Here is a 57,671-nt window from a genome sequence, read left to right on the forward strand (position 1 = left end):
AACCCCACAGCCGCCCCAGGCACCTTCGCCGAGGCCAACCTCGGCGCGGACCGCACGGCCGCCAACTTCTTCTACCGGATCCCCGCCCTGACGTACCTGGGCAACAACGTGGTCCTTGCCGCGTGGGATGGTCGCCCCGGATCGGCCACGGATGCTCCGAATCCGAACTCGATAGTGCAGCGCCGCAGCACCGATGGCGGGCAAACGTGGGGGCCCGTCACGACCATTGCCGCCGGACATGTTGCCGACTCCAGCGGTCCCAAATACGGATACAGCGACCCCTCGTATGTCTACGACGCCGAGGCCGGCAAAGTCTTCGCATTCTTCGTGTACTCCAAAGACCAAGGTTTCGGTGGAAGCCAGTTCGGAAACGATGACAACGACCGGAACGTCATTTCATCCGCCGTCATCGAATCCTCCGACGGCGGCCTCAACTGGAGCCAGCCGCGGCTCATCACCAGTGTCACCAAGCCCGGAGCCAGCAAGACCAGCCCCGCGGCAGGCGATGTGCGGTCCAACTTCGCATCCTCCGGCGAAGGCATCCAGCTCAAATATGGCCAGTACAAAGGCCGCTTGATCCAGCAATATGCCGGAGACGTCCGCCAGGCTGACGGAACCAACAAAATCCAGGCCTACTCGGTCTACTCCGATGACCACGGGGCTACGTGGAAGAAAGGCGCCAACACCGGCGACCGGATGGACGAAAACAAAACCGTTGAACTCTCCGACGGCCGCGTACTCCTGAACTCCCGCGATAACGCCAACCAGGGGTACCGCAAGGTGGCCATCTCCACGGACGGCGGGGCAACGTACGGTCCCGTCACGCAGGACACTGAACTCCCGGACCCGGCCAACAACGGCTCCATATCGCGGATGTTCCCGGACGCCGCCCAGGGCTCTGCCGACGCCAAAAAGCTGATCTTCACCAACGCCAACTCCAAGACCGGCCGCGAAAATGTCTCCGCGCGCGTCTCCTGCGACGACGGCGCCACCTGGCCGGGCGTCCGCACCATCCGTTCCGGATTCTCGGCTTACTCCACTGTCACCCGGATGGCCGCGGGCACGTTCGGAGTCCTCTACGAAGGCAACTACACGGACAACATGCCGTTCGCTAAGTTCGACGACGCGTGGTTGAACTATGCCTGCGCTCCGTTGTCAGTTCCTGCCGTCACCACCGCTTCGGGGACCACCCAGCAAGTTCCAGTGACCGTCACCAATCAGGAAGCCTCCACGCTGTCCGGTGCCAATGCCACCATTTACACTCCCAGTGGCTGGTCAGCTGCCACGTTGCCGGTTCCGGATGTCGCCCCAGGTTCCTCGGTGACCGTCAACGTGCCGCTCACCGCACCGGCGAATGCCAGCGGACCGCAGAACCTCAACGCGGCATTCACGACGACGGATGGCCGGGTTTCGCAGTTCACCTTCACCGCAACCGTCCCCGTGGCCCCGCAGGTGGGCTTGACAATCACCGGAACGGCACCCAGCCGCGATGTCGTCGCCAGCCCGTACCAAGTGGGGGAAGCGCTCAACTACTCCTTCAACATCAAGAGCACTGCCAACGTCACGGCCAACTCGGTACCCCTTTCCGGGACATTCGACTCCGGCTTCCTGCCGCCGTCGGCCCCCAACTGCCGGTACAACAACCTGGCCGCAGGCGCCAGCTACAACTGCACCACCGCCAAGCATGTCATCACGGCAGCCGACGTCCAGCGCGGCTACTTCGTGCCGGAAGCGAGCTTCAGCATCACGGCCAGCACGACGCCGTCGCTCACCAAAATAGTGCCGTTCACAGGCGCTGCAGTAGCCTTGCGCGACGGCTTGCTGACGGCAGACATCAGCGGGGCGCGTGCCGACGTCGGGCGTGATCTTGCCACCCAGCCGTACGCGGCCGGCGATCTTGTCCCCTATACCTTCACGGTAAAGAACACGAGTCCGCTGGTGGAGAAAGTGGTTCCCACCGCAGGCAACTTCAGCCCGTTCCTCCCGGAAGGGCCGGGCAACTGCCGCTACAGCGTCCTGCCGGCCGATCAGGGCTACCAATGCACCACTCCGCGCCACACTGTGACCGCTGAAGAAGCCGAACAGGGATTCTTCACCCCGAAGACCACATGGGAAGTCAGTTCGGCGGGCCAAAGCACCAAGACCATGGTGGTGGACGGCGGCGAAGTGGATCTCAAGGTTCGTGAACCGAAGCTTGAGGCGACCGTCTCGGCAACATGGGAAGACGCCGACGGTGACCGGTTCGCCAGTGCCGGTGATCCTGTCATGTACACGTTCACCGTGGGCAACGCCGGCAATGTAGCGGTGACCGGCTTGGAAGCGCCCGACGCCGGTATCTCTGCAGCCGCCCTTGCTGCCGGTGAGTCCGTGACCGCCACCCGTGAGCATGTGCTGACGGCGGCGGACCTCGCTGCCGGCAGCCTGGGCGCGATCTCTTTTGAGGCGACGGCCCGCAACGGAGCCCTGGAAGCGGCAACGTCGGCATCGGGTGATCCCCTCGAGCTGAAGGTTCAGCCGGCAAAGCCTGAGAGCACTCCCGAACTCAAGGTCCAAGAGCTGGGTGCGCCGCCGACCGATTTGGGCACGGCGGACAAGTACCGCACTGGCCAGAAGGTTGTGCTGAAGGGCCTCGAATATGGGGACTGGTATTACGTCTACCTCAACAAGAAGAGCTACCGGGTTGGTTGGATCTTCCCCACGACGGACAACACTGTTGAGTTCATCCTGCCCTCGGATGTGCAGAACGGGCGGGACGACGTGGTGGTCCTGGACAAGCACGGCGTCCAGGTTTCTTTTGACCGGCTGCAGGTCACACCCAAGGGCTGACGTTCCCCGACAGGCTCAGGCAACGGACTGCAGGAGATTCCTGCAGTCCGTTGTGTTTGTTGTGTGACGGATTAACTCTTGCGTGACAAGACAAATTTCCCGAAATGTGCTGTATGTCATATTCGCCTATCACTAGGTACTCTGTGACTCGACTGGTTGCGCGTGTTTGACAAGAACTGTCAAAGGTTCAACCAACTCATAGGTGACAGGCCCCGGCGATGGAGCCCGGGCCTCCTCAGTGAAAGGTGCAATCACACGTGAAACCACAAGGAAAGAGCTTCGCCAGAAGCGGGAGCCTCCGGAAGGCCGCGGCGCTCGCCGTCGGACTGCCGTTGCTGCTCTCGTCGGTGGCGATGCCGGCCCAGGCCGCTCCCGCCCCGGAGACGCCCGTGAATGTTGCAGGCGTGGCCAAGAAGAACCTTGACCCCAGCGCCTATAAGGACGGCCGTTACATGGTGGTCCTCGCCGAAAAGCCTGCGGCCACTTACGACGGCGGCACGGCGGGTCTTGCGCCCACCAAACCGGAGGAAGGCAAAAAGCTCGACGCCGACAGCGCAGAGGTAAAGGAATACCAATCCCACCTCCAGCAGAAGCAGCAGGAAGTCGCCAAGCAGGAAAACGTGAACATCAAGCGGGAGTTCACTACTGCCGTCAACGGTTTCAGCGCGAACCTCACCGCCGACCAGGCCATCAACCTTGCCAAGGACCCCAAAGTCCTCATGGTTGCACCAGACACGCAGTACGCACCTGACTACTCAACCAGCGACTTCCTCAAGCTCAGTGGCCCCAACGGAACCTGGGCCACCCAGTACGGCGGGCAGGAAAACGCCGGTAAGGGAACTGTCGTTGGCGTAATCGACACCGGCTACACCCCGTCCAACCCCTTCTTCGCAGGCGAGCCGGTAGGCCCGCTGGTAGGCAACCCCCAGGTGGGCGTTCCCTACCGCACCGCAGACGGCAAGATCGCCATGCTCAAGGCCGACGGTGACACATTCGTCGGTGAATGCCAGCCCGGAACGGGCACGGGCGCTGACTACGATGGCAGCGCCTGCAACTCCAAGGTCCTCAGCACCCACTACTTCGCAGACGCCTTCCTTGACACCGTGGCACCGGAAAACCGGGCCCCGGAAGAAGTCATCTCCGCAGTGGACGTTGCCAGCCACGGCACCCACACGGCAAGCACAGCTGCAGGTAACGGCAACGTTGACGCAGTGGTGGATGGACGCAGCTTCGGAACCACCAGCGGCATCGCGCCCGCTGCCAAGCTCTCCATCTACAAGGTCTGCTGGGAAGACACCGACCCCGCCACCGGCGGCTGCTACGGCTCCGCATCCGTTGATGCGATCGAGCAAGCCATCCTGGACGGCGTGGACGTACTCAACTACTCCATCTCAGGGTCCACCACCAGCACCACGGACCCTGTCTCGCTGGCGTTCCTGTCCGCCGCTTCGGCAGGCATTTTCGTCGCCGCTTCGGCCGGTAACTCCGGTCCCACCGCCAGCACCGTGAACCACGGCGCACCTTGGCTGACCACGGTAGCTGCCACCTCCTTCTCCCAGGAGCTGCAGGGCACGATCCAATTCTCCGACGGCAGCAAATTCCGCGGAGCGAGCATCATGAACCGTGAGGTGACGGGTGCCGGCGTCGTGCTTTCCACCAACGCCGCAAGCGGTCAGGGCAATGCAGCGCTGTGTGCTCCCGGGTCGCTGGACCCGGCCAAGGTTGCCGGCAAAGTTGTTGTCTGTGACCGCGGCGTGGTTGACCGGACCGCCAAGAGTGCAGAAGTACTGCGCGGCGGTGGCGTCGGCATGATCCTGGTGAACCTGACCGATTCCTCGCTGGACACCGACAAGCACGCGGTCCCCACTGTCCACGTGAACCCGCCCGCAACGCAGGCCATCAAGGACAAGGTCACCGCCGACCCGGCCATCACCGTGTCCCTGGTCAACCGCGATACCACGGGTTTGCCTGCCGAAGCCCAGCCGCAGATCGCCGGCTTCTCTTCCCGCGGTCCGCTGCTCGCCACCGACTCGGACCTGCTGAAGCCTGACGTCTCCGCTCCCGGCGTCGCCGTGCTTGCAGGCGTTTCGCCGATCGGAACCGGCGGGGACAACTTCGGCTTCATGTCCGGAACGTCCATGGCCTCCCCGCACGTTGCCGGCTTCGGCGCACTGATCCTGGGCAAGAACCCGAAGTGGTCCCCGGCCGCGGTCAAGTCCGCCATGATGACCACCGCTGGACCGGTCAAGCTGGCCAACGGCGCCGTCAACAAGGACGTCTTCGCCACCGGTGCCGGCCAGGTTGATCCCGCGAAGGTCCTCAGCCCCGGCCTCGTCTACGACGCAACCACCGAGGATTACCTGAAGTTCATCCAAGGCACCGGCATGGACCTGGGCATGGAAGGGCTCGGCACCACCGCAGCGCGCGACATGAACGTTCCGTCGTTCGCGCTGGGCAACCTCGCAGGCAAGATCGAGGTCACCCGCACCGTAACCGCCCTGACGCCGGGACTCTACCGGGCATCGGTCAACGTTCCGGGCGTCAACGTCAAGGTCACTCCGTCAGTGCTGAACTTCGGCGCACCGGGCGAGAAGAAGACCTTCAAGGTCCAGTTCGAGAACAACAACGCGGACCTCGGCAAGTTCGCCATGGGTTCGCTGAGCTGGACGGGTGCCAACAAGACCGTCACCTCGCCGATCGCCGTCCGCCCCCAGTCCGTCATTGCGGACAAGGCGCTGGCGTTCACGGGAACGGGTCCCAACGGCTCGGGAGCCATCAACATCACCTCCGGCACCAACCTTCCGGTGGGAGTGACCATTGATGGACTGTCCAAGGCCGATTCCTCGGCAGTGGAACTGGTTCCCGGCCCGTTCGCCGGTGAGACCAACGCATCCAACTTCGTGAAGAAGGTGACCGTTGGTGAGGGCAGCGCCCTGGCCAAGTTCTCGGTCATCTCATCCAACGACGCCGCGGACTTCGACATGCTGGTGCTGACACCGTCGGGCCAGCAGCTGCCGGCAGCGACAGCCTCCGCCAGTGAGTCACTGTCCGTTCCCAACCCCGCACCGGGCGACTACTACGTCTTCGCCAACCTTTACGCGAGCCCCAACAACCAGGCCACCAAGGCCACCGTTGATGCCGCCGTGCTGGGAGCGAACCAGGGCAACGCCACCGTGACACCTAACCCGATCCGTCTCGCCAACGGCAAGACGGGCCAGATTTCGCTGAACTGGAAGAACCTGGAGCCGGGCTCCTACATTGGCCGCCTGACCTTCGCCGGAACCAGCGAACCAAGCTTCGTCACCGTCCTGGTCAACCCGGGCGGAACCGTGGTGGTTCCTGACGATGAGGACCCGAAGAAGGACAAGAAAGACAAGAAGAACCACGGCAAGATCCGTGGAGACGAGCCGACACAGAGCAACAACGCAAGCTAGTCCGGCTTGATCCAATAAGCACAGTGGCCGGTGGGATTTCCCACCGGCCACTGTGCTGAGGTCCTAAGCTCCAGCTGTCGCAACTCGTTGGTAGTTCACGAGGTCCATGCTGGTTCCACCACGTTGACATCGCTGGACGCCAATAATTGCAGGGCCTCGGCCGCAGGCGTGCCGGGGTCAGCGGTATACATCAGGATCCGGTGTCCCGATTCGTCGGGAGGGGTCAGGACTTCGAAGTTGAGCTCAATGTCGCCGACCTCGGGGTGATGCATGTACTTCAGTCCGGACATGCAGTTCTCAACGGGGTGGCGTGCCCACAGTTTGGCGAACTCGTCGCTGTTCATGGTCAACTCGCCAACCAACGATGCGAGTTCCGCGTCATCAGCCGCGCGGCCAGCGACCAGTCGCAGCGAGGACACTGCACGTGTAGCCTCTTCGACCCATCGGCTGTAAAGCTCCCGGGTGTGGCGGTCCAGGAACAAGAGCCGCGTCATGTTGGGCCTCGTTGACGGCGTCTCCGGCGCGGCGAAATCCAAGTGGCCAGCCACAAGCCTGTGACCGATCCGGTTCCACGCGAGCACTTCGCTGCGGCGCCCCAGGACGACGGCGGGTGTGTTGGACATCGACTGGATGAGGCGCAACATGCCGGGCCTTACCTTCTCTGGCTTGGTCAGGGTGCGCCTTTTGGTGGTCCCTGGCCGGGCGAGATTGAAAAGGTGCGCACGCTCGTCGGTGTTCAGGTTAAGAGCCCGGGCGATTGCATCGATGACCGCTTCGGAGGCGTTGTTGCTGAGGCCTTGCTCCAAGCGTGTGTAATACGTATTGCTGACGCCGGCCAGCATGGCCAGCTCTTCCCTGCGGAGGCCGGGTACACGGCGGATGCCGTAATTCAGAAGGCCAACGTCCTCTGGCTGTAAGGCAGCTCTTCGGACGCGAAGGAACTCCCCAAGTTCACTTGGATTACTCATGGGCCCATTCTGCCGGTCTTGCGCAGCAATGTCCTGTCACTGCCAGGGGTAGGCAGAAGGGGGTGTGGTTGATCCCCGGGCATTCCGTGAATGTGGAGTTGTGAAGATGCCGTCCGCGGACGGCGACCCCTCCAAAAAAGGAACACTCCCATGACCACGCAACCGGATGTCACCACAGGACCCGGCGTTCCACCCTTGATGGAAACCGAGGCGCCTGCCTCTTCGGGACGGATGAATGGCCGCCAAAGGCTGGCACTCATCGTCCTGCTCGCCGCAAGCTTTACCCTCGCCGTCGACTTCTCGATCCTCAACGTCGCGCTCCCGGCCATCGGTGCCGACGTCGGATTCAGCCTGGAGAACCTCCAGTGGATCGCGACGGCGTTCGCACTGTGCGCCGCCGGGTTGACCCTCTTGTTCGGGCGCGTCGCGGACATCGCGGGCCGCCGCCGGATGTTCATCATCGGCATGGCCCTGCTGGGTGCAGCCTCGCTCGCCGGCGGCCTGGCTGCAGACCCCGCACTGTTGCTCATCGCCCGCGTCGGCCAGGGCATCGCGACGGCCATCGTCGTTCCAGCCGCCCTGTCCTTGCTGCTGGCGTCCTTCCCTGAAGGCCCTTTGCGCGACAAAGCCCTGGGCCTGAACGGTTCCCTGATGGCTGCCGGGTTCACCACGGGTGCAATCCTCGGCGGCCTGCTGACCGACCTGCTCAGCTGGCGCTGGGCGTTCTTCATCAACGTTCCGGTGGCCATCGCGGTGCTCATCATTGCCCCCATTGTCCTCGCCGAGAGCAAGCCCACCACCAAGTTGCGGCTGGACGTACCGGGTGCCATCACGGTGACACTCGGCCTTCTGGCCCTGGTGTTCGGTCTGACGAACGCCGCAGAACACTCCTGGGCTGATCCGCTGACGTTGGGCAGCCTCGCAGCCGCTGTGGTCTTGTTCGTTGCTTTCGTGGCCGTCGAGCGGAAAGCCGCCTCACCCTTGGTACCACTGGAAATCCTCAAGCGCTCCACGGTCGCGTGGGGAAACATTGCGGGCATCCTTGCCTTCGTCACCGAAACGTCCTTGGTGTTCCTGTTGACGCTGTACCTGCAGCAGGTCCTCGGCTACACCCCGCTCGGTGCCGGCTTGGCCTTCGCTGTCCTGGGTCTCGGAACCGTATTGGGTGGTGTCCTTGGCCCCAAGGTCATCGGAAAAATCGGCAACAAGAAGGCAATCGTCTACGGATTCATCGTCCAGGCAATCGCCACTGGTTCCCTGGTCCTGCTCAGCGCCGACCCGGCGTCCATCGCACTGCTGCTGGTTGCCACGTTTATTGGGGGCGTGGCAAACCTCGTGGTTATCGTCGGATTCATGGTCACCGCAACGTCCGGCCTGCCTGACGCCGAGCAAGGCCTTGCCACCGGGTTGGCGACCATGAGCCAGCAGGTCGGCATCACCATGGGTATCCCGATCATGAGCGCGATCTTCACCGCACAGATCCTCGCCATCGGGAACAACGATGCCCCGGCCGTGCTCAGCGGCGTCACCACGGCCATCTGGGTGAATGCGGCACTGTGCCTGCTCACAGCGCTGGTGGTGGGGTTGTTCCTCCGCAAGCCGGCGCCCGCCGTTAGCTAAGGCAGCACACCCTAGCTGAGGCGGCAAACGCCGCTGCCAGGTCCCAGCCAGTCCGGCGATTTCCTCAAAGGACTGGCTGGGCCCGTTGGGCTGCCCAAGCTATACCGCGCCGCTTGAGCCTCCTGTGTTGCCCAGCAGCGCCGCCACCGCTTTCCAGCGCGCGATCTCGCAGCCGTCGGTCCTGCTGAAGTGGCTATGGACTTTCCGTCCGCGGAACCAGCCTTTAACAACGGCAACCTGCGGGCCACCGTATTGCTGGGTGCAGATCCTGTCCGGGCGTGGTTCGGGGAAGAAGATTTCCTCCCCGAACTGCTCGACGGCGGCAAGCGCCGCAGGCGCGTCCGGGAGGTTCGAATCCATTGACGTCGGATCGGGTGAGAGGACGCCGCCCGCGGACCGGAGGTGGAACGTCCTTTCCTCAGCGCCCGGTGCCTCTGTCAACGTCACTGTCAGCTCGACGTCGTACTCGCTCTTGGCTGTGTCAACGGTGTTATCGGAAACCATGGTGACCTTTCGCTTGTGGCGTCGGGTGCTCAGGCAGCGAGCCCGCTCAGCTCGTCCAAGAGCGGTCCTACTGCCTGGAGCACGCGGGTCCGCAGCTCCTGGGATTCGGCCGCGAAAGCCCGCTGGTATTCAACGTACTCGGCCTTGCCCTGCGGTGTCTCAATCCTGATGGGTGGGTAGCCCCATTCTTCGAGATCGTACGGTGAGGCCTGCATGTCCATGGCCCGGATCCGCCACGACAACTCGAAGCAGTCCATCACCAGCTCACTCGGCAGCGCGGGCGTCAGCTTGTAAGCCCACTTGTAAAGGTCCATGTTGGCGTGCAGGCAGCCCGGCTGTTCCATGCTCCGCTGGTTCTCGCGCGTGGGTGTGAGCTCATTCAAGGGCAGGGCGTCCGGAGTGTAGAAACGGAAGGCATCGAAGTGGGAGCAACGGATCCGGTTCTCTTCCACCACGGTGTCCGTGCCCTGGCCACCCAACCTCAGTTTCAGGTATTCATGCCGCAGCTCGAACTTCTCCTGCCTGTAGACCATGGCCCACTCGTGCAGCCCAAAACATCCGAATTGTGCCGGGCGCTTTGCGGTTCCGGCAAGGATGATTCCCGCGAACCGGACTGCCTCTGCGCGGTCGGCCAGGAAACTGCTGCGGTCAAAGGTGACCGCAGGGGTTCCTGCGGGCAGGCCCGCTGCGGCGAGTTCGTCGTCGTGGGCTGGCCGGTAGAACTTCCAGTTGGCGCGTTCAAGGGCACGATCGCCACTGAGCAGCACTGCCTGGCCGGGATGCCAGCGCTGCAACTGTCCGGGTTTTTGGGTGTAATACGTGAAAAGGAAATCTTCCACGGGGTGCTTCTTGCCCGCCGAACGCCGGGCCAGGTACGGGTCGGCGTAACGCGCCACCCGGGCATGATGGGCTGCCTCCAGCCCGAGCCATTGCTCCTGGGGGAGGTGCCGCAGGCTAGACGCCGCCATCTGAACCGAGAATACTCTTGGCGGCGTCCCACATGGCGATCTGGCAACCGTCCGTGCGGCTGAAGGCGGCCGTCACTTCCTTGCCATCCACGGAGCCGGTCACCTTGGCTGTTGCCGGACCGCCATACTGCATGGTGCAGGCCATGTCGGTCCGGGGTGGGGCGGGGCTCAGGATGGCGGGGTTGTTCTTGAGCGTGGCGCAGGCTTCAGCGGGGGAGGGGTGCTTGCTTTCGGCTGCGGGCTTTCCATCGGCGCAAACAAGTGTGAAGGTCTTGGGTGCGGCTTCCGGGGTTTCCATGAGGGTGATGGACAGTTCGGCGCTGCCGTTGCCGCTGCTTGTCGGAGCGCCGCTTGCAGGAGCGGACGACGACGGTGCCTGGGTTGCGCTTCCCGAGGAACCCGGCGTGGGGGTGCCCGAGCATGCCGCAAGGCCGGCAACGGTCAACACGGTCAGTGCCGGTACCGCCAGTAGGGGGCGAATAAATCGCATGCGCATGGGATCTCCTGGGTTTGCGTCCATTTTACGTGGCACTTGTGGTGTTTTACCCCGGTGTTCACTCCCAAGCAGAGCACCGCTGCCCGTCCTTGGCTAGGGGTTGCGTTGGGTAGTGGCTATCAACCCGATCATGGCCTGATGGAGCTCCGCCACCTCTTCACGGCTCAGTTGCAGGCGCTCGCGGATCTGCCCCGGGACCGCCGTCGCCTGTTCACGCAGGGCGGCGCCCTTCGGCGTCAGATTGATGGCCAAGGCACGTTCGTTCCCCGCCACGCGCTCGCGGGTGATGAGCTCGGCGTCTTCGAGCCTCTTCAGCAGTGGCGAGAGGGTGGCGGGCTCGTGGAGGAGGCTGTCGCTGATGTCCTTGAGTGTCCGGGGGCTTCGTTCCCAGAGGGCCAGCATCACCAAGTACTGAGGATGGGTGAGTCCCAGCTTCTCCAGGACAGGCTTATAGACGCCGACGACGCTCCGGGAAGCCACAGTCAGTGCGAAGCACAGCTGACGCTCCAGAAGGAGGTCATCGGTTTCCTCGGTGGTCTCGCTGACGCTGGTCATGTCTTTCCTTCCCGACACCCTGCTAATTAGTTAGTGCACTAATGATTAGCGTACTATGAAGGTGTTGAACCGTCTAAAGAGGAGTCGATCAAGCGTGGCAAAGGAATCCCTGACCCGGAAGTTCATGCGCGCCACCGGGAAGTTCCGGATCATTTTCGGACCGGCGCAGAGCAGTTCCCTTGACCACGAGATGACCGAGGCCAACCGGCAGCTGCTCGCCCAACGCCAGGCCGAGACCCAGCAGTGGGAAACCCTCCGCCGCCCCGATGGCAGCACCTATGTGGTGCCCCGCAACCCGGACGACAAGTCCCTGCGCTAAGCCCTCTCGCATGGGGTGATCCGGGCGTAAAATTGGCTCACTGAACGGCACCGCATCAGCCCTGCCGCGCTTCTCTCTCCTGTGGAAAGGGGGTGGAGATGATGGGACGCAGATTGGAAGGTTTCCAACACGTCACGGAGCGGCTGCAATACGTCTTTGGTCCGGCGACGCGCGGCGACACGGGCAGCCCTATTGTGCACAAGCATGATGACTTCGAGACGGCTTCGGAGGAAGACCTGAAGAACTTCGACGTCGAGACCGATTCCGAGGGGCATCACTACGCTGTCCGCAATAACGATCCAGGTCCAACCAGCACCGACTACTCAATGAAGTAGGCGCTGGCTCGCCCCATTCCAGGCATGCCCTTGTCCACTTATCAATAAGCATGCTTATGATGCTTATGAACGACATCAGCCGACGGGTAGGGGTCCACCATGAGTTTCCAGGATGATGCAGCAAGAACTCCTGCCGGCCCCAAGCCGGGGGAGCAGGTCACCACGCCGCCAGCGCAGCGGGTGGTTCAACCTCCTGCGTCAGGGCGGAGCCGTCCGACGCGTACGGCTGCCTTGTGGGTGGCGGTGGCAGTTGGACTGGTGGTCCTTGTGATGTTGATCGTCTTCTTTGTCCAAAACCAGGACATGATCACCGTCCGGTTCTTTGGACTTGAAGGGACCCTGGCGCTGGGCACTACATTGTTCATCGCAGCCGTCGGGGGAGGCGTCCTTGTGGCGCTCGCAGGCGGAGCCCGGATCCTCCAGCTCAGGGTATCCAACCACCGGCGCCAGAAGACCGTCGGCGGGGCAGGAATGCCACAGTAGCGTGGCCTTAAGTGCGGAAGGACCGGAGCAATTGCTCCGGTCCTTCCGCACTTTAATCCCGACGGCGGCACTCCCTGACGACGTTCAATCCGCCGGGGTGGTGGGTCGTCTTAGCCTTCGCAGTCAGTGCAGTAGGCGACGCCATCCTTTTCGCGGGCAATCTGCGAACGGTGGCGGACCAGGAAACAAGAGTTGCACGTGAACTCATCGCTGGCCTGCGGGATGACCTGGATTACCAGCTCTTCGGCGACGATTTCGCCCCCGGGGCCGTTGGCGTCGAGGCCATCGGTTTCGTCCAGTTCAAGCACGACACTTTTGGCCGTGGGAGCGCTGGCGGATTGGAGAGCCTGGAGGGACTGCTCCTGGTTCTCTTTTACATCGGTACGGAGTTCGTCGTAATCGGCTGCCACTTTTTAATGCCTCTTCGTGTTAGGGGGTTACCGGGTATGCAACGTACAGCATGCCACGAAAATTCCATACCATACCCCAGTTCTACAGCTTGTGGCGAAAACCACGTGGATGACGGCCCAAAAAAGCCGTCATCCAGCGCTTTTCAACACCGCATTACCGGAGTTCGATCTCCATCGGCTGGAAGTCGTCCATGGCGTGGCGACCAACCAGGATACGGAACATACCCCGCTCAAACTGCCATCCGCCGTCGTAATGTGCAAACGCCCTGGCGGGGATGCGTATTTCCACGCTCTCGGTTCCGTTCGCGGCGAGATGCGTTCCGGCGTAGCCGGCCAGCCAGCGTACGGGACGTTCGACGGCGGAATCGTCGCGGTCCAGGTAAACCTGCACCACTTCCCGCCCGGTGCGGGTGCCGGTGTTCTTGACCGGCACGTGGACCACCACGGCGTTCCCGGCCTGTACTACCTGCGGGGCGTGGGCGGTGCCGAGCTCGAAAGTGGTGTAGCCCAATCCATAACCGAACGGCAGGGCAGGGGCCGCTCCGCCCTCTGCTTCCTGCTTCAACCACGCCCTGTAACCGACATGGATCCCTTCGGCGTAGGTAACCTTGCCGTCCACGGGAGTGGTGCTGAGTACAGGGACGTCCTCCAGTGCCGCCGGCCACGTGGTGGGCAAGCGTCCGCCCGGCTCTTCGAGGCCCAGGAGAATGTCAGCGATGGCGTTGCCGAACTCCTGGCCGCCGAACCAGCCCAGCAGGACCGCGTCCACGGCGTCGAGCCAAGGCATCAGTACCGGCGAGCCGGAATTCACCACCACGACCGTCCGCGGATTGGCTGCCGCGACAGCCTCAACCAATTGGTTCTGGTAGCCGGGGAGGTCAAGGTCCTTCCGGTCGAACCCCTCCGATTCGATGGCCGCGTTGGTGCCCACCACCACCACGGCGACGTCGGAAGCCCGGGCAGCCGCCACAGCCGCGTCGATCTCGGCCTGGGGGTCCGCGACCACGGTTTCTTCGCCCAGCAGGACTGCCGTGAACGGAATGACCTGCTCCTCGGGCAATTGGTATTCCGCCTCAATCCGCACCCTCTGGCCGTGCGTGGTTTCGATGGCGTGGACGGTTTTGGGGGGATCGAACAGTGCCGCGCCAAGGACCTCGGTCTCGTCCTCGAGTTCACCGTTGAAGACCTCCGTTCCGTCCAGGACAAAGCGGATCCGGCCCACGGTCCCGACACCCAGGTGGTGGATCCCTGCTGTTTCGGCTGTCCAGTCAGCTTCCATGCGGATGGAGGCCGCGCCGTCGGGAATTCCGATGCCGAACCAGATCAGGTGCGAGGCAAGGCGGTCTTCCCCGGAAATTTCCGTGCCGTCCGCCGCGAGGAAACTCACCCGGATGCCGGGCACGTCTGACACGGGGTTGTGCAGGGACGTGCGGGGGAATGCCTGGATGCCCTCGGCTACCTTGGCGCCGCGCGCGTAGGTGACCTTCACGCCGTCGGGCAGTGCCTTGCGGAGCCCCTCCAGCGGCGAAACGGTGTACTTGGGCATGACGGTGGCGCTGCCGCCGCCTTGGGTGCGGGCTTCATCGGCGTTGTGGCCGATCACGGCCACGCTGCTGAGCGATGCGGCGTCCAGGGGCAGCAGGCCCTTGTTGCGGACCAGTACCGCGCCGCGGACAGCGACTTCACGGGCGACGGCGGCACCGTCAAGTTGCGCAGGCAGCTCGGTGACTGCGGGCGTGAACCCTTCCAGTGAGCCCACGCGGGCCGCCAGGCGAAGGATGCGGGTGACCTTCTCCACAATGGCGTCCCGGCTGACGTGTTCGTCATTGACGGCGGCCAGAAGCTTGGGTCCCCAGTGGCCTACCGGCCCCGGCATTTCCAGGTCCTGGTGGGCGTTGGCGGCGTCCACGGAGCGCACGCCCGTCCAGTCGGAGACCACGACGCCGTCGAAGCCCCACTCAGTGGACAGCGGTGTTTCCAGCAGTTTGTTTTCGCTGGCAGTGGTTCCGTTGATGGAGTTGTAGGAGCTCATGACCAGCCAGGCGCGGGCCTCGGTGATGGCGTCCTCGAAGGCTGCCAGGTAGAGCTCGCGGAGCGGGCGTTCGTCCACCACGGAGTCCGCAGTGAAGCGGTCGGTTTCGGCCTCGTTGGCCAGGTAGTGCTTGGGCGTCGCACCAACACCCATGGACTGCACGCCGGTCACGTATCCTGCGGCCATGGTGGCGGTGAGCCGGGGGTCCTCGCTCATGCACTCGAAGTGGCGGCCGCCCAGGGGGGAGCGGTGCAGGTTGATAGTGGGGCCCAGTACCGCGTGCACACCCTTGCGTCGGGCCTCCTGGCCCAGGACCTGCCCGTAGCGGCGGGCAGTTTCGACGCTCCAGGTGGCGGACAAAGCGGACGACGACGGGAGGGAGACGGAGTCGTGGCGCTCATCGAAGTCCTCGCCGCGGACGCCGGCAGGGCCGTCGGACATCACGACCCGTGACAGGCCGATCTCCGGGATGGTGTGTGTGGACCACACATCCGCGCCTGTGAGCAGTTGTACCTGCTGCTCCAGGGACAGGCTCCTGGCGATTTCCCGGATCTTGGCTTCTGCGTCCGGGCTTCCGGCTGCGGGGACGGTGACGGCTGCCGACAGGATGGGGTTCATTTTCTTGACTCCTTTGATGCGGGTGACGAGAAGTGCTCCGATGATGCCAACCACGGCACCACCGAGGAACAGGGCGGGATAGCCACCCAGCGCGATGACAGGAAATGCGATGGCGGGGACGAGGGACTGTGGGAGGGCTTGGGCGATGTTGAAGACACCGAAGGTCTTGGCGTTCTCGGATTGGTTTTTGGGCAGGAGGTCCGTGATGAGGGCTACATCAACGGCACTGAAGACGCCCAGGCCCAGGCCGAGAACGCCCTGCCCAACCAATACCTGGCCGGCTCCGGTGCTGGTGGCGATAACAATGAGGCCACCCATCATGATCAGCGCGGACATGATCACCATGGCCTTTCGCTTGCCGATGCGGTCACTGATCCAGCCGCCGGCGAGGCTGGTGATGACCGTGCCTGCTGAGCTCACCAGCGTTGCTTGGAACACCAGGCTGGTGACTTGGCTTTCCGCGATGTGCAGGTGGTCCGTGAAGAAGTACGGCAGATACAACAGTCCCGCGCAGTAACCGACGTAGACCATGAACTTGGTCAGCCAGGCCCAGCCCAGTCCGGGGTACGTTTTGGGGTTGAAGTAGAAGGAGCCGAGGATCTCCTTGAAGTTCAACGGAGCCGGCTTCTCAGTGAGGACCCGGTCCTTGAACGTGAAAGCGAAAGCTATTGCCACGGCCGTGCCCACGATTCCCGGGACGACGGCCATCTGCAGGGCGTTGTCGAACATCTGGGCAAAGAAGGCGGCGGCCACGAGGCCGATGGGAAGTGTCATGCCGATGAGCCCGGAGAGGCGCCCGCGCTCGGCGGGGCCGGCCTGGTCGGGAAGTGTGGCTACAAGGGCTGCCAGCGCGGCGTTAAAGCCCAGCTGTGCTACAACCCAGGCAGCCAGGACGGTGCCCACTTCTGCGGCCGAACCCAGCAGGAACAGTGCTGCCAGGCCAACAAGGGAACCGCCGACGATCCAGGGCTTTCGCATGCCGAAGCGGGAAGTTGTCCGATCGCTGAGGCGCCCGAAGAACGGGTTCGCCAGGAGGGCGACTGCCGCTCCGACTCCTGCCACCAGGCTGAGGGCGCCGGCCCTGGTGTCCGGCGTGGTGATTTCTGAAACCTTGATGGCGAGGACCACCAGGGCGGGGGCGAGAACAGCCATCCAGAGGCCGGCGCTCGCAATCGGCATGCCGATGACGTAGGCGCGCGAAGCTGCTCGGGGCGCTTCGTTTGCCCGGGGCGCTTCCGGGACAGGGTTGGTGCTGGCGGCCGGAGCCTGCTGGGTGATATCGAGGGCCACATTGCCTCCTGTGAATGTGCGACCCACCGTTGGGTCTCTGCAAAGACTGTAGCGATAAAAATCTAGTGTGACTAGGTTTTCATGGAAATGACGGTGAAATAGACTGACGCAATGCCTAATTCGAGGGCCCGCGGCCAGTACGCCAAGGGAGCGGAACGCCGCGAACAGATCATCCAGACAGCAACAGACGTCTTCGCCACGGAAGGCTTTGAAGGTACGGCCCTCAAGCGCGTGGCGGAGCTGGTGGGAGTGAAGGAAGCCACCCTGTTCCACTACTTCAAGGGGAAGCAGGAGCTCCTCACGGCCGTCCTGGCCGAACGAGACCGCCGGTCCCTGGCCGGCAGCGGACAGGAAGACGTTGGTTTGGGCCTCATGGCCACCATTGCAGAGCGCAACCGCCGGGAGCCGGGCCTGACGACGCTCTACGCAGTTGCCTCAGCCACGGCCAACCACCCGGAACACGACTCGCATGGCTACTTCAAAGCGCGTTACGAGACGGTGGTGCAGGACATCGCCGCCGACGTTCAGCGGCGCCAGGCTGCCGGCGAAGTCCGCACCGACGTCGACCCCGTCATGCTGGCCCGGCTGACAGTTGCCGCTTTCGATGGACTCCAGCTGCAGTGGCTCTACGACAAGGACGTCGACATGGCCGAAGGCCTGCGGCAGCTCATCGATGTGCTGCTGCTGCCCCCGCAAGCATCTGACTGAGGAACAGATAACGCCGTTCTGAAGGCCCAGAACGGCGTTATCTGTAGCTCTCTTGGGCTCGTCGCCCGAAGCGTTTCCTTAGCGGCCGGTGCCGCCGTAAACGGTAGCCTCGGCGTCGCCGTCGAGCTCGAAAGCGTTGTGGATGGCGCGGACGGCGTCATCCAGCGCATCAGCGCTGGTCACGACGGAGATGCGGATCTCCGAGGTGGAAATCATGTCGATGTTGATGCCGGCGTCGGAAAGGGCCTTGAAGAACGTGGCCGACACGCCGGGGTGCGAACGCATGCCCGCGCCAATCAGCGAAAGCTTGCCGACGTGCTCGTTGTATTCGATGCTTTCGAAGCCGATCTGGCCCTCGGCGGCACGCAGGGCGGCCAAGGCGTCCGCACCTTCGACGATGGGGAGCGTGAACGAGATGTCCGTACGGCCTGTGCCGTGCGTCGAGACGTTCTGGACGATCATGTCGATGTTCGAGTGCGCATCGGCGATCACCTGGAAGATCGCAGCAGCCTTGCCGGGGATGTCCGGAACGCCCACAACGGTGACCTTGGCTTCGGACCGGTCGTGCGCAACGCCGGAGATGATTGGCTGCTCCAAGGCAACTCCCTCTTGAATCGTGAACTTTTCTTCGGCGCCCGGGATGACCCACGTGCCTTCGTTCTGGCTGAATGACGAACGGACGTGCAGCGGCACACCGAAACGACGTGCATACTCCACGCAACGGAGGTGCAGGATCTTGGCGCCGGAAGCAGCCAACTCCAGCATTTCTTCACTGGAAATACGGTCGATCTTCTGGGCGCTGGTCACTACGCGGGGATCGGCAGTGTAGATGCCGTCCACATCCGTGTAGATTTCGCAAACATCGGCTTCGAGGGCCGCCGCCAGGGCAACGGCAGTGGTGTCCGAGCCGCCCCGGCCCAACGTGGTGATCTCATGGGTAGCGCGGCTCATGCCCTGGAAACCAGCGACGATGGCGATGTGGCCCTTGTCCAGCGCAGTGCGAATGCGGTGGGGGTCGACGTCGATAATCCGCGCCTTGCCGTGGATGCCGTCCGTAATCATGCCGGCCTGAGAGCCTGTGAAGGACTGTGCCGAAGCACCGAACTTGTTGATGGCCATGGCAAGCAGGGCCATGGAAATACGTTCGCCGGCGGACAGGAGCATGTCCATCTCACGGGCCGGAGCGGAGTCCGTGACCTGGCTCGCGAGGTCCAGGAGTTCATCGGTGGTGTCGCCCATCGCGGAGACAACAACCACAACCTCGTTGCCGGCCTTCTGCGCATCCACGACGCGCTGTGCGACCCGCTTGATGCCATCGGCATCGGCAACCGAGGAGCCGCCGAACTTCTGCACGATCAGCTGCTTGGTAATGGCAGCCTCGTTGGAGAGCTCGTCGATCTTCACTTCGGTAGTGGGCATAGTCATGCGCGCACCCTCACTGCATCAATAGGGTTCGAACGCGGCCTGCCAATGTGGCATTGGAACACGCCTGCGTAGCTTATTTCCCCAGTTTATCGCCGCGGGCAGTGCTGACAGGAATTGTGACCACATGGCGGCCAGGGCTTGTTGGACCAGCAGCATCCGGTGGGCGTCGGGTTGCGGTTCTACTTGGCGGTGGGAGAGGCCCCGAAGTTTTCGGGATAGAGCTCTTTGTAGATCGCAGTTTGGTCCCCGGCGATGCAGACAGTGTCCATTTCCAAGCCGGAGCCTTTGATGTTTGCGTAGTAGGACATGAGTTGTCCGCCATTCTGATCGGCGTAGAGGCGGATGAGTCCCGGGTCTTTGGGGTTGGTTTCGGTGCGGGTGGTGAAGCCTTTGGATTCCCAGAACTTTTTGACGGCGTTGACGGAAGCTTCAAGGTCGACGGGGTCGGGGGTTTGGGTCAGGATGCTGTAATTCACTCCGTCTTGCCCGTCGGGTGTGCTGCAGGAACTGTTGGCAGGTTTGTCCGTGTCGGCCCATTTTTGAGGCCCGATAACTTTCTGGGTTTCGGTTTTGAAAGCGTTGAGGTCTGCGAGGGCTTGTTTGAGTTCTTGGACCTGGGCTTTGACGGTTGCAGGGTCACTGGGGTAATCCCTGGTGGTGGGCGTGCAGCCGCTCAGCGCAATGGCCGCGCAGAACAGTCCGGCGAGTATGCTGCTTGCCCTTACCGGGGCCTCGGGTTCAAAGGGCATGAGCTTCAGCTTTTCCGTAACGACTTCTACCTCGGGGTTCTATTTGCCGGTAGTTGAGGGGCTGGGATGGGAAGGGAGACCGAAGTTTTCGGGATAGAGCTCTTTGTAGATCGCGGTTTGGTCTCCTGCGATGCAGGAGCTGTCCATTTCCAGGCCGGAGCCTTTGATGTTGGCGGTGAAGGATATGAGGTGTCCGCCGTTCTCGTCGGCGTAGAGGCGGATGACTCCTGGGTCCCGTGGGTTGGATTCGACGCGGGTGGTGAAGCCCTGGGATTCCCAAAATGTCTTGACGACGTTGACCGAGGCTTCCAAGTCGAGGGTTTCCATTGATTGGCTCATGATGCTGTAATTCACGCCTTCTTGCCCGTCTGGTGTGGTGCAGTGCATGTTTCGAGTGCCCTTATCGACCCATTTTTGGGTTCCGATGGTGTGTTGGGTTTCGGTTTTGAAGGCGTGGACATCGGCGAGGGCTTGTTTGAGTTCTTCGACCTGGGCTTTGACGGTGGCAGGGTCGCTGGGGTTGTTTGGGCCGGTCAATGGTTTCTCCGTGGTGGTGGGCGTGCAGGCGCTCAGCGCAATAGCAGCAAAGAACAGTCCGGCGAGTATGCGGCTTGCCCTTACCGGGGCCTTGGGTTCAAAGGGCATGAGCTTCACCTTTCCGCAACGTCTTCTACCTGGGAGGTCTATTTGCCAGTGTCGGAGGGGCTGGGATTGGACGGGAGGCCGAAGTTTTCGGGATAGAGCTCTTTGTAGATCGCGGTTTGGTCTCCTGCGATGCAGGCGCTGTCCATTTCCAGGCCGGAGCCTTTGATGTTTGCGTAGTAGGACATGAGTTGTCCGCCGTTCTGATCGGCGTAGAGGCGGATGAGGCCTGGGTCTTTGGGGTTGGTTTCAGTGCGGGTGGTGAAGCCTTTGGATTCCCAGAACGTTTTGACGGCGCTGACTGAGGCTTCAAGGTCGACTGGGTCGGGGGTTTGGCTCAGGACGATGTAGTTCACGCCGTCTTCCCCGCCGGACGTGCTGCAGGGGCCATTTCGGAGGCCCTCGTCGACCCATTTTTGGGTCCCAATGACTTGTTGGGTTTCGGTTTTGAAGGCGTGGAGATCCGCGAGGGCTTGTTTGAGTTCTTCGACCTGGGCTTTGACGGTAGCAGGGTCGCTGGGGTCGTTTGGGCCGGTCATCGGTTTCTCCGTGGTGGTGGGGGTGCAGGCGCTCAGCGCCAAGAGCATGCTTAGCAAGCCGGTAAGGACATAGCGGGTCCTGAGACGGGCCTTGGGTTCATAGGACATGAGGTTCACTCTTTCGGACTTGTTCATCGGCCAGCAAATCCGGCCGGCGGCGAGACAGGCCGCGCGCCTGGAAGGGTACGGTCTCCGTGGCCGGTCGTTGTGAGGGCAGCTTCGTACAGGGCGGTGGTTCCTTTGTCCAGGTAGCCGTATCCGTCGCCGTCTTTTCTGTGTACCAGGGTGTTGTGTTCGGTGGTGCCGTGGTAGCGGGTCCCGTCAATCGTGGCTGATTCCGAGGAGAACACTTTCGCATCGAAGGATTCCAGGCGCGGATCCTGGCGCAGGAAGCGGCCCATTTGGGCCAGCCCATCGCCACTGGCGTGGCTGGCATAGACCTGCCCGGGACGCACGTGGAGTTCACCGGCGTTTCGGATCTCCTTTTCGATGCCGGCGGAGCCGAGCATCGTGAAGGAAGCGACGTTCAATTCCGCGGCGGCAAGGGCGTCTGAGGTCACCGTGGTGCCGTAGGAATGAGCCAGCACGTTCAGAGTCTCCGGGGTCCTGTTGCCCAAGCTTTCTCTGACGGCGTTGAAGCCCTGAAGGTCTGTGACGAAGCGGTCGGCGCCGGCGCGGGCGGCATCGCCACTGTTCACGCTCGGAACCGTGGGCGGTTCGTAGTTGATCCATGCCACCACAGCGAAAGACTTATCCCTAGAGAGCAACTTTTGTTGCGCCTGAAGGTTCGCGGCGTTGAACGCCCAGTCGTTAAAACCGCTCTGCGGGGTGATGTTCATACCGGAGACGGCGTAGGTGACGTTGTCAGCCGTGTCCGGGTTGCCAGCAGAGACCTGTGCCTTGGGGGAGCCGTGGGTAAGATCGAATCCGAGCAAAACAGCAACATCCGCGGCCCCGGCGTTCGTCAGGGCCTCACCGATGCCATTGAGGGCCTTTTGCTGCGTTTGCAGCCGTGTCCAAGCAGGGTTGGTCACGGACAGGCCTTGGCTTGCGGGCAGGAATTGAGGCGTTTTGGTGAGTTCGTCTTTCATGCGCTCGTCCTCGGTGGCGAGGCGTATGCGATTGGCCTTGTCCCGGGCAGTGGCGGTGACACCGTTCAGGTTCCCGATGACTCCGGGAAGGGTCTGGATCAGAAAAAGCTGGGCCTCGCCGGGTTCGATTGTCCCGGTGGCGACCGTCTGGCCGAGTCCGGCCCACCACTTGGCGATCATCACAGGGTCCAGCCCTGGTTGCTCGAGCAGCCCCTGAAGCCGTTCCTTGTTGGCTGGGGTGGCCAGCCACGCCTTTAGTTGTGCGGCGTTAAGGGCCCCGATGTCGGTCAAACTCACTTGCCGTGGGGGAGCGTACTGAATGAGAACGCTGTTGAGGATGGTGTCAGCCATGGAGCCGCTGCCAGCTGCTTCAAATGCTGCGGCGATGCGTTCGACCCACCCAGCATCAGCAGTGTTCTCACTGAGCAGCTGCTCGAAACCGGGCACGAAGGTGACGCTGCCGCTGTTCACCCAGGAACAAGCAGCGGTGAAACTACCCCAGGCGTTCCGCACACGTCCGAGTTCACTATTGAGGATGTTTGTGGAAGTTCGGGATTGGGACGCGAAGTCGCGCAGCTTTCCCGGGTCCGCCGCGCTTGTCCCGGCTTCTGATCCACCGGCGAACCTTGCCCGCTCCCTTGGGGAGAATTCTGCTGAAACCGTCGGTGTGGGCAACTGCCATTCCGCGGGCATGGGGTCACTCAACGGACTCAGGAAAGACTGAAATTGTTGTTCACGGATGTCGGCGCGTTGCTGCCAGTCGGCGAGGTTCTTCAGCCGCGACTTCTCCCGCGCGGCCCGCAGCTTTGCTTCCTGGACATCCTCCACCAACGCGGCGAGAACACTGGCAAGGCGGACACGGTCATCAGCCCTGACGGCACAGGCCTGGAGGAACAAGCGGGCGTAGCCCCCTTTGAAATCCTCCATGACACGATCAATGGCTCCCGACAGGAACGCGCCCTCGGAGCGTAGAGCCTCATCCGCGGAATCGGCAGCACTGATCAGAGCATCGGCCGCGCCGTCATCGAAAGCAATCCCCATAACCGAATCCCCCGAACGAATGGTTTATCCATCGAATAGCATAACAGCTCGAGTGGCCTCCATTGACGCGTTCGTGGGGGGCAGTGTTCGGGATCTCACCAGCCTGCGGAGCCGGGTTCACCCTTGAAAGGCCCCACAATGCGCCGAGTGATCCAACCCCCGTAGAAACCGCCAGATTGCGCCGTTACTGGTTCGCCGTCAATTTCGCATGACTCCATACGGCCCGGGTACAGGGCAACCCGTGTTCTGAGAGCCTCGAAACCCTGCGTGGGTTCCGGGTAGGTCCACCCGCCGCGGGATGCGACCACACTGTTTGCCACGACGTCGAAGTAAGCCGCCATCCCCTTGAATTCGCAGAAAGTTCCGCCTTCCACCGGGATCAATACTCCGGCAGGGAACGCCTCGAAGGGCAGGTAGTAGACGGGAGGGTGGCTGGTTTCGAGGACCCTGACCGAATCCACGGTGTCCGCAATGATCCGGCCGCCGAGCCGGACCACAATCCTTTCCGAGCGGTGCTGCACCACCGGAGGCCTTGGATAGTCCCATACCGACTCCTGCCAGCTCAGCGGGGTGACGGGCTGCGGACGCTTGGGGAAACGGGGGAGTTGGGCCATGAACTATGGTCCCACCTTCTTCCGGCATCTCTGTTGATGCGTGACGCCCAGGCGTACCATCCACGTCATGAAGATTGCGTGGTGCCTTGGCCGGCGTTCCTGACCGTTCGGGCAAGCGGGGTGCCGGTGCAAACGAGCCGGAGTACGAGGTCATCGGCGGTGGATTGGTTGACGATCAGCCGCGGGTGACTTCATCCAGCGGTGGTTCGGAACCACCGCCTGCGGCCGTCGTCAAAACTGCCCTGAAACTGGCTTGGCGGGATGCCCGGAATTCGTTGTTCTCCTGGTGGTTTTGGCTGGGCTGCTGTTGCGCCATCGCCTTTGCAGGTGGCGTTGCCGCTGCAATGGTTGCCTGGGTGCAATCGCTCGAAGGGTTCGACTCGGACGTCTTGGGTGCCACCTACGTCTTTATGGCTGGATTCCTGGCCTTGGCCGCCGCGATACTGGGTGTCATCTGTGGCTTCCGGCATGCCTGGTCGAGCATTCTGGTCCGCTTCCTCGCAGCGACCATCCGTGGAGTCGTTTTCGCTGCGCTGTCATGTGTGGTCCTGCTGATCGTGGGTTTCAACACGGGTGGGCCGCCAGCGCTGGCTGGGGCGGCCGGCGTCGTGATTGTCCTGGAGGTGGGACTGTTCGGACTCATGGGCGGAGGTGCGCAGGCGTGCTTTGCCTCTACCGTTCCGGCGGGCGTCCTGGCTGGGGTGGTGACGATGTTCCTTTGCTTCGGGAATGGTGCTCTCACTCTGTTGCTGCTTGCCGGAACCAGTGAGATGGGCGGCGCCTCAGTGCCCGTGAACGTGGAGAGGGACGACGCGGGGAGGATCACTGCATACGAGTGTGTTGGCAGCCTGCACGAGGTGGAGGTGGTGCATACGGAACGCGTGGCATGGCTTGCGGCATCGAATCCTGCGCTGCTCCTGGGGAGTATTGGAGCCCAGTTTGTGCCCCCTGACCACACCGTCGGATGGATGTTGGCCGGCCTCCAGTACGCCGCCGACGGCCCGTCCCGCGAAGTCCCTTGCCTGGACGGAGAATCGAGTGCCCAGCTCGCGCCGCCGGTGCCCGTGGCTTTCGCCGGCTTTGCAGTACAGGCCGCATTTGCTGCGCTACTCACCATTTCAGGGCGTTGGTTGGAGGCGCGGAGGGCGGGCATTTCCTGACTGCCCAGGCTCCTCTTGAATTCTGTGTCCGGAAAGATCGATGACTACTTCAACATGGCGAGGAGCGCAGCCGGACAAGTGGTCACCGCCGCAGATGCCACCTACGTGGTGGTGGTCCCGGAACCGAAGCTACAACAGTGCGTTGCGCCTTCCCTCGAATGCCCGGCCCAGCGTGACTTCGTCGGCGTACTCAAGGTCGCCACCCACGGGAAGCCCGGAAGCCAGCCGCGTCACAGCGACCCCAATGGACTTCAACATACGTGCCAGGTAGGTAGCCGTGGCTTCGCCCTCAAGGTTGGGGTCGGTGGCGATGATGATCTCCTGGATGGCGCCATCATTCAATCGGGTCAGGAGCTCGCGGATCCGCAACTGCTCCGGACCGATGCCAGCGATCGGATTGATGGCGCCACCCAGCACGTGGTACCGGCCACGGAAGGACCGGGTCCGCTCAACGGCCAGGACGTCCTTGGACTCCTCAACCACGCAGATGACCGACGGGTCCCTGCGCGGATCCCGGCAAATGTTGCAGGTCTCCTGCTCGGTCACGTTGAAGCAGACCGAGCAGAACTTCACCCGTTCCTTAACCGTGGTGATGGCCGTTACCAGACGCTTCATGTCCTCTGGATCAGCCTCCAGGATGTGGAACGCCAGGCGCTGCGCTGATTTGGGGCCCACACCGGGAAGCCGGCCGAGCTCGTCAATCAGCTCCTGAACTGCACCTTCGTACACAATGTCCTCATTTGGTTGAAATCAATGCTGCAATCAGCGGTTGTGCAGGGGAGAACCGTCCAAGGCGCGCTCTTCGATCAGCTTTCCGCCCAGAATACGCTCCACTGCAGCCCGCCCAAAGACCCTCGATTCCTCGATGGTTTCGTCCTCAGGGCTCGGGATGTCCTCCGCAGTCGCCGTGGGGGCTGCCTGGGTCCTGGCCGGCGCCTGGACGCGACCAGCCTGTGCCTCAGGGCTGTTGGTCAGCCGCTGGTACAGGCTTTGACGACCGTTGGGACTGCCCGACGCCGGACCCTCCTCGAGCGTGGCAACGGAACCGTGCGCTTCAACCGGCTGCGCGGCCAAGGAAGGCCATGTCGCGGGGGCGCTGCCGGTGGCCTGCGTTGCCGTGGCTTGGGGTGCGGGCCAGCTCGACGTCGGCGCGACGTCCCAGCTCGACCCTGCGGGAGCGTCCGGTCCGGTTGGATGGCCGTACGTTCCGGCTGCAGCTTCGGGAACCTGGGCCGCGGCGGGCTCGTAGTCCGGGGTGTCCACTGCGGCGGCAGCGGTCTCTTCCGGGGCCTGCGGGTGCCTGCCCACGTTCGACTCCGTGCCTACTACCCAAGTTCCCGGTGCCTTCTCGACTGCCCTGGACCACGGGTCCTCGGAGGTGCTGGAGGGCGCCCCCGGAGTGCTGGGTGCCGTGGCTGGTGAAGGCTTGGCCGGGGACGGTTCTCCATCCGAAGTTGGTGCTGCACCCGGGGACGGTGCTGTGCCTGTACTTGTGCCAGGACGGCCGTATCCGGACGGCGGCTCCCAGTCCGCAGGGGGCTCCTCATCCAGTGGAGGCGCGTCCTCGTCGAGGGGTGGGCCCCAATCGTCATCCGGGTATGAGTAGTCGCCGGCCGAGGTGGAGCTGGCCTGAGCCGCTCCCTGCGTTGAGGGCTGCGGTGCGGGTTCGGCTGGCGACACGGAGGCAACCTGCGACACGGATGCAACCTGCGCCGTAGCTTCGGTTTTCACCGCGGTATCAGCAAGCGCCCGTGGGGTCGAAGCGGGCGCAGCCGGGCTCGTTGGCATGTGGGCAGGTTCCGGCGACGGGGCAATCGGGGATGCCTCCGACGCGGGAGTACCCGCCGGCGCAAGACCCCAGGCGGAGTCGACCGCTGAGACGGCGGCTGGAGAGGCTCCCGCTGGTGCTGCTGCGTCGGGCACTGGCGCAACACTTGCCGCTCCACCGCCTGCCGACGCCGGGGTGTCCCGGCTAGTAGGTGCTTTTGGGTTTGGCTCAGAGCTCGCTGAGCTGTTGCCGCCGGCCACCGCGACGATCTGGCAATCAATGCCCAGGGTCTTGTGGATTGCTTGGCGAAGGTTCTCGGAGTGGTCCGCGCGCCCGAAGGCACCGGCCAAGCCACCGGTCGTGAACGCCAAAGTGAGCAGTTGGCCGTCGAACTGGGCCACTTGGGCGTTGGGCTCGACGAGCGCCCACGTGCTGCGCTTGATCTTGGTCAGCGTTTGGAGAACGTCAGGCCAGGCGCGGCGAAGAGCTTCTACGTCCCCAGCCCCCGACGGAGCCGGTTCCGATTGTGGCGCTGGGGCTTGGGCGGGAGCCGGCGCAGCCTGTGCAGGAGGAGCGGCTTGAGCTGGAGCCGGCGCAGCCTGTGCAGGGGCGGCAGGCTGCGCCTGTGGCGATGGTTGAGGTGCGACAGCCTGCGGTGCGCGGCCGGCAGTCGACCGTTCCTCTACAGGCCAATCGTTGGTGGAAACCCGTGGCGCCGTGATGGGGTCGCGGTTGACTGCGGCGACGGCCGGCTCAGGAGTTGCAGGAGCCGATGGCTGGGAGGCCGACGGTGCTGCAGGTTCCTGCACAGGGGTCGGTTCCGGCCGGGTGGGCTCCGGAGCAGCAACCACCGGTGCGGGAACGTTCGGTGCTGCTTCCACCGAAGCCACGGCGGCAGGCGGGGCAGCAGCAACAGCCGGCTTTCCGGCGTCGCCCGCGTAGTTCAGGCGACGTTCCACGCGGTCGATGCGCGCAGCGATACCCCGTTCGGTCTGCTCCGAGCTGGGGAGGAGAATTCGAGCGCACAGGAGTTCAAGGTGAAGCCGCGGCGACGTAGCGCCGGTCATTTCCGTCAGTGCGGTGTTGGTGACATCCGCCGCGCGGGAAAGTTCCGCTGCGCCAAGGTTAGTGGCCTGGTTGCGCATACGGGCGATCTGGTCGGCGGGCATGCCGCGGAGGATGGCTTGGGCGCTCTCGGGCATCGCCTGAACAATGATCAGGTCGCGGAAGCGTTCCAAAAGGTCTTCGACAAAACGCCGGGGGTCGTGGCCCGTCTGGATGACGCGGTCCACTGCTTTGAAGACCACTGCGGCATCCGAAGCTGCAATGGCATCCACGATGTCGTCCAGCAGGGACGCATGGGTGTAGCCGAGGAGGGCAACAGCGAGCTCGTAGTCCAGGCCGTTCGGTCCGGCGCCGGCCATGAGCTGGTCCAGCACGGAAAGTGTGTCACGGACCGAACCGCCACCAGCGCGGATCACCAGGGATAGCACCCCTGGAGCCACGGGGACGTTCTCTTGCTGGCAGAGCAGCTCAAGGTATTGCATGAGCGGCTCCGGGGGCACCAGCCGGAAGGGGTAGTGGTGCGTGCGGGAGCGGATGGTGCCGATGACCTTGTCCGGCTCGGTGGTGGCGAAGATGAACTTGATGTGTTCCGGCGGCTCCTCGACGATCTTCAGGAGCGCGTTGAAGCCGGCGGACGTGACCATGTGGGCCTCGTCAATGATGAAGATCTTGTAGCGGTCACGAACCGGGGCAAAGGTTGCCCGCTCGCGGAGGTCGCGGGCGTCGTCCACGCCACCGTGGCTGGCGGCGTCAATCTCAATGACGTCCAGCGACCCGGATCCGCCACGGGCCAGTTCGATGCAGCTGGGGCATTTGCCGCAGGGCGTGTCAGTGGGGCCCTCGGCGCAGTTCAGGCAGCGGGCAAGGATGCGCGCTGACGTGGTCTTGCCACAGCCGCGGGGGCCGGAGAAGAGGTAGGCGTGGTTCACGCGGTTCTTGCGGAGCGCCGTCATCAGCGGCTCTGTGACGTGTTCCTGCCCGATAACGTCCGCGAAAGAGTCGGGCCGGTACCGTCGATAAAGGGCAGTTGTAACAGTCACAAGTGAAACCTACCTATAGGGACTGACATTTAAATAAGAGACCCCTCATGCACCCGCCAGAGCCCATCTACCCTTGCTACCTTCCGGTCCTGGGGGAGTTCAACAGGATGACGCCACATGAGGGGCCGTCGACAAGCTTACCCGAACTCGGGGCGGGGTTCGAATCGGCCATCGACGGCTGTGGATACGGCTCGACGGCGGGTGGCTGGGCTGCGCGGATCTACCGCCAGCCGTTCACCGGCCACGTCATGAAGGCGGGTTCCTCGTAAGGGTGAGAAGCCCGCAAAGCCAGTACAACGCCGTCGAGAATTTCCTCCTCCACCACGCACTCCACCCTGATTTCCGGCACTTGCTGCTCAATCGACACCTCGCCAATGAATGGGCGCGCCCCCGGCAACGGTGTGAAGCGGCCTGTGCCTGGGGAAGTGAAGGCACAGTGTGAGTAGTCGCCGATCCGTCCGGCGCCGGCATCACCGATGGCGAGGAGAACTCCCTCAATATGCGTCTCAGGTACGTAAACCACCAGTGCATGAAGCTGCGTCATGCAGACATCTTGTCAGCAACTTCGGCTACAAACAGGTCTCAACCATTGCAAATCCGAGGTTCGCGGCGGACCATGGGTATGTACACCGATTGGGGCAATCTCAAGGTTGTGAGCTGCGGGGCCTGGGGGCGAGGGGCCGGACCCGGTGGCTCAACGATGTACCGCAAGAATGGGCGCGTTGGGGGCGTCCATTTTTCCGTTAAGCGCCAATTTGCCACCCCCTTGGGGAGCCCGGGTTTGGGTCGATTACGCGATGCCGAAATTCTCAGGTACAGTAGTATCTGCTTTCGAATCGGAAGCAAGGAGAATTCGCCTAGCGGCCTATGGCGCACGCCTGGAACGCGTGTTGGGTTAACGCCCTCGGGGGTTCAAATCCCCCATTCTCCGCGGTTGGCCCCAGTCCTCGGACTGGGGCCTTTTGCGTATCCGGGAGTTACCCGGCGTCAGCCTGCTGCTCCGCGTCCAGTTGCTGCGCCGCTGCCACGCGCTCCAGAACTTCCCGGCAGGCCGCCGTCGCCGGGTGAATACGCCCGGCCGTCCTGGTGGAGGTGAATACAGTGCGCTTCGGCAGCCCCGGCAGGTCCAGCAATTGAACGGTCCGGGTGCGTCCGGTCCAGACGAGGTCGGGCATGAGCGCTACGGCGTTTCCGGATTCAATGAGCCGGATCTGTGCTTGGAGGTCGGCTGTTTCATACCGGACGTCGGGTTCGAAGCCCGCGGAACGGCAGGCCTGCTCCGCCCAATGCCGGGAAGCTGCGCCGCGGGGTTCCATGACCCAGGGCATGGAGGCAGTGTCGGCCAGGGTGGAGACGGCTTCGCCGCCAAGTCCCACCGGGGGAGTGGCAAGCCGAATGGCATCGCTGGTGAGGATGACGCGGTCCAGGCCGCTGTGGTGCGGAGCGGCATGGCCAGGGTACTGCTCGGCAACCACCAGGTCGAAGTCCCGCGCCCAGGTTTCGTACAGGGCCGTTTCGGGTTCGCGCTGGGTCATTTCGACGCGCACCTCCGGGTACTCCTGCCGCATGATGGTGAGGAAACCGGGGAGCAGGGCCAGTGCGGCTGACTGGAACACGGCCAGGCGCACGGTTCCCGTCACCATCGACAATGAGGCGGCCAAGTCGGTTTCGGCCTTTTCCAAGGTCTCCAGGAGGGCTGCGGTGTGGGCTACGAGGATCTCCGCCTGCGGGGTCAGCTGGACCCTGCGCCCGGCTTTGCGGAGCAGTTCAACCCCGGCCTCCTTCTCCAGGAGGGTCAGCTGCTGCGACACCGATGACGGGCTGTACTGCATCGCGTCGGCCACCTCGGCGAGCGTTCCGCGGATCTTTAACTCGTGCAGCAAACGGAGCCTGCGGACATCCAGCAAGTCGGCCTCCAAAAGATCGGAATGGATAACGAATATTCGTCGGAAAAGATCGCTTTTCCTAACGTGATTGTAGATCCATACTGATGGAAACAAACAAACTTCTCCGCCTCAGAAGGAGCCCCCATGACCAGCACCATCCCGGATGCCACCGCCCCGAGCACCCAGGATTCCGGACAGTTCGATGATCTTGCCCAGGAAGCCATTGCCTTGGTCCGCCACTGGTTGACCGAAGCCAGCAAGATCCCCGTGGACGTCTCCGCCCAGCGCCTTGCCGGCGTCTTGAAAGACCCCAACGGCTTGGACTTCACGGTGGGATTCGTCGACGGCGTCATCCGTCCTGAGGATCTGTCCGTCGCCGGCCGTAAACTCGCCGAGCTGGCCCCGAAGGTCCCTAAGTTCCTCCCCTGGTACATGCGCAGCGCTGTCCGCGTGGGTGGCGTCATGGCTCCGATCCTCCCTCAGGTAGTAATTCCCATTGCCCGCCGCGTGCTCCGCGAAATGGTGGGCCATCTCATCGTCGATGCCACCGACGCAAAGCTCGGCCCGGCTATTGCCAAGATCCGCCAGGACGGCGTGCACCTGAACGTGAACCTTCTGGGCGAAGCCGTCCTGGGCGAGCACGAAGCCCAGCGTCGCCTCGAAGGCACCCTCAAACTCCTTGCCCGCGAGGACGTGGACTACGTTTCCATCAAGGAATCCTCCACCGTGGCCCCGCACTCGCCGTGGGCCTTCGACGAAGCCGTCGATCACGTAGTGGAGAAGCTCACCCCGCTGTACCGCCTGGCCGCGTCCTTCCCGAAGCCCAAGTTCATCAACCTTGACATGGAGGAATACAAGGACCTCAGCATGACCATCGCGGTGTTCAAGCGCATCCTGGACATGCCGGAGTTCAAGAACCTGGAAGCCGGCATCGTCCTCCAGGCCTACCTCCCCGACGCCCTCGGCGCCATGCAGGAACTGCAGGAGTGGGCCACCGAACGCCGTGCCCAGGGCGGTGCTCCCATCAAGGTCCGCGTGGTCAAGGGTGCGAACCTCCCCATGGAGCAGGTTGAAGCTTCCCTGCACGATTGGCCGCTGGCCACCTGGGGGTCCAAGCAGGACTCGGACACCAGCTACAAGAACGTCATCAACTACGCGCTCACCCCCGAGCACATCGACGCCGTCCGCATTGGCATCGCTGGACACAACCTGTTCGACGTCGCCTTTGCCTGGCTGCTCGCCAAGCAGCGCGGCATCGCCCAGCAGGGACCAAAAGCGATCGAGTTCGAAATGCTCCTGGGCATGGCAACCGGCCAGGCCACTGCGGTCCGTAAGGATGTCGGCAGCCTCCTGCTGTACACACCGGTGGTCCACCCCGGCGAGTTCGACGTCGCCATCGCTTACCTGATCCGCCGCCTGGAAGAGGGCGCCAGCCAGGAAAACTTCATGTCCGCAGTCTTCGAACTCAGCGAGAACGAAGCCTTGTTCAAGCGCGAGCAGCAGCGCTTCCTGGCCTCCCTGGCCAACATGAAGGACGAGGTCCCGGGCCCGAACCGCAAGCAGGACCGCCGTCTCCCGGCCGAACCCGCACCCACCGAGGGATTCCGCAACACCCCTGACACGGACCCGGCACTCCCGGCCAACCGTGCCTGGGGCCGCGACATTCTCAAGCGCATCCCCGGTTCCACCGCCGGCAATAAGATCGTGGAGTCCACCAAGATTTCCGACGCAGCCGAACTGGACCGCATCATCGCCACCGCCGTGGATCACGGGAAGGCCTGGGGTGCCCGTCCCGCCGTCGAGCGCGCCGCCATCCTGCACCGCGCCGGTGAAGTCCTCGAAGCCCGCCGCGCTGAACTCCTGGAAGTCATGGCCTCCGAGACTGGCAAGACCATCGACCAGGGCGACCCCGAGGTCAGCGAAGCAATCGACTTCGCGCACTACTACGCCGAGCGCGCCAAGGACCTGGAAACGGTCGACGGCGCCACGTTCGTCCCAGCGAACCTCACCGTGGTGACCCCGCCGTGGAACTTCCCGGTGGCAATCCCCGCAGGCTCGACCCTCGCAGCGCTCGCCTCAGGGTCCGCCGTCGTGATTAAGCCTGCAAAGCAGGCCCGCCGCTCCGGTTCCGTCATGGTGGACGCCCTGTGGGAAGCCGGTGTTCCGCGTGAAGTGCTGGCGCTGGTTCAGCTCGAAGAGCGTGACCTTGGCACCCAGCTGGTCTCGCACCCCAGCGTTGACCGCGTGATCCTTACCGGTGGCTACGAAACGGCTGAATTGTTCCGTTCCTTCCGCCAGGACCTGCCGTTGCTCGCGGAGACGTCCGGCAAGAACGCCATCATCGTCACACCGAGTGCCGACCTTGACCTCGCTGCGAAGGACGTCGTTTACTCGGCATTCGGCCACGCAGGACAGAAGTGCTCCGCCGCGTCCTTGGTGATCCTGGTGGGCTCGGTCGCGAAGAGCGCCCGCTTCCACAACCAGCTGATCGACGCCGCACGGTCCCTGACCGTGGGCTACCCGGAGAACGCCACCACGCAGATGGGGCCGATCATCGAACCGGCAAACGGCAAGCTCCTCAATGCCCTCACCACCCTGGGCGACGGTGAAACCTGGGCCATCAAGCCCGAACGCCTCGACGAGACCGGCCGTTTGTGGTCCCCGGGCATCCGTTCCGGCGTCAAGCGCGGCTCCTACTTCCACCTGACCGAGTTCTTCGGCCCTGTGCTGGGTGTCATGACCGCTGAAACCCTTGAGGAAGCGATCGCCATCCAGAACGAGATCGAGTACGGCCTCACCGCCGGCCTGCACTCCCTGGACTCCGCCGAGATGGGCGTCTGGCTGGACACCATCCAGGCCGGCAACCTGTACGTCAACCGCGGCATCACCGGTGCGATCGTTCAGCGCCAGCCGTTCGGTGGCTGGAAGAAGTCGGCCGTCGGCGCCGGAACCAAGGCCGGGGGACCGAACTACCTGATCGGTCTGGGCAGTTGGCTCCCTGCCGAAGCAAAGGCCAAGCGCGGCACCGTCCTTCAGGGCGCAGCCTCGCAGATCCTTGCCGCTGCCAAGTCCGCTGACGTTACTGCCGAGGAACTCCAGACCCTCCAGCAGGCACTCTTCAGCGACGCCGCCGCCTGGGAATCCGAGTTCGGCACACGCAAGGACGTTTCCGCGCTGACCGCTGAGCGCAACGTCTTCCGCTACCGCTCCCTCCCTGTGACGATCCGCCTCTCCGAAGGTGAGCGACTCGCGGAGCTGCTGCGCGTCGTAGCAGCCGGTGCAGTGGCGGGCTCGAAGCTCACGGTGAGCTCCGCCGTCGTACTTCCCGACGCAGTGGTGACCGTGTTCGCGAACCTGGGCGTCAGCGTCCGGGTCGAGGACGAAGCCGCGTGGCTGGCCCGTGCGGCAAAGTTCGACGCCGGCCGCATCCGCTTGATCGGTGGCGACTTCGCCGCGCTGAGCGCGGCCATGGGTGGCCGTCCGGACGTCGCGGTCTACCACGGGGCTGTAACCCAGGCTGGCCGGATCGAGATGCTGCCGTTCCTTCGCGAGCAGGCTGTGTCCATCACGGCGCACCGCTTCGGTACCCCGAACCACCTGTCGGATGAGTTGATCTAGTTGGTCCGCCGAGGGGTGAGCTCTCTGCGGAAAGCAAGCCCCTAAGTCCCGAAAGCCAACCCCTGGGCGCACCTCATCACAAGTGAGGTTGCGTCGAGGGGTTGGCTTTCGGCGTTATGGGCGCCCCCAAAGGGGCGAGAGCTCACCCCTCGGCGAAGGGCTCCTCAAGCGTCCGCGTAACCAAGCCTCTGCAACCGTCTCAGGGCTGCTTGTTCGCTGGGCCCGTGGGATCCGAGGGCCAGGCGAACCATGCCCAGCACAGCCCTGGCCGAGGTGATGACGGGCAAGGGGATGGGGCCAAACCTGGGCGGCCGGAGCCCCAGCATGTCCTGATAGCGGGGTTCGAGGCTTGCGACGGCGGCGGCGAACAGGATGCGGTAGCCAGGACGGAGCATGGGGCTTAGTGGCGGATGGCGAATGAACCACACTGTCTCGGCCAGGCGTTCGTCGGCCCGCAGGATTCCTGAGGCGTACCATTGCTCCAGTTCTTCACGGACCTCGGCCTCGGTCAGTGGAGGATCCTCTATTCCCATGAGCCTGCCGGCTGTAGCCCACTCGCGGACGTAGGCGTCGGCTCCGCCGGGGATGGGTCGGCCCCAGATGCGGTTGGCGGTTATGAAGGAGTCAGCGTAGGTGATGTGTACCCAGCGGAGGAGTTCGGGATCGTTGGCCGCGTAGTCGCGCTGAATTCCTTTGCCGTCAACGTACGTCCCGCGGACGCGCTCATGGATTTTCCGGACCCGCGTGGTGGCGGCCTGGGCGTCCTCAGTTGATCCGTAGGTCACCGTGAAGATCCACCTGATGGTGTTCGCCAGGCGGCCGAGCGGATCCTTCTGGAACCCGGAGTGCTCGTACACGCCAGCCAGCGCGCCGGGATGCAGGGCCTGCATCAGCAGGACCCTGATCCCGGCGACGATCGTTGCCACGTGACCGTGAACCGACCAGACGGCCGACCCCGGCAGGTGATATCCGGCGTCGTGCCCTTCCGCCAGACGCGGTACCCACTCAGGCGGCGTCCCCGACGTCCCCGTGAACGTGCGCTGGAGTTCGTGCCTGTACTCGGTGAGGTAATTCCTCATGGTCCATTCGACCTCGGAATGACCCCCGTGTATAGGGGCACTTTTTGTGCAAAAGCGCAGCGGTCAGGAGGCGACCCGGCGCCGGGAAGGCGCTGCTGCCACCAGCAAAGCGGCAATGGCGACGGCGGCACTCAGGATCAGTCCCGGACGATACTGTTCCAGCATGGCCTGGGCGCTGACGGTACCCGCAGAGTGTCCGTGGCCGCTCACCAAGGCCGTGGTGACGGCCAGTACCAGTGCGGCGCCGACCTGGGTGCTGGTCTGGATCAGACCGGCCGCAAGCCCTTGCTCGGAGTCGCGGATGCCGGCAGTGGCCTGGACATTGATGGACGGGAAAGCCAACGCGAAGCCGATCCCCAGCTGGACCACCGACGGCAGGATGTCCAGCGCGTAGTTGGGCGTGGTTCCCACCCGCAGGAACAGGACGTAGCCCAAGCCGAGGGCCGTCAGGCCGGTGAGGATGAGCTGCGTGGCCCCGAACTTTTCGATGAGACGGTCCGCGAACGGTGCGCTGGTGGCCACCAGCAAACCCGCGGGCAGCAATGCGAGCGCCATTCCCAAGGGCGTCCAACCCAGCACGGACTGCAGGAACATGGTGACGATGAACTGGAAGCTCAGGTAGGAACCGAACAGTCCTACTGCGCTCAGGTTTGCCCGGGCCACCCAGCCTTCCTTGAGGATGCCGAAGCGGATCAACGGGTGCTTGACCTTGCGCTCGATGATGGCGAAGGCCACCAGCACGGCAACAGAAACTGCGAACCCGGCGATTGTTGCCACAGATCCCCAGCCCTGTTCAGGTGCTGAAACCAAGGTGTAGACGAGGCCGAGCATGCCCAGGGCGAGCGTCACGGCACCCCAGATATCGTGCCCGCTGTCTTCCACCGACGGCTTGTCCTTGGGAATGAACTTCATGCCCAGCAGGACCACGATCACGGCGATCGGCACCGAGACAAGGAATGTCCAGCGCCAGCTCAGGCTGGTCATCAGGCCGCCAACCACCAGGCCCAGCGAGAAGCCACTGGCACCGAAGGTGGTGAAGATGGACAGCGCCTTGTTGCGCTCGCGTCCCTCCGCAAAGTTGGTGGTGATGATGGAGAAGCCCGTGGGTGCGGTGAAGGCGGCAGCCAGGCCCTTGACGAACCGGGTAGCGATCAGGATGGCGGGATCGTCAACCAATCCGCCAAGGAGCGACGCTGCCGCGAATACGGTCAGGGCAATGAGGAAGATTCGACGGCGGCCCAGCAGGTCCGCGAGTCGGCCGCCGAGGAGAAGCAGGCTCCCGTAGCCAAGGACGTAGGCGGAAACGATCCATTGCAGGGAGTCGGTCCCCAGGTTGAGTTCATGTCCGATCGATGGCAATGCAACGCCGACCATGGAGACGTCCAGCCCGTCCAGGGCCAGGACAGTGCATACGACCATCAGGAGCAGCCACTGTGCCCGCGTCCAGCGGACGGCTGCAGCCAGGGGCTCGGCAGGCTTTTTGAGGGTGGTGGGTGATGTCATGAGCAACAATCTATATGACGCGTCATTCAATGACAAGGAATATTATGACGTGGATTCTAACTGCGTCATGAACTAGAATCAGGACATGGCAACGACGCGTGACCGCCAACTTGTTGAGCAGTGGCGAAGCATCCAGGACTCCTACTTCCGTACCGCAGCGGCGATCGACCGTGCCCTGGAAGCCAAATTCGATATCGGCCTGAATGAGTTCGAAATCCTCGATCTCGTAGCCGACAGCGAAGAGTCTTCGTGCCGGATGAAGTCGTTGGGGGAGCGGACGCCCATGACCCAAAGTGCCGTATCCAAGGTGGTGGACCGGCTTGAAAAAGCCGGCCTCGTGACGCGCCAGACCTGCGCCGACGACCGCCGCTCGTTGTTCCTGGAACTGACTGCGGCGGGCCGCGCCCTCCACTCAACTGCCGCCGTCGAGCACCGCGCGTTGCTTAAGGAAAACCTGGGCTGAAGCGGGCGGGAGGACTTCTTCGCATGTCCGATGACGGGGGGCGGCAATGCCGGGCGGCGTGGGACGGCGTCAGCCCCCGGTCCGGCCGCCAGAAGGCCATTGGCGGCAAGTTGCCTTCGTTGGAGGCTTTTGCGAGACTGTAACCCTCTATTCCCCAGTGTTAGGCCGATGTTTTGACGGGCATTACAGGTTTCACGACGCCAACCGTGCGCTGACCTTGCCCTGATGCCCCTGCCGGCCCGTGGTTGCAGCGCACTCGCTGAAACCACTGGAGCCTTCGGAGCATCATGTCTACAACAAAAAACCCGTCCATCACCCTGACCGACGTGCGCCTTCAGTGGCCCGACGGTACCGTCGCCCTTGCCGGGATCTCCGGAACATTCGGATCGGGCCGCACAGGCCTTGTGGGATCCAACGGTGCCGGAAAATCAACCTTGCTGCGCCTCATAGCCGGGAGCCTTGCCCCTACGAGCGGCAGTATTACGACCAACGGTGATGTCGGGTACCTTCCGCAGACACTCACCCTCGCGACCGACTCAACGGTGGCAGACCTGCTGGGTATCGGCCAGAAGTTGAAAGCACTGCGGGCCATCGAAGCCGGCGATGTTTCGGTGGAGAACTTCGATGCGGTGGGCGATGACTGGGATATCGAAGCCAGGGCGGACAAATCCTTGCGCCACATCGGCTTTACGGGGGCGGACCTGGAGCGGAACGTAGGCGAAATTTCGGGAGGCGAAGCCATGCTTGTTGCCATCACAGGGCTCCGGCTTCAGGGGACAGCAATCACTCTCTTGGACGAGCCAACGAACAACCTGGACAGGGAGGCGCGAACCAAACTGTCCGCCCTCCTCTCCACGTGGCCGGGGACGCTGGTGGTGGTCAGCCACGACCTGGCACTGCTGGAGTTGATGGACAACACGGCGGAACTGCATGGTGGAGAACTCGAAGTGTTCGGGGGTCCGTACAGTGCTTGGCGGTCGTATGTGGATGAGCGGCAGGCCGCAGCGGTTCAGGCTGCCCAAGCTGCCAAGCAGGCCGTGAAGACTGAGAAGCGCCAGCGCCAGGAAGCTGAGATGAAGCTGGCGCAGCGTGCCCGCACCGGTCAAACCAGCTATGACAACAAGAAGGGCTCCAAGATCCTTATGAATCAGCGGGCCTCCGATGCGCAGGTGTCAGCGGGCAAGCTGCGATCAGGATCGGATGACAAGGTGGACGCTGCCCAGGCTGCGCTGGATGTGGCTTCCTCCAAAATCAGGGAAGACGAACGGATCAGCGTGAACCTTCCGGATCCGGACGTTCCCCGCAGCCGGCGGATCGCCGAGCTGCGGGGAACCAATCGTGCCTTTGTAGTGGAAGGACCGGAACGAGTGGCCATCATCGGCGCCAACGGGGTGGGAAAAACCACCTTGCTCGAACGCCTGGTCAGCGGGGAACCGTTGACAGACGATGATGACGACGTCGAATCCGGCACCGCAGGTGGTCAGCTCCTGACCGGGCGGTCCGGCTATCTGCGGCAGCGGCTCGATGGCCTGGACGAGGCCGCGACAACCTTGGAAAATGTTCAGGCGGCAGCGCCACGTGTCCCTGTCGGGGAAATCCGCAACCAGTTGGCCCGGTTCTTGTTGCGGGGCGATAGCGTCTACCGTCCCGTTGGGACTCTCTCCGGTGGGGAACGGTTCAGGGTTTCCTTGGCCAAGCTTCTCTTTGCCGATCCGCCGCCACAGGTACTGATTCTCGACGAGCCAACAAACAACCTCGACATACAGAGTGTGGACCAACTCGTGGAAGCGTTGAATGCCTACCGCGGTGCCGTCATCCTGGTCAGCCACGACGACGGGTTCCTGGCCCGTCTCGATCTGGATCTGGTGCTGAGCCTGGACCATGACGGGTCACTCACCGAGCTGCCGTCTCTGCCCGTTGGGTCACGGTCGGGAAGCTGACGCGTTTCCCGCCGCCCTGCGTTGCGCGAGGTAGATCAGTGCTGCGCAGGGGACGGCAAGCGCGTAAAACCATGTGGCCGAGGTGAAGACAGCTCCGTAGGCTTCGGCTCTTGCCGTTCCTTCGGCTGTTCCGCCGCAGCCCGCGAACACCACGGTCAACAGCGCCAGCCCAATGGACCCGCCGAGTTGATGTGCCGTGTTGACCAATCCGGAGGCGGCGCCGTTGTCCGCTGGTGCCACCCTGGACATGCCAAACTCGGTCAACAGGATGATTGCTGTTCCTTGGCCGATTCCGAGCACGATCAGCGGAAGCAGGACGTCCGGAAAATACGCGGTGTCCGGGCCTATGGAGCTGAGCCACAGCATGCCCAGGCCCGCGATGACCAACGAGGCCACCAGCAGCGCGGGCTTACCCAGTAAGGCGCTGAGGGGTTTGATCACGTAGACCATGAGGAAGAACAGGAGCGTGAGCGGAATGTAGGCGATGCCGGCGGCGAAGGCGCTGAATCCCAGCACATTCTGGAGGTACTGGCTGAGGAAATAGAAGGTGGAGAACATGGCCCCCACGATCAGAATCCGGATGATGTAGGCGCCCGACCGGGTCATGTCTTTGAAGAGGCGCAGGGGAGTGATGGGCCGCTCGGCATGACGCTCGACGAGCACGAAAGCCAGAAGCAGGAGCACGGCTGCCGCGAGTGAAACGATGGTCGTCAGGTTCCCCCACCCAGCCTCGCCCGCGTTCACGAGTCCATAGACCAAGGCGGACATTCCCGCAGTAACTGTCAACGCGCCCGGGATGTCTACACTGCCTTTGACCCTTCCGGTTTCCGGCAGGCAACGTGGGCTCAGCAGCAAGACGGCAATTCCGATCGGAACATTGATCAGCAAGCCCCATCGCCACGACAGCAGGTCTGTGAAGACACCGCCCACGATGATGCCCACGCTGCCCCCTGCCCCGATCACGGCACTGTAGATGCTGATCGCTTGGGACCGTTCCCCGGGCTCGGGGAAAGTCTGCACCAGGAGCGCCAGGGTTGCCGGAATGGCGAAGGCCGATGCGGCACCTTGGAGTACGCGGGCCCCGATCATGACCTCGGCGTTGAAGGCGACCCCGGCCAGCAGGGATGCCAACGTGAAAACTCCTACGCCGACCATGAAGACCCGGCGCCTGCCCAGAAGGTCTCCGACGCGGGCGCCCAGCAACAACAGCCCTCCGAAAGCCAGCGCATAGCTGTTCTGGACCCACGAGAGGGTGGTGCTGTTGAAGCCAAGTTCGCGTTCAAGGTGCGGCAGTGCCGTGGTCACGATGGACGTGTCCAACACCATCATCAACTGGCAGCCCAAGATGACCGCCAAGGTTATGGTTCTGGACAATCGCGTGGCAGGGGTTGTTTCCATCTGCGTTGCTGACATGTCGGACCCTTTCTAAGTAACTAACTGGTTGGTTTTTAACCATGCGCTTGAAATGCATCGATGTCAACTAACCAGTTACTTGCTATGGTGGGGACATGGCGAGAGACGCAGAAGCAACCAGGCAGCGGATCCTGAAGGCGGCAGAGGAGGAGTTTGCCAGCCATGGCATAGCCGGGGCGCGGGTGGACCGTATTGCTGACGAGGCACTGGCCAACAAGGCGATGCTGTACCGGTATTTCGGCAGCAAGGAGCAGTTGTTCGACGAGGTCTTCTCCCGGCGGGTGGTCGCAGTAGTGGAGGAGACCGAATTCGACGCACTGGACTTGCCGGCGTACGCGGCCCGTGCTTTTGACCTCTACCAGAAGGACCCCAATGTCCTCAGGCTCACCAACTGGTACATCCTTGAACGCGGCCAGGCGGCGGACCTTGAAACCTTGGTGGCCTCACACCAGGAAAAGCTTTCCCGGATCGAAAGCGCCCAGAAAGCCGGCAACCTTCGCTCTGATCTCACACCCATCGAGCTGCTGGCAAGCGTGCGCGCCTTGGCCATGACCTGGCACACGCTCACTCCCGAGATGGCACGGTCCAAGCTTCCGAGCCTCAAACGGCGCCGCGAAACCATCATGGAGAACGTACGCAGACTCGTCAGCTAGTCCGATACTAGGTCCGAATCAGGGCTTTCCTTCGTAAAGGCCATCTACGGCCGAGGCCATCAGCCGGAGATCGACAGGGGACGCCACCAGTGCTTCGTGCACGTAGGCGTCGAACTCGAAAGCGGTGGCGTTTCCTCCCCGACCCCAGTATCCGGCCCACAATCGGTAGAGGGTCACGGCATTCTTCTCTAAAAGGATGCGTGCGGTCCGCTGTGGATCATCCATGGTGACATCCCAGTGCTATCGAGGCGCTCTCTTGCGCGGCATGAAATAATCCGCCTGCTTAGCGTCCACCGTACAGGGCTCGGAGCCCCCGATTGCACGGGCCACGACTGCCTGAGGCAAAGCTCAAGACATCTTGAGCCAAAACTGATGAAACCTTTCCTTGGCAAGGGCCCGGGAAGCCTTTATTTCTGCTGTGATTCCCGCAACAATGGTGCTTGCACGCCAGGCTGGGGTTTGGTGCCGCTGGCTTTGGGGAGTGTTTTGTGGGCAAGCATCATGATTCAAACCGGGCAGTAAAACTGATCCGTGCCATAGGTTTCCACCGCATCCTGATCGCTGGAAGCCTCGCCATTCTGGCGTTCATCGCATTTGGCTTCCAGCCACTCACCTCAGTGCCCGCCGGCAGCATCGGTGGTTCCCTGGCGCAGGGCGTTGTTGAACCGACGGCGTTGGGCACCTTGGTGGCGCCGGAGGCCGAGACCACGGTCATTGATCCCACCCCCGAGCCCCCGGCACAACAAGCCGGAACGCCTATGGTCCACTTCGACCGGGCCGTGGTCAGGACCGTCAGCAAGGATGGATCCACTGGCCTGACAGTTGCCTCTGCGGGTATGCCACGCCCGCCCGCGGGGAGCTTGTACGCGCCTCTTGAGGTCCTCAATCCGAGCTCGCCCTACGGCTACCGCTACAGTCCCTTGACTGGCCTCCCCGGTGAGTTCCACTGGGGCCAGGACTACGCTGCAGCATGCGGCACCCGGGTCTACGCCGCCGACGCCGGTATCGTCCGGGCGGTTGGGTGGCACATTTGGGGCGGCGGCAACCGTGTGGAAATCGAGCACGGCAACGGCTTGGTGACCACCTACAACCACCTGCAGGCGATCGGCGTCACCAAGGGCCAATCTGTGCGGGTGGGCGAAGTCATTGCCCAGGTGGGTACCACGGGCTGGTCCACAGGCTGCCACCTCCACTTCGAGACGATTGTCAACGGACTGCACACCAATCCGAACGGCTGGATCTACTTGCCCATCAAGCAGGTTGATCCGTTGCAGCCCATCACCATGGTGAGCTACGAGCCAGGCGTAGGAACGGGCACCACGGCCACCCCGCAGTGGGCCGTACCCGTGGCCGATGGCACCAACCGCGCAGTCATCGGCGGCGAACACGAAGAACCTGTGGCGTTGCCAGTCGTGGTTCCACCGGTTTCCTCAACCCCGGCAGCGCCCAGCGCCCCAGGCACCAGCGACCCGCCAGCCACGCAGACCCCGGCGCCGTCCGTAACCGCAAAGCCGACGCCCACACCGACGCCCACCGTCACGCCGACACCCACGGTCACGCCGACGCCGACCGTCACGCCGACGCCGACCGTCACACCGACGCCCACGGTCACGCCGACGCCGACCGTCACACCGACGCCCACGGTCACGCCCGCTCCCATACCGACGTCGACAACAACTGCGCCGTCCACGACTCCTGTGGCTCCGACGGTGACGGTCCCCGTCGCACCGGCACCGGCCGTCGTCGTACCTCCTGCGGTGCACGCACCAGCGGCCACGCCACCTGCTGCTGCTCCAGTGGCGCCAGCACCGGCACCAGCTGCTCCCGTCGCGCCGGTGCCGTCGCCGGCAGCCGTACTTCCGACGACGCTCCCGGCGGTGGTCCTTCCGCCCGGATACATCCTGATCGGTACGGACAAGGTCCAGCGTCCGGACGGTGTGATCGTGCCGTTGTCCGCGCTGGTCATCCCGACGCCCTAGGTTTCGCCGCACGGCAAGCTCCCGTAAGCTCGATGGCGGCGATCCAGCCGGCCGACGACGTCAGGAAGCGAATCCCATGACCAGCCTGTACAGCATTCCCCTCACCTTCAACGACGGCTCCGACGCTGACTTCGGCCGCTTCGAGGGGAAGGCGGTGTTGGTGGTCAACGTCGCTTCCGAATGCGGCTTCACACGGCAGTACGCGGGCCTGGAGGAGTTGTACGGCAAATACCGGGATCAAGGCCTGGAGATCCTGGGTGTGCCGTGCAACCAGTTCGGTGGACAGGAACCGGGCGCGGACCACGAGATCGCGGAGTTCTGCGAGCGTAACTTTGGCGTCTCCTTCCCCTTGACCAGCAAGGCAAACGTGCTGGGCAAGGAACAGCACCCCCTTTTCACCGAACTGACCCGCGGCGCCGACGGCGAGCCGGTCAAAGTGAAGTGGAACTTCGAGAAGTTCGTCATCAACCGCGACGGAAAACTCGTGGCACGATTCCCATCCGCAGTGGAGCCCGACTCCGAAGACCTGATGAAAGCAGTGGAAGAAGCGTTGGCGTAAGCCATCAATTCGGAAGGGAGGGAAAGTAATTTTCCAACATTCCGCCGGAAATTAGCCAGATGTTGGCTTGTTGTCTGGTTGGATTGGCCCTACTGGATTGACACGGGAGGCGCCGCCTCCCACTGAACGCTAAGGCAAGCTATGGAGCTCATCGAGGCTGAATATCCCAAACCAGGTCATGTGCTTTTGCACCTGAGTGATCTTCACCTGGTGGGTGGTCCAAACACGCTCCACGGTTCCGTGGACAGTGCAGCCAGGCTCCAGGAAATCTGCGATCAGATCATCGCGTCCAGGATCCGGCCTGAGGCCATCATTTTCACCGGAGACCTGGCGGACAAGGGCGAGCTCCACGCTTACGAGCGGCTCCGCGAAATGATTGAACCCGTCTGCGACGCGCTCGGGGCCAAGGCCATCTGGGCCATGGGCAACCACGATAACCGGGCGAACTTCCGTGCTGCCTTCGAGGACGCGTCCGAGACCAGCAAACCCCAGGACCCGGTTGACCGCAGCTACTTCGTGAACGGTCTCCGCATCATCACCTTGGACACCACAGTGCCCGGCCATCACTACGGCGAGCTGTCCGAGGCCCAGCTTGAGTGGCTGGCTGCCGAACTGGCCACTCCGGCCCCGGACGGCACCATCCTGGCCCTGCACCACCCCCCGGTTCCCTGCGTCCAGGACCTTGCGGTGTTGGTGGAGCTGCGCGGCCAAGCCGCACTGGCCGCCGTCGTCCGCAATTCGGACGTTCGCACCATCCTGGGTGGCCACCTGCATTACTCCACGACGGCGGGCTTCGCCGGCATCCCGGTGTCCGTCGCCTCGGCCACCTGTTACACCCAGGACCTGGCGGTGCGTGCTGGCGGACAGCGTGGCCGCGATGGTGCGCAGTCATACAACATGATCCATGTCTACGAGCACACGATCGTCCACTCAGTGGTTCCGATGTCCGGGGGAGTGACCGTTGGCGAACCCGTGGATGCTGCAGAGGTTCAGCGGAGGCTGGCCGAAGCCGGCATCCGCATCCCGCACGAGTCCCGGGTAGGGGCGCACACTTCCCCTGGGACGCTGACCTCGTCGCTGCCGCTTATTTCTCCCAGGGTGCCTTGACCGGGAAGTACTTTTCCAGGAAATCGGTCACGAGTTCCGCACGTTCCTCTGCCGCGACCTCCGGGAAGCTGCCGTCGTTCAGGCAGAAGAAGTCCATGTGGCGCTTCGCCAACAGCTTGGGCAGGTAGTGAAGTCCCGCCCACATGGTGGTGTCGACGTACCTGACCTTGGCATTGGTTTGCGTCACAGCGCGGCCCGTGAGCAGGGCGTAGTAGTGGTAGAACGAGTTGGTCACGGAGATGTTGTCCGCAGCACGGAAGCGGCTGCCGGCGGTCTTGGCGAATTCCGCAGGGAACTCTTTTTCCATCCGGGCCACGACGCTGCGGCGTAGCGGGGCGGCTGTGTGCTCCAGGTGCCGGGTGGTGATCCGGCCGAAGCGCTCCCAGAGCAGTTTGCGGTTAACGCGGGCTGCGTTCTCGAAACCGCTCCGCTCGGCATCGTTCTCGCCCAGGCCAATGCGGGTGTCGGCTTCGATGAACTTGGTGATGCCGCCGGGAGTGAAGAACATGTCCGGACCCACGGGACGGCCAAAGAACATGTCGTCGTTGGAGTAGAGGAAGTGCTCGGACAAACCCTCGATGTGGTGGAGCTGGCACTCCACGGCCTGCGAATTGTGGGTAGGAAGGACTGAGGGGTCGGCGAAGAACTCCTCGCTGCGCACCACTGTCACCGCCGGGTGATCTGCCAGCCAGGAAGGGGTGGGCGAATCGGTGGCGATGAAGATCCGTCTGATCCACGGCGCGAACATGTGCACAGAGCGCAGCGCGTACTTCAGTTCGTTGATCTGGCGGAAGCGGGCTTCGCTGTCATCGCCCTCCCCGAGTACGGCGTCTGCCTGCAGGGCGCGGCGCCGGGCAATGTACTCAGGGTCGCTGCCGTCAACCCAGGAAAAAACAATGTCGATGTCGAAGGCGATGTCGCTGGCGTGGTCCGCGAACATGTTTTCGATGGTGGGCCAGGTCAGGCCATGCCGTTGGACGGTACCCCGCACGGCGTCCTGCCGCAGCATGGTCCGGCGGGTCAGGGAGTTCTCCACCGGAAGCTCCAGATGATCGCCTTCGAACCTCCACAGCTCGAGTTGCACACCCAATGCGGGACCGTACCAGAGGCCGCCGCCGGTCTCGACCCGGGGCCTGTACAACCGGAAGATGCGGGATTTCCTGTTGGTGGTCAACTCGCCATCGGCCACCAGCACCGAGGTCTTTTTCTTGGCGTCCACGGTCATGGAATAGAACGGCTCATTGCGGAACGCCGCAACCAGCGCCTCCCGGACCACCTTGCGGGACTCCCAATCGACGGCGATGACAGGCCGTTCGTCGTTGCCGCGCACCAGGATGAAGTCGATGCCTGCGGCGTCCAAGGCAGCCCGTACGGCCAGGAGGTCGGACACCATGGCCTGTTGCGGGGTGAGGTCGCTGTTGACCAGGGCGTACCGCCCGCGGTGACGGACGACGTCGGACCTGTGCTTCAGGTGCGCGACGACGGCAGGCGAGACCGCCTCGGCGATCGTGTCTTCTTCAATGGAAGGGCTGCCGTGGTAGATCGGATCGACCTGTGCTTGTGTGATGGCTGTTCTCCGGAATCGTCGGGGTGGAGCTAGATGGAAAGTGCTTCGCGCCAGCTGCGGAGGAAAGCGCCGCCGGCGTCGTCGTGGATCACGTCGTCCGCCAGTTCAAGGTCAGCGGCCGTCAGGATGGTGTAGGGCTTCACCGGTACGCCGTCTGCGGGGCGGACATCCACGTGTTTTACGTCGTGATCGTTGTGGTGAAGCCAGTCTGCCATGGCATAGTCCGTGCGGGAATCGCCCACGGTGCGCCATGACAGGGGAGTGATGCCTTGGGCTGCCAGAAGTTCGACGGCGCGGCTCGCTCCCAGGTCCTTGCCCAGCCGCACCGATTCAATGTCAGTGGAGATGATGGTGGGGTCCAGGCGGTAGTCCACAGCGTCGTCGGATTCCGGGGCGTGGTGGTCCAAAATCGCGGCGCTCAGGCCATGGCGTCCCATGATGTCCAGGGCATCGGCGTCGAAAAGTTTCTGTTCCGCCAGGTAGTCCTCGTTGGATACTTCCAGGTGCTGTTCCACGGAAACCATGGCCCGCTTGGTTTCGTCGAAGAACATGTGGGCGGAATAGTCCTCGGCAACGAGCCTGCGGATATCGTCACCGTAGGCTTTGGGCACGGTGAGCTCGTGGTCCACGTGGATGGTCCCGGGGCCGCTCGCCGTGTAGCTGAACCACACGGCCCCCTTCTCGCAAATGGCGTGGATAACGGTGTGTGCCGGCATCCCGGCGGCAATCATGGGTTTCATGACCTGTTCACTGATGAACGCGTCCGAGCGGCCCGTGTTGAAGATGACAGGGATTCCTGCCGAGGCAAGGGCCACCAGGTCGGCGATGATGTCAGGCTTGACGTCGCGCGTCACCGGGCTGGCAATGGGGCCGTCAACGTCCAGGAGCAGCGCCAGGCGAGGCGTGGCTTGGGCGGCGGTCCGGTCAGTCCCTTGGAGCGGTTGAGTCATGCCCCTATTCTGTCAGTCCCTGCGGGAACCCTCACAGCTGTGACGTCCCACGAAGGATAGTCACCTTTTGGCCACAACCTGCCTGTGCCGGGGGTCACAAGTTCCGTTAGCGCGGTAACTTCCATAGGCTTGCAGGGTGATCTTCAAAGCTGTGGGCGAGGGACGCCCGTACCCTGACCATGGATATTCCGCGCCGCGCGACTGGGCTGCCCTGCCTCCGCGCCCGGTGCGCCTTGATGACCTGGTGACCACCAAACGGACCTTGGACCTGGAGGCGTTGTTGGCAGAGGATTCCACGTTCTTTGGCGATCTGTTCCCGCACGTCGTCCAATACCAGGGGGTCATGTACCTCGAGGATGGCCTGCACAGGGCGGTCCGTACCGCGCTCCACCAACGGACGGCCATCCACGCCCGCGTATTGGTGATCGATGGCTAGGCCGGCCGCCACGGAGCAGGACACCCAGCGGCCAAAAAAACCTAAGCGTCCCAAGGATGTGACGCAACTGCACGGCCACCACGTGGTGACCGGATCGGAACTGCGGGCAACGTTCGCCGACGATCCCACGGTTCGCCGGGGCAGCTTCGGCCGCCGGCTGTTCCACGGCATTGTGTTGGTCCTGCTGGTCGGAATCATTGCGGCCGGCGCGGTGGGAGCCTGGGCGATCATGAACGGCGTCATCAAGGTACCCACGGCTGTCGCCAGCAAAGCCCCCACCAGCCTGTGCCCGACCACCACGTTCGACTACGTGCCGAACGAAACCGTGAACCTGAACGTCTTCAACGCCACCTCCCGGGGTGGACTGGCGGGCACGGTTGCCGCCGAATTCACCGCCCGCGGCTTCAAGGTGGGCTCCGTGGCCAACAGCGACACCGCGTACTCGGGTGTGGGCGTGGTTGTCTCCGGAGTCAAGGGACAAGCGGCGGCCTTCAACGTCCAGCGGAACCTGGCCGGAACGGACTACTTCCAGGACAATCGTGAAGACGGCTCCGTGGACGTGATCCTCACACCCGGCTATGAGGGACTGGTGGAACCGCAGCTGGTGGACCAGACTCCCGGCAAGCTCCTGTGCCCGCGTGAGGACCTGCGGATTGCTGACAAATCCAAGTGGCCTGTGGTGCCTACCCTGCCGGCAGGGCAGTAGCTGCCTGTCCGGCAAGGACGTTGAGGATCGGCCGGTCGAGCCGCACCGGGTTGCCGGCCTCGTCAAAGCGCGCTCCGGCTCCCAGCTGGATGAAGCGAACCGTCTGTTCGGTGTGTGCTTCCTGCGCGGCGAGCAGCTCGACGTCGGGGGCTGGGGCCGGTGCGGAAGTGTCGCCGTCGGGCGTTCGGTTGCGTCGTGCGGCGCTGGCCGAAAGCGTTCCGTGGATCAGCCGTGCCAGCTGGGCGACATCAATGTCCGGAAGGTAGCCCTGTTGGACGCCGTCCCGGAGGATGTCCTGGAGAAGGACGTTGAGGTCACCCACGTGATCTGCGAGCTTGGCGAAGGAGCCGGGCGAGAGGACAGCGGCCATGGCAGGACCTGGCGGCAGGTGCCGGCGGCTGAGGTCCTCAACCTGCGCCCGGACGTACAGGGCGAGCCGGTCCACTGGGTTTTCCAGCGCGGCCAGCGAGTCCCGCAGGTCGACAATGAAGCGCTCGGTCTCATCCAGTGCGTAGGCGATCAGGAGCTGTTCCATGTCCGCGTAGTAGTTGTAGACGGCCGTCCGCCCCACCCCGGCGTGCCGGGCCACGTCCGTCATGGTCAGTCCAGGGAGGCCGTGGGTGAAGAGGAGTTCCCCAAAGGCGGTGAGAATCCGGCGTTGGGTCTCGGCGCGTTGGGCAGCGTTGGTGAGGGCCGTGATCCTGGGCATATAGACACTTTACCGCGATCTGTCAGCAAGTCGGCTTGAGAGGGGACATCCACATCCCTGCAGGGCTGCGTAAGGTGGGGTAAAAATTCGCGTAGCATCGTGAAAACAGGCAACAAGTAAGGGGTGGATCGTGCGCGCAACGGTCAAAGACGTGGCGCGCCGCGCCGGGGTTTCACCCAAAACTGTCTCCAACGTCATGAACGGCGTTGTACCCGTAGCTGCCCCCACGCGCCTCAGGGTGGAGCAGGCCATGGCCGAGCTGGACTATGTTCCCAATCTTTCGGCGCGGGGCCTCCGTAATGGGCGCTCCGGAGTGATCGGCTTGGCCTTGCCTGACCTTGCCACCCCGTTCTCGGCAGAGCTTACCCAAAGCATCGTGGAGGTTGCCCACGCACAAGGCTTCAGCGTGCAAATCGAAGAGACCGGTTCCGATCCCCACCGGGAACATGAATTGATGACCCGCGCCCGGGCCAACCTCATCGATGGCTTGATCCTCAACCCCGTGGTGCTCAAGGAAAGTGCCGTGCAAATGGGTGTCGCACTGCCGCCGGTTGTCCTGCTTGGTGAGGTGACGCAGCAGTTGGCGGACCGGGTGTTCGTAGACAGTTTTGCTGCTGCCCGGGACATGACATTGGCGCTGGCCAAGCCCGGACGCCGGCGGATCGCTGTCCTGGGTGTCAACCGGGGCCGGCATTCTGCGACCGCCATCCAGCGGGCCGGCGGGTACGAGGCTGCGCTGCAGATCCTGGGCATACCCAAGGACGAGTCGCTGATGATTTCCTGCGACAGTTGGACGCCCGCCTCCGCCGCTGCGTCCCTCGCGGAATACCTGGACGCCAACCCCCTGCCCGACGCCCTCTTCTGCTTCACCGACTCCATGGCACTTGGCGCTTTGAACACGCTGTGGAAGCGGGGCGTGCGGGTCCCGGATGACATTGCCGTGGCCGGCTTCGATGACGTGAATGATGGGCGTTATGCCGTGCCGTCCCTGACCACCGTGTCCTTTGACAAGCGGGCCATAGCCACGCAGGCGCTCCGTTTGCTGACGGAGCGTATGTCCGACAGGAACCACGGGCAGAAGCTGGTTGAGATCGGCTACACCATTGAGGAGCGGGACAGCAGCAAGTCCTGAAATGATAGCTCTCCCCTAAATTGTGTGCGCTAACAATTTTCTCTTGCCCGATCTATTACATCGTTGTAATGTGAGAGCTGCGTCACCCCAGGGCCACCTTTTACCCGAGTGTGGGGCGCACCGGAGCCGGAATGATGCAGCGCAGCATGTGACCTTTCAGCGGACCCATCCAAAGGAGTGACGGGTGAAGCACTTTGAATCTTTGACCGGGAAACAGTTATCCCGGAGACAGCTATTGGCAGGATCAGCCCTTGTTGGCGGCGGGCTCATGGCCGCTACGCTCACAGGCTGCGGGGGAGCGGCGCAGGCTGCTCCGGTGCAGGACATCGACTTCTGGCACCTGCTCTCAGGTGGTGATGGAATCAAGATGCAGGCCATGATCAACGCCGCCAACCAAGCCAACCCCGGTTTCACGGTGCACCCCACGGTGCTCGCCTGGGGCCCGCCGTATTACACCAAATTGGCCATGGCCTCAGCGGGTGGCAGGCCGCCGGAGGTGGCGATCATGCACGCCAGCCGGGTGCCCGGGTACGCGCCCGGTGGACTGATTGAGCCGTGGGACCTGGATCTGCTGGCGGAAAACGGAGTCACTGCCGCGGATTTTGCGCCGAGGATCTGGGAGAAGAGCCAACAAGACGGCAAGGTGTTCTCCATTGCGCTGGATTCCCACCCGTTCATCATGTTCTACAACACGGATGTTGCAGCCAAAGCCGGCGTCCTGGGAAGCAACGGACAGCTGGGGGAAGTCAGCTCCCCGCAGGAGTTCAAGGCCATGGCATTGGAAATGCAGAAGGTCACCAAGGCCCACGGCTTGTCCTTTGGCTACCTGGGCAGTGGTTCGCAGATGTGGCGCCTCTTCTACACCCTCTACAAGCAGCATGGCGCCGACATGGAACTGACTCCCGGGCAGCCGATGAAGGTTGACCGGGATGCTGCCATCGAGTCCCTGGAGTTCATGGCCTCCCTCTTTGACGACACCATCGCGGCGCAGGCGGGCGACATCAGCACGGGCATCGCGGAATTCGCCCGCGGGAGCTCGGGGATGCTGTTCAGCGGTGTCTGGGAACTCCCCACCATGAAGAAAGCCGGCATTCCCGTGGATGCGGCCACCATTCCCACCCTCTACGGGACCCCTGCCTCCTATGCGGACTCGCACTCGTTCGTCCTCCCGCGGCAGTTGAACCACAACGAGGACAAGCGGAGGGACGTCTACAAATTCGTCACCGACGTCCTCAAGGGATCTTTGTCCTGGGCGGAAGCGGGGCACATCCCCGGATACCAGCCGGTGGTCCAGTCACAGGCCTACCGCGACCTCACTCCGCAGATCCACTACGCCAACGCGGCGGACATCATTGCCTACGACCCTGAGGCCTGGTTCAGCGGCTCCGGCTCGGATTGGCAGACCTACTTCGCGGAGAACGTGCAGAACGTACTCCTGGGAAGGGACAAGGCAGCTGCAGGTTGGGATGCCTTTGAACAACGCACCAACACTCTGCTCTCCCGCCCCAACCCGGTTTAGCCCGGCCCTACGCACCGCGCGACAAAGGAGTCCTTCATGAGTACCTCTACCCTGTCCCGGCCCAGGCCGGAGAATCTGCGCACATCACTGAACCGCAGCAACAACAACCTAAGTGGTTGGGCCTTTGCTACGCCATTCCTGGTGTTCTTCCTCGTCTTCCTTGTTTGGCCCATCCTCTATGGCTTCTACATGAGCCTCACGGGCAAGTCCCTCACCGGCGCCAACGACAGCCTGATCGGATTCGCCAACTATGCAGAAGCCCTGGCGGATGCGGACATGTGGCATTCCCTGGGCAACACCCTGTACTTCACGGTGATCAGCACTGTTCCGTTGGTCCTGGTCGCCCTGGTGATGGCCGCGCTGCTCAACGTCGGGCTGCCGGCCCAGTGGCTGTGGCGCCTGAGCTATTTTGCCCCGTACCTGCTGGCATCAACGGTGGTGAGCCTTTTCTTCACCTGGATGTACAACCCGCAGCTGGGCCTGATCAACGAGTTCCTCACGGGCATCGGACTGCCCAGGGTTGCCTGGCTCAATGATCCCAACGTTGCCATGTGGGCGATCGTCATCGCTACGCTGTGGTGGACGGTGGGTTTCAACTTCCTGCTCTACCTGGCCGCGATGCAGAACATTCCGGCCCAGCATTACGAGGCAGCGTCCCTGGATGGAGCCGGAGCCTGGCGCCAGTTCTTCTCCATCACGCTTCCGCAGCTCACTCCCACCACTGTGATGATCGTGCTGCTCCAGATCCTGGCATCCCTGAAAATCTTTGACCAGGTGTACCAAATGACCGCCGGCGGCCCGGCAGGATCCACCAGGCCCGTGGTGCAGTACATCTTCGAAACCGGGTTCACCGGCTACCGGCTGGGCTATTCCGCAGCCATCTCCTACATCTTCTTCGGACTGATCGTGGTTGTTTCGGTCATGCAGTTCGTCATCACCCGCCGCAGGAGTGCATAACCATGGCCACAGCTACAATCACCCGTCCCGCACCACAAACCACCCAAGCCAGGAAATCCGGGTTCCGCCAGCCCCGCAGGAAACTGACGATCGGCAGGATCGCGGCAATCGTCGTCGCCGGGTTCATCGCGGTGCTGTGGCTGATTCCCTTCGCCTGGGCCACGGTCACCGCTTTCAAGAGCGAAACGGATGCCGCGGCTCCGGACGTCACGTGGGTGCCGCCGTCGGGCTTTACACCTGACGCGTTCGTCAAGGTGTTCCAAGACGGCAACATCCCGCTCTGGACGTGGAACTCGCTGTACACCTCGGCGGCCATCACGGCCATCACCCTGGTGATCTCGGCCCTGGTTGCCTACGCCCTGTCGAGGATCGACTTCAAGGGCAAGAAAGTGCTGATGACGGTGATCATTGCCTCGATCATCATCCCGCCGCCCGTGCTGATCATCCCGTTGTTCTACCAAATGCTGGCATTGAACCTGGTCGATACGTCCTGGGCCATCATCCTCCCGCAGGTCATCCACCCGGCCATGGTGTTCGTGCTGAAAAAGTTCTTCGACCAGATCCCGCGGGAACTCGAGGAAGCGGCCGTGATGGACGGTGCCAGCCGCCTGCGGATCTTCACCCAAATCATCCTGCCGCTGTCCCGGCCCATCCTGGCCGCCGTCGCAATCTTCGTGTTCATCGGTGCGTGGAACAACTTCCTGTGGCCGTTCATCGCCACCAACGACGGCGGACTGCTGACGCTTCCGGTCGGCCTGCAGACCATCAAGAGCGCCTACGGCATCCAGTACGCGCAGAACATGGCTTCCGCGTTGCTCGCTGCGCTGCCGCTGATCCTCGTCTTCCTGTTCTTCCAGCGCCAGATCATCAAAGGCGTTGCGACGACGGGACTCGCCGGAACCTGACCGGCACCTTTCAGACCCCACACCCAGACCTGAAACCAACCAAGGAGATCCATGTCCCGCGCACGCATCACCCTCGACCGCGACTTCATCATTGGCGAGGTCCCCCGACGACTCTTCGGCTCCTTCGTGGAGCACATGGGCCGCTGTGTCTACACCGGGATTTACGAACCCGGCCACCCCGAAGCCGACCAGAACGGCTTCCGCCAGGACGTCCTGAAGCTCGTGAAGGAGCTCGGCGCCACCGTGATCCGCTACCCGGGCGGCAACTTCGTTTCCGGGTACAATTGGGAAGACGGCGTTGGCCCCGTCGAAAACCGGCCGCGCCGCCTGGACGGCGCCTGGCACACCGTAGAGACCAACGCCTTCGGCCTGCACGAATTCGTGGACTGGTCAAAGCAGGCCGGCACCGAAATCATGGAAGCCATCAACCTGGGCACCAGGGGAGTGGACGCAGCCCGGGAAATCGTGGAATACGCCAACCACCCCGGCGGCACCTACCTCTCGGACCTCAGGGCCAAGAATGGACACAAGGACCCGTTCAACATCAAGCTCTGGTGCCTGGGCAACGAGCTGGACGGGCCGTGGCAGATCGGCCACAAGACCGCCGACGAATACGGCCGGCTGGCGCAGGAAGCAGCGAAGGCCATGCGGTTCGTGGACCCCTCGCTGGAGCTTGTGGCCTGCGGCAGTTCCAGCTCCTCGATGCCCACGTTCGGTGCCTGGGAGCAGACCGTCCTCACCCACACCTACGATGAGGTGGACTACGTATCCCTCCACGCCTACTACCAGGAGCACGAAGGCGACGTGGGCAGCTTCCTGGCATCCGCCGTCGACACCGACTACTTCATTGAGTCGGTGATCGCCACCGCGGATGCGGTGCGGGCCAAGGGCAAGCACAAGAAGCACATCAACCTGTCCTTCGATGAGTGGAACGTCTGGTACCAGCGCGGCCTGGATACCGAGGACCAGCCCCACAACGTCATCAAGGCCGGTTGGCGTGAGCACCCGCGCGTCATCGAGGACAAGTACAACGTGACCGACGCCGTGGTGGTTGGGACCCTGCTGAACTCGCTGCTGCGGCACGGCGATCGCGTCAAGATCGCCAACCAGGCGCAGCTGGTCAACGTGATTGCGCCGATCCTGTCGGAGGAGAACGGCCCGGCCTGGAAACAGACCATCTTCCACCCGTTCTCGCGCATGGCTGAGCTTGCCAAGGGCCAGATCCTTCGGCTCTCCGTGAACTCGGACAAGTACTCGAATGATCGATTCGGTGACACGGACCTGGTGGACGTCAGCGCCACCTGGAACGAGGAAACAGGGCGAGTGGCACTGTTCTTCGCGAACCGCGGCTTGGAAGAAGCGGCCGACGTCGAGGTATCGCTTCGCGGTTTCGACGCCCGCCAGGTACTCCGCGCCGAGGTCCTGGAAATCCCTGAGGGCGGCGATCGTTTCACCATCAACAGCCAGGAACAGCCGGGCCGGGTGGGCCTCACGGCACTCGATGGGGTGAAGGCAACCGGCTCGGAGCTGCGCCTGACGCTGCCCGCATTGTCCTGGGCCGTCGTCGAGCTTGAGGTTGTGAAAGCCTAGAGCTAGCCGTAAAAGAAGCAACGCGGGGTCACTTACGGCCCATCCGGAAGGGATTTATGGGCCGTAAGTGACCCCGCGTTTGTGCTAGACGGCGCAGCCGTCTGGGCCGCAGGCCTCGGCGTCCGAAGCGCCCACCGGGATAAGGGGGTTGGCTTCCTGCCACGCCTGGTTCAATGCCTGGCTGAAAAGTTCGGCGGGCTGGGCGCCGGAAATGCCGTACTTGCGGTCGATGACGAAGAACGGGACGCCGGTGACTCCGATGGCGCGTGCTTCGTTGATGTCCTGGTTGACCTCGTCCGTGTACTTGTCGGACGTGAACAGTTCGGCCACTTCCTCGGCCGGCAGTTCAAGCGCGGCGCCAAGCCCGGTGAGGTATTCCTTGTTGCCGATGTCCTTGCCGTGCTCGAAGTGGTCGCTCAGCAGTTGCTCCTTGGCGGCGTCCTGCCGGCCGTGGGCAGCGGCGAGGTGGATCAGCCGGTGCGCCGTGAAGCTGTTGGCCACTACAACTTTGTCGAACTGGTAATCCAGGCCCTCGCCCTTGGCAGTCTCCGTGACGTGGCCGAACATCTGCTTGACCTGCTCCGGTGCCATGCCCTTGCGCTTGCTCAGGTAGTCCAGTTCGGTGCCGTCGTAGTGCTCGGGAATGGACGGATCCAGCTGGTAGCTCTTCCACTCAACATCCACCGAATCACGGTGCGGGAACTGCGCCAGCGCTGTCTCGAAACGGCGCTTGCCGATGTAGCACCAAGGACACGCGACGTCTGACCAGATCTCAATCTTCATGATGGCTGCAACGCCCAAGCGGGAGACGGCATTCCGGGAGCGTGCTGTTAGTTTCCTCACTCAGGCCAAGAGTGTTGCCGGAGGTCCCGCCCAGGAATATGTTTAGAGGAGGTTGAGCAGCCAGCCTTGTCACCGGGGGCATATGCGAAGAAGATCTCGTGCGAATCGGACTCATTGTTGGACCCTGGTTTACCGTCCCGCCCGAGAAATATGGCGGAACTGAACGCGTCGTTGACGCCTTGGCCTGTGCGCTCTCGGATGCCGGCCATGACGTCCTGCTGGCAACATCATCTGACAGCACCTGCCCTGTGCCCCAGCTTCCGGGATTTGGCCCCAGCGAGCCCGAGGATGTTGGCCTCAGCTTGAGCGAACTGGCCCATGTCATCAAGGCTTACAAGGGGCTTCAGGGCGTGGATATCATCCACGACCACACCCTTGCCGGCCCGCTCTACGCGCATCGGCCCACGAACATCCCCGTGGTGACCACCATCCATGGCCAACTGACTCCACGATCCGAGGGCCTCTACCGGGACATGGCCCAGGACACCGGCATCATCGCGATTTCCCGCGACCAATGCAGCCGCGTCCAGGACCTCCCGGTATCAGCCGTGATCCACCACGGCATCGACCTCTCCGCAGTGGCTGTCGGTAAGGGAACCGGCGGTTATGCCTGCTTTGTTGGAAGGATGTGCCCGGACAAAGGACTCATGGAAGCGGTGGGGATCGCCCGGGAAGCCGGGGTGCCGCTCCGCATAGCGGCCAAGATGCAGGCTCCCGACGAGCAGGAATACTTCCGTGACGTGGTGCAGCCCGCACTGGGTCCTGACGAAGAATTCCTTGGCGAACTGTCGGACCCCGAAAAATACGAACTCATGGGCGATGCGACTGTCCTCCTGAACCCCATCCAATGGGCAGAACCCTTCGGCCTGGTCATGATTGAATCGTTGGCCACCGGCACTCCCGTACTGACCACGCCCATGGGCGCCGCGCCGGAAATCGTGAGCCACGGTGTCACCGGCTACTTGGCGCCGGCAGATGAGCTGGCGGGCTTCATGGGGTCGATTGGATCCTTGAGCCGCGCAGCCTGCCGCCACGAAGTCGAGGAATCCTTCAGCGCCGCAAGGATGGCGGCGGACCATCTGGAGCTCTACGCCAGGGTGATCGAACAATTCGGGGGTACAGGGCTTCCAGTCGGCCGGAACTTGCAAGAGAATCAGAGGCAAGCTCCCATCAACCTGTGATCGACACCCAGGAAGAAGGACGTGTGACCGCTTGGAACGAAGACACCGAGGCCGGAGCGTCCGAGCTCGGAGCCGTGACCGTCGTCGAAGGTTCATCCTTCTGTATCTCCTCGCACTCGGGTGATGTTCACGGAGGCGGCTCCCAGGGCGCGTACTACCAGGACACCCGCGTGGTTTCGCGGTGGGTGCTGCGCATCAACGGCGAGCCTCGCGAACCCCTGGTGGCCCGCAATCCCACGGCCTTCCAAGCCGAATACGTGGGACGCGCGTGCACGG

49 protein-coding genes, 1 tRNA gene, 1 other RNA gene and 1 pseudogene (2 of these 52 cut by a window edge) are annotated in these 57,671 nt (G+C 63.2%); 25 read left to right on the forward strand and 27 right to left on the reverse strand.

Annotated elements, in window-relative coordinates; genetic code table 11:
- Nucleotides 1–2,826 carry the 3' portion of an exo-alpha-sialidase gene (locus QRM57_RS01410; protein WP_284985525.1) on the forward strand. 66 nt of this gene lie to the left of the window's left edge, so 2,826 of the gene's 2,892 nt are visible here — the last part of the coding sequence; the start codon falls outside the window, past its left edge; the stop codon is at nt 2,824–2,826.
- A 257-nt stretch (nt 2,827–3,083) separates the two neighbouring features.
- A complete protein-coding gene (locus tag QRM57_RS01415; RefSeq protein ID WP_502868609.1) occupies nt 3,084–6,260 on the forward strand; it encodes a S8 family serine peptidase in 3,177 nt (1,058 codons plus the stop codon).
- Between the two features lie 95 nt (nt 6,261–6,355).
- On the opposite strand, the gene QRM57_RS01420 is transcribed toward QRM57_RS01415, so the two are convergent.
- Nucleotides 6,356–7,228, reverse strand: coding sequence for a helix-turn-helix transcriptional regulator (locus QRM57_RS01420; RefSeq protein WP_284985279.1), 873 nt, complete (start codon nt 7,226–7,228; stop codon nt 6,356–6,358).
- Nucleotides 7,229–7,459: 231 nt separating this feature from the next.
- On the opposite strand from QRM57_RS01420, the gene QRM57_RS01425 reads away from it, so the two are divergent.
- Nucleotides 7,460–8,848, forward strand: a complete 1,389-nt coding sequence (locus QRM57_RS01425; RefSeq protein WP_284985527.1) for an MFS transporter — start codon at nt 7,460–7,462, stop codon at nt 8,846–8,848.
- A gap of 99 nt (nt 8,849–8,947) precedes the next feature.
- On the opposite strand, the gene QRM57_RS01430 is transcribed toward QRM57_RS01425, so the two are convergent.
- From QRM57_RS01430 to QRM57_RS01445, 4 genes are all read right to left on the reverse strand, one after another.
- The gene (locus QRM57_RS01430) at nt 8,948–9,352 is read right to left on the reverse strand and encodes a serine protease inhibitor (RefSeq protein ID WP_284985280.1); all 405 of its coding nucleotides are present in this window, start codon (nt 9,350–9,352) and stop codon (nt 8,948–8,950) included.
- A 29-nt stretch (nt 9,353–9,381) separates the two neighbouring features.
- Nucleotides 9,382–10,320, reverse strand: a complete 939-nt coding sequence (locus QRM57_RS01435) for a 3-methyladenine DNA glycosylase (protein WP_284985281.1) — start codon at nt 10,318–10,320, stop codon at nt 9,382–9,384.
- Nucleotides 10,307–10,816 carry an SSI family serine proteinase inhibitor gene (locus QRM57_RS01440; protein ID WP_257370517.1) on the reverse strand — a complete coding sequence of 170 codons (510 nt, stop codon included), beginning with the start codon at nt 10,814–10,816 and terminating at the stop codon, nt 10,307–10,309. Before QRM57_RS01440 ends, QRM57_RS01435 begins: the two co-directional genes overlap by 14 nt.
- Nucleotides 10,817–10,909: 93 nt before the next feature.
- A complete protein-coding gene (locus QRM57_RS01445) occupies nt 10,910–11,371 on the reverse strand; it encodes a MarR family winged helix-turn-helix transcriptional regulator (RefSeq protein ID WP_257370516.1) in 462 nt (153 codons plus the stop codon).
- A 94-nt stretch (nt 11,372–11,465) separates the two neighbouring features.
- Between QRM57_RS01445 and QRM57_RS01450 the strand changes: the two genes are divergently transcribed.
- The 3 genes from QRM57_RS01450 (at nt 11,466) to QRM57_RS01460 (ending at nt 12,508) form a co-directional block, all read left to right on the forward strand.
- A complete protein-coding gene (locus tag QRM57_RS01450) occupies nt 11,466–11,690 on the forward strand; it encodes a hypothetical protein (protein ID WP_235521238.1) in 225 nt (74 codons plus the stop codon).
- A 101-nt stretch (nt 11,691–11,791) separates the two neighbouring features.
- Nucleotides 11,792–12,025, forward strand: coding sequence for a hypothetical protein (locus tag QRM57_RS01455; protein WP_284985528.1), 234 nt, complete (start codon nt 11,792–11,794; stop codon nt 12,023–12,025).
- 99 nt (nt 12,026–12,124) lie between these two features.
- Nucleotides 12,125–12,508: a LapA family protein gene (locus QRM57_RS01460; protein WP_284985282.1), complete on the forward strand. Its 384-nt coding sequence runs from the start codon at nt 12,125–12,127 to the stop codon at nt 12,506–12,508.
- A gap of 110 nt (nt 12,509–12,618) precedes the next feature.
- Here the strand turns inward: QRM57_RS01460 and QRM57_RS01465 are convergent, their stop codons facing one another.
- From QRM57_RS01465 to QRM57_RS01475, 3 genes and pseudogenes are all read right to left on the reverse strand, one after another.
- Nucleotides 12,619–12,918: a DUF4193 domain-containing protein gene (locus QRM57_RS01465; protein WP_211713967.1), complete on the reverse strand. Its 300-nt coding sequence runs from the start codon at nt 12,916–12,918 to the stop codon at nt 12,619–12,621.
- A gap of 154 nt (nt 12,919–13,072) precedes the next feature.
- Nucleotides 13,073–15,568, reverse strand: coding sequence for a beta-glucosidase family protein (locus tag QRM57_RS01470; protein WP_284985529.1), 2,496 nt, complete (start codon nt 15,566–15,568; stop codon nt 13,073–13,075).
- Between the two features lie 78 nt (nt 15,569–15,646).
- Nucleotides 15,647–16,747 (reverse strand): annotated as a pseudogene (locus tag QRM57_RS01475) (MFS transporter); the annotation flags it as partial.
- 222 nt (nt 16,748–16,969) lie between these two features.
- Here QRM57_RS01475 and QRM57_RS01480 point away from each other — a divergent pair.
- The gene (locus tag QRM57_RS01480) at nt 16,970–17,566 is read left to right on the forward strand and encodes a TetR/AcrR family transcriptional regulator (RefSeq protein WP_284985283.1); all 597 of its coding nucleotides are present in this window, start codon (nt 16,970–16,972) and stop codon (nt 17,564–17,566) included.
- Nucleotides 17,567–17,644: 78 nt separating this feature from the next.
- On the opposite strand, the gene QRM57_RS01485 is transcribed toward QRM57_RS01480, so the two are convergent.
- The 6 genes from QRM57_RS01485 to QRM57_RS01510 form a co-directional block, all read right to left on the reverse strand.
- Entirely contained in the window at nt 17,645–18,991 is a 1,347-nt protein-coding gene (locus QRM57_RS01485) for an aspartate kinase (protein WP_235519758.1), read from the reverse strand.
- A 179-nt stretch (nt 18,992–19,170) separates the two neighbouring features.
- On the reverse strand, nt 19,171–19,740 hold the full coding sequence (locus QRM57_RS01490) for a hypothetical protein (protein WP_257370512.1): 570 nt from the start codon (nt 19,738–19,740) through the stop codon (nt 19,171–19,173).
- A gap of 39 nt (nt 19,741–19,779) precedes the next feature.
- On the reverse strand, nt 19,780–20,385 hold the full coding sequence (locus QRM57_RS01495) for a hypothetical protein (protein ID WP_257370511.1): 606 nt from the start codon (nt 20,383–20,385) through the stop codon (nt 19,780–19,782).
- A gap of 38 nt (nt 20,386–20,423) precedes the next feature.
- The gene (locus tag QRM57_RS01500; protein WP_235519762.1) at nt 20,424–21,029 is read right to left on the reverse strand and encodes a hypothetical protein; all 606 of its coding nucleotides are present in this window, start codon (nt 21,027–21,029) and stop codon (nt 20,424–20,426) included.
- A gap of 23 nt (nt 21,030–21,052) precedes the next feature.
- Nucleotides 21,053–23,053 (reverse strand): alpha/beta hydrolase, encoded by a 2,001-nt coding sequence (locus QRM57_RS01505; protein ID WP_284985285.1) that lies wholly within the window; start codon nt 23,051–23,053, stop codon nt 21,053–21,055.
- Between the two features lie 95 nt (nt 23,054–23,148).
- Nucleotides 23,149–23,667 (reverse strand): DUF427 domain-containing protein, encoded by a 519-nt coding sequence (locus QRM57_RS01510; RefSeq protein WP_235519764.1) that lies wholly within the window; start codon nt 23,665–23,667, stop codon nt 23,149–23,151.
- A gap of 86 nt (nt 23,668–23,753) precedes the next feature.
- Between QRM57_RS01510 and QRM57_RS01515 the strand changes: the two genes are divergently transcribed.
- Nucleotides 23,754–24,827: a hypothetical protein gene (locus tag QRM57_RS01515; protein ID WP_284985286.1), complete on the forward strand. Its 1,074-nt coding sequence runs from the start codon at nt 23,754–23,756 to the stop codon at nt 24,825–24,827.
- 129 nt (nt 24,828–24,956) lie between these two features.
- Here the strand turns inward: QRM57_RS01515 and recR are convergent, their stop codons facing one another.
- From recR to QRM57_RS01535, 4 genes are all read right to left on the reverse strand, one after another.
- Complete coding sequence (recR, locus tag QRM57_RS01520; RefSeq protein ID WP_144661436.1) at nt 24,957–25,556, reverse strand: recombination mediator RecR; 600 nt, start codon at nt 25,554–25,556, stop codon at nt 24,957–24,959.
- Between the two features lie 33 nt (nt 25,557–25,589).
- Nucleotides 25,590–28,700, reverse strand: a complete 3,111-nt coding sequence (locus QRM57_RS01525) for a DNA polymerase III subunit gamma and tau (RefSeq protein WP_284985288.1) — start codon at nt 28,698–28,700, stop codon at nt 25,590–25,592.
- A gap of 33 nt (nt 28,701–28,733) precedes the next feature.
- Nucleotides 28,734–28,830: signal recognition particle sRNA small type (gene ffs, locus QRM57_RS01530), an RNA gene on the reverse strand.
- A 90-nt stretch (nt 28,831–28,920) separates the two neighbouring features.
- Nucleotides 28,921–29,244 carry a YqfO family protein gene (locus QRM57_RS01535; protein WP_284985289.1) on the reverse strand — a complete coding sequence of 108 codons (324 nt, stop codon included), beginning with the start codon at nt 29,242–29,244 and terminating at the stop codon, nt 28,921–28,923.
- A 302-nt stretch (nt 29,245–29,546) separates the two neighbouring features.
- On the opposite strand from QRM57_RS01535, the gene QRM57_RS01540 reads away from it, so the two are divergent.
- Nucleotides 29,547–29,631: transfer RNA gene (locus QRM57_RS01540), tRNA-Ser, on the forward strand.
- Between the two features lie 46 nt (nt 29,632–29,677).
- Here the strand turns inward: QRM57_RS01540 and QRM57_RS01545 are convergent.
- The gene (locus tag QRM57_RS01545; RefSeq protein ID WP_257370508.1) at nt 29,678–30,607 is read right to left on the reverse strand and encodes a LysR substrate-binding domain-containing protein; all 930 of its coding nucleotides are present in this window, start codon (nt 30,605–30,607) and stop codon (nt 29,678–29,680) included.
- 123 nt (nt 30,608–30,730) lie between these two features.
- On the opposite strand from QRM57_RS01545, the gene QRM57_RS01550 reads away from it, so the two are divergent.
- A complete protein-coding gene (locus QRM57_RS01550) occupies nt 30,731–34,204 on the forward strand; it encodes a bifunctional proline dehydrogenase/L-glutamate gamma-semialdehyde dehydrogenase (protein ID WP_284985290.1) in 3,474 nt (1,157 codons plus the stop codon).
- A gap of 164 nt (nt 34,205–34,368) precedes the next feature.
- Here the strand turns inward: QRM57_RS01550 and QRM57_RS01555 are convergent, their stop codons facing one another.
- Both QRM57_RS01555 and QRM57_RS01560 read right to left on the reverse strand, forming a co-directional pair.
- Complete coding sequence (locus tag QRM57_RS01555) at nt 34,369–35,283, reverse strand: oxygenase MpaB family protein (protein ID WP_284985292.1); 915 nt, start codon at nt 35,281–35,283, stop codon at nt 34,369–34,371.
- 63 nt (nt 35,284–35,346) lie between these two features.
- A complete protein-coding gene (locus QRM57_RS01560; protein ID WP_284985294.1) occupies nt 35,347–36,786 on the reverse strand; it encodes an MFS transporter in 1,440 nt (479 codons plus the stop codon).
- An 85-nt stretch (nt 36,787–36,871) separates the two neighbouring features.
- Between QRM57_RS01560 and QRM57_RS01565 the strand changes: the two genes are divergently transcribed.
- Nucleotides 36,872–37,249: a MarR family winged helix-turn-helix transcriptional regulator gene (locus tag QRM57_RS01565; protein ID WP_257370504.1), complete on the forward strand. Its 378-nt coding sequence runs from the start codon at nt 36,872–36,874 to the stop codon at nt 37,247–37,249.
- A gap of 287 nt (nt 37,250–37,536) precedes the next feature.
- Entirely contained in the window at nt 37,537–39,189 is a 1,653-nt protein-coding gene (locus QRM57_RS01570) for an ABC-F family ATP-binding cassette domain-containing protein (protein ID WP_284985296.1), read from the forward strand.
- Here QRM57_RS01570 and QRM57_RS01575 read toward each other — a convergent pair.
- Complete coding sequence (locus QRM57_RS01575; protein ID WP_284985297.1) at nt 39,172–40,602, reverse strand: MFS transporter; 1,431 nt, start codon at nt 40,600–40,602, stop codon at nt 39,172–39,174. The two genes, QRM57_RS01570 and QRM57_RS01575, sit on opposite strands and share 18 nt — an antisense overlap.
- 95 nt (nt 40,603–40,697) lie before the next feature.
- Between QRM57_RS01575 and QRM57_RS01580 the strand changes: the two genes are divergently transcribed.
- Nucleotides 40,698–41,255, forward strand: a complete 558-nt coding sequence (locus tag QRM57_RS01580; RefSeq protein WP_257370501.1) for a TetR/AcrR family transcriptional regulator — start codon at nt 40,698–40,700, stop codon at nt 41,253–41,255.
- Between the two features lie 18 nt (nt 41,256–41,273).
- Here QRM57_RS01580 and QRM57_RS01585 read toward each other — a convergent pair whose 3' ends face one another.
- Nucleotides 41,274–41,480: a hypothetical protein gene (locus tag QRM57_RS01585; RefSeq protein ID WP_284985299.1), complete on the reverse strand. Its 207-nt coding sequence runs from the start codon at nt 41,478–41,480 to the stop codon at nt 41,274–41,276.
- A 263-nt stretch (nt 41,481–41,743) separates the two neighbouring features.
- Here QRM57_RS01585 and QRM57_RS01590 point away from each other — a divergent pair, with 263 nt between their 5' ends.
- From QRM57_RS01590 to QRM57_RS01600, 3 genes are all read left to right on the forward strand, one after another.
- A complete protein-coding gene (locus tag QRM57_RS01590) occupies nt 41,744–43,234 on the forward strand; it encodes a M23 family metallopeptidase (RefSeq protein ID WP_284985300.1) in 1,491 nt (496 codons plus the stop codon).
- 76 nt (nt 43,235–43,310) lie between these two features.
- Nucleotides 43,311–43,793: a glutathione peroxidase gene (locus QRM57_RS01595; RefSeq protein ID WP_257370498.1), complete on the forward strand. Its 483-nt coding sequence runs from the start codon at nt 43,311–43,313 to the stop codon at nt 43,791–43,793.
- 141 nt (nt 43,794–43,934) lie between these two features.
- The gene (locus tag QRM57_RS01600; RefSeq protein ID WP_257370497.1) at nt 43,935–44,900 is read left to right on the forward strand and encodes a phosphodiesterase; all 966 of its coding nucleotides are present in this window, start codon (nt 43,935–43,937) and stop codon (nt 44,898–44,900) included.
- Here QRM57_RS01600 and QRM57_RS01605 read toward each other — a convergent pair.
- Both QRM57_RS01605 and QRM57_RS01610 read right to left on the reverse strand, forming a co-directional pair.
- Nucleotides 44,878–46,467 carry a stealth family protein gene (locus QRM57_RS01605; RefSeq protein WP_374111536.1) on the reverse strand — a complete coding sequence of 530 codons (1,590 nt, stop codon included), beginning with the start codon at nt 46,465–46,467 and terminating at the stop codon, nt 44,878–44,880. The genes QRM57_RS01600 and QRM57_RS01605 overlap by 23 nt on opposite strands.
- Nucleotides 46,468–46,496: 29 nt before the next feature.
- On the reverse strand, nt 46,497–47,417 hold the full coding sequence (locus QRM57_RS01610) for a Cof-type HAD-IIB family hydrolase (protein ID WP_284985301.1): 921 nt from the start codon (nt 47,415–47,417) through the stop codon (nt 46,497–46,499).
- Between the two features lie 136 nt (nt 47,418–47,553).
- Between QRM57_RS01610 and QRM57_RS01615 the strand changes: the two genes are divergently transcribed.
- Together QRM57_RS01615 and QRM57_RS01620 are read left to right on the forward strand one after the other, a co-directional pair.
- The gene (locus QRM57_RS01615; RefSeq protein WP_018778077.1) at nt 47,554–47,853 is read left to right on the forward strand and encodes a type II toxin-antitoxin system VapB family antitoxin; all 300 of its coding nucleotides are present in this window, start codon (nt 47,554–47,556) and stop codon (nt 47,851–47,853) included.
- Between the two features lie 58 nt (nt 47,854–47,911).
- Entirely contained in the window at nt 47,912–48,559 is a 648-nt protein-coding gene (locus QRM57_RS01620) for a LytR C-terminal domain-containing protein (protein ID WP_257370495.1), read from the forward strand.
- Here QRM57_RS01620 and QRM57_RS01625 read toward each other — a convergent pair.
- The gene (locus QRM57_RS01625; RefSeq protein WP_284985302.1) at nt 48,537–49,268 is read right to left on the reverse strand and encodes a TetR/AcrR family transcriptional regulator; all 732 of its coding nucleotides are present in this window, start codon (nt 49,266–49,268) and stop codon (nt 48,537–48,539) included. The genes QRM57_RS01620 and QRM57_RS01625 overlap by 23 nt on opposite strands.
- A gap of 130 nt (nt 49,269–49,398) precedes the next feature.
- Here QRM57_RS01625 and QRM57_RS01630 point away from each other — a divergent pair, with 130 nt between their 5' ends.
- From QRM57_RS01630 to arfA, 5 genes are all read left to right on the forward strand, one after another.
- On the forward strand, nt 49,399–50,400 hold the full coding sequence (locus QRM57_RS01630; protein WP_235519792.1) for a LacI family DNA-binding transcriptional regulator: 1,002 nt from the start codon (nt 49,399–49,401) through the stop codon (nt 50,398–50,400).
- Nucleotides 50,401–50,584: 184 nt separating this feature from the next.
- Nucleotides 50,585–51,919: an extracellular solute-binding protein gene (locus QRM57_RS01635; protein WP_284985303.1), complete on the forward strand. Its 1,335-nt coding sequence runs from the start codon at nt 50,585–50,587 to the stop codon at nt 51,917–51,919.
- Nucleotides 51,920–51,955: 36 nt separating this feature from the next.
- Nucleotides 51,956–52,876 carry a carbohydrate ABC transporter permease gene (locus QRM57_RS01640; protein WP_235519794.1) on the forward strand — a complete coding sequence of 307 codons (921 nt, stop codon included), beginning with the start codon at nt 51,956–51,958 and terminating at the stop codon, nt 52,874–52,876.
- A gap of 2 nt (nt 52,877–52,878) precedes the next feature.
- Entirely contained in the window at nt 52,879–53,781 is a 903-nt protein-coding gene (locus tag QRM57_RS01645; RefSeq protein WP_235519795.1) for a carbohydrate ABC transporter permease, read from the forward strand.
- Nucleotides 53,782–53,832: 51 nt separating this feature from the next.
- Complete coding sequence (gene arfA, locus QRM57_RS01650; protein WP_284985304.1) at nt 53,833–55,371, forward strand: arabinosylfuranosidase ArfA; 1,539 nt, start codon at nt 53,833–53,835, stop codon at nt 55,369–55,371.
- 84 nt (nt 55,372–55,455) lie between these two features.
- Here the strand turns inward: arfA and QRM57_RS01655 are convergent, their stop codons facing one another.
- Nucleotides 55,456–56,154, reverse strand: coding sequence for a DsbA family oxidoreductase (locus tag QRM57_RS01655; RefSeq protein WP_257370538.1), 699 nt, complete (start codon nt 56,152–56,154; stop codon nt 55,456–55,458).
- Nucleotides 56,155–56,312: 158 nt separating this feature from the next.
- Between QRM57_RS01655 and QRM57_RS01660 the strand changes: the two genes are divergently transcribed.
- Both QRM57_RS01660 and QRM57_RS01665 read left to right on the forward strand, forming a co-directional pair.
- On the forward strand, nt 56,313–57,395 hold the full coding sequence (locus tag QRM57_RS01660; RefSeq protein WP_284985305.1) for a glycosyltransferase family 4 protein: 1,083 nt from the start codon (nt 56,313–56,315) through the stop codon (nt 57,393–57,395).
- Nucleotides 57,396–57,418: 23 nt separating this feature from the next.
- On the forward strand, nt 57,419–57,671 hold the 5' portion of the coding sequence (locus QRM57_RS01665; RefSeq protein ID WP_284985306.1) for an amylo-alpha-1,6-glucosidase. The gene runs 1,883 nt beyond the window's last position; the window shows 253 of its 2,136 coding nt (coding positions 1–253); it begins with the start codon at nt 57,419–57,421; its stop codon lies beyond the right edge, outside the window.

The organism is Arthrobacter sp. fls2-241-R2A-172, assembly GCF_030208885.1.
Lineage (GTDB): Bacteria > Actinomycetota > Actinomycetes > Actinomycetales > Micrococcaceae > Arthrobacter.

Bases quoted from the DNA above. Each gene is read 5' to 3' on its own strand.
- QRM57_RS01580 (WP_257370501.1), top strand. From the start codon at position 40,698: ATGGCGAGAGACGCAGAAGCAACCAGGCAGCGGATCCTGAAGGCGGCA.
- QRM57_RS01480 (WP_284985283.1), top strand. From the start codon at position 16,970: ATGCCTAATTCGAGGGCCCGCGGCCAGTACGCCAAGGGAGCGGAACGC.
- QRM57_RS01555 (WP_284985292.1), bottom strand. From the start codon at position 35,283: ATGAGGAATTACCTCACCGAGTACAGGCACGAACTCCAGCGCACGTTC.
- QRM57_RS01455 (WP_284985528.1), top strand. From the start codon at position 11,792: ATGGGACGCAGATTGGAAGGTTTCCAACACGTCACGGAGCGGCTGCAA.
- QRM57_RS01575 (WP_284985297.1), bottom strand. From the start codon at position 40,602: ATGTCAGCAACGCAGATGGAAACAACCCCTGCCACGCGATTGTCCAGA.
- QRM57_RS01505 (WP_284985285.1), bottom strand. From the start codon at position 23,053: ATGGGGATTGCTTTCGATGACGGCGCGGCCGATGCTCTGATCAGTGCT.
- QRM57_RS01445 (WP_257370516.1), bottom strand. From the start codon at position 11,371: ATGACCAGCGTCAGCGAGACCACCGAGGAAACCGATGACCTCCTTCTG.
- QRM57_RS01625 (WP_284985302.1), bottom strand. From the start codon at position 49,268: ATGCCCAGGATCACGGCCCTCACCAACGCTGCCCAACGCGCCGAGACC.
- QRM57_RS01595 (WP_257370498.1), top strand. From the start codon at position 43,311: ATGACCAGCCTGTACAGCATTCCCCTCACCTTCAACGACGGCTCCGAC.
- QRM57_RS01640 (WP_235519794.1), top strand. From the start codon at position 51,956: ATGAGTACCTCTACCCTGTCCCGGCCCAGGCCGGAGAATCTGCGCACA.
- QRM57_RS01550 (WP_284985290.1), top strand. From the start codon at position 30,731: ATGACCAGCACCATCCCGGATGCCACCGCCCCGAGCACCCAGGATTCC.
- QRM57_RS01490 (WP_257370512.1), bottom strand. From the start codon at position 19,740: ATGCCCTTTGAACCCGAGGCCCCGGTAAGGGCAAGCAGCATACTCGCC.
- QRM57_RS01570 (WP_284985296.1), top strand. From the start codon at position 37,537: ATGTCTACAACAAAAAACCCGTCCATCACCCTGACCGACGTGCGCCTT.
- QRM57_RS01430 (WP_284985280.1), bottom strand. From the start codon at position 9,352: ATGGTTTCCGATAACACCGTTGACACAGCCAAGAGCGAGTACGACGTC.
- QRM57_RS01535 (WP_284985289.1), bottom strand. From the start codon at position 29,244: ATGACGCAGCTTCATGCACTGGTGGTTTACGTACCTGAGACGCATATT.
- QRM57_RS01440 (WP_257370517.1), bottom strand. From the start codon at position 10,816: ATGCGCATGCGATTTATTCGCCCCCTACTGGCGGTACCGGCACTGACC.
- QRM57_RS01645 (WP_235519795.1), top strand. From the start codon at position 52,879: ATGGCCACAGCTACAATCACCCGTCCCGCACCACAAACCACCCAAGCC.
- QRM57_RS01420 (WP_284985279.1), bottom strand. From the start codon at position 7,228: ATGAGTAATCCAAGTGAACTTGGGGAGTTCCTTCGCGTCCGAAGAGCT.
- QRM57_RS01610 (WP_284985301.1), bottom strand. From the start codon at position 47,417: ATGACTCAACCGCTCCAAGGGACTGACCGGACCGCCGCCCAAGCCACG.
- arfA (WP_284985304.1), top strand. From the start codon at position 53,833: ATGTCCCGCGCACGCATCACCCTCGACCGCGACTTCATCATTGGCGAG.
- QRM57_RS01585 (WP_284985299.1), bottom strand. From the start codon at position 41,480: ATGGATGATCCACAGCGGACCGCACGCATCCTTTTAGAGAAGAATGCC.
- QRM57_RS01510 (WP_235519764.1), bottom strand. From the start codon at position 23,667: ATGGCCCAACTCCCCCGTTTCCCCAAGCGTCCGCAGCCCGTCACCCCG.
- QRM57_RS01460 (WP_284985282.1), top strand. From the start codon at position 12,125: ATGAGTTTCCAGGATGATGCAGCAAGAACTCCTGCCGGCCCCAAGCCG.
- QRM57_RS01425 (WP_284985527.1), top strand. From the start codon at position 7,460: ATGAATGGCCGCCAAAGGCTGGCACTCATCGTCCTGCTCGCCGCAAGC.
- QRM57_RS01565 (WP_257370504.1), top strand. From the start codon at position 36,872: ATGGCAACGACGCGTGACCGCCAACTTGTTGAGCAGTGGCGAAGCATC.
- QRM57_RS01500 (WP_235519762.1), bottom strand. From the start codon at position 21,029: ATGTCCTATGAACCCAAGGCCCGTCTCAGGACCCGCTATGTCCTTACC.
- QRM57_RS01495 (WP_257370511.1), bottom strand. From the start codon at position 20,385: ATGCCCTTTGAACCCAAGGCCCCGGTAAGGGCAAGCCGCATACTCGCC.
- QRM57_RS01600 (WP_257370497.1), top strand. From the start codon at position 43,935: ATGGAGCTCATCGAGGCTGAATATCCCAAACCAGGTCATGTGCTTTTG.
- QRM57_RS01435 (WP_284985281.1), bottom strand. From the start codon at position 10,320: ATGGCGGCGTCTAGCCTGCGGCACCTCCCCCAGGAGCAATGGCTCGGG.
- QRM57_RS01560 (WP_284985294.1), bottom strand. From the start codon at position 36,786: ATGACATCACCCACCACCCTCAAAAAGCCTGCCGAGCCCCTGGCTGCA.
- QRM57_RS01655 (WP_257370538.1), bottom strand. From the start codon at position 56,154: ATGAAGATTGAGATCTGGTCAGACGTCGCGTGTCCTTGGTGCTACATC.
- QRM57_RS01485 (WP_235519758.1), bottom strand. From the start codon at position 18,991: ATGACTATGCCCACTACCGAAGTGAAGATCGACGAGCTCTCCAACGAG.
- QRM57_RS01470 (WP_284985529.1), bottom strand. From the start codon at position 15,568: ATGAACCCCATCCTGTCGGCAGCCGTCACCGTCCCCGCAGCCGGAAGC.